Genomic DNA, 54,872 nt, shown 5'->3' with positions numbered 1-54,872 from the left:
GGGTGGCGGCGGAGCCCATGACCGACAGCGCATACAGCGGCAGGCCGCGGCGCTGCTGGCGCATGGCCTTGATGAAGTCCACCGCCGGCTTGCCGGCCAGGCCCACCAGCACGGCCTCGGGCTCGGCGGCCACCAGCCTGGCGGCGGCCGCGGCGGCATCGGCGCCGTTGTTCTCCACCGTCACCGCGGTCGGGCTCGTGATTTTGTACTTCTCCATGGCGATGCGCGCGCCGTCCCAGACCTCCTTGCCAAAGGAGTTGTTCTGGTAGGCCACCGCGATGCGCTTGATGCCGATGGTGGCCAGGTGCTGCACCAGCTGCTCGGCTTCGTCGGGGTAACTGGCGCGGATGTTCAGCACATTGCGCGCCTTGGGCCGGGCCAGCAGCGCGCCGGAGAAGGGCGCGAAAAACGGAATGCCCGACTCCACCACCTTGGGCAGCATGGCGCCAATCATCGGCGTGCCCATGCAGTTGAACAATGCAAAGGTGTCCTTGTCGGCGATGAAGCCGTCCACATTGGCCAGCGCGCGCTTCACGTCATAGCCGTCGTCCTGTGTGACCAGCTCGATGGTGCGGCCGTTGATGCCGCCCTTGGCGTTCAGGCCCGCAAAGCAGGCCTTGGCGCCCTGGTGCATGGCCTGGCCCAGGTCGCCCAGCGGGCCGCTCAGCGCGATCGACTGGCAGACCTTGAGCGCGCCGCCGCCCTGGGCCCGGGCGGCCCAGGGTGCTGCCAGCGGCGCCAGCGCGAGCGCGCCCATCAGGCGGCGGCGGGACAACAGGGGGGCGGTGGCGGGTGGGGTCGCGGTCATGGCAATCTTCCGTGGTCGTTGAAAACAGGAGCGCGATGCTAGAGGCTCAATTGGCATCAACTTGTCTTTTCGATGACAATCTAGGGGTGTCCCCTCCCGGGACTTTCCCTGTCTGAGTGAGAGCACCCCCCCATGTCGACCGACCTGCCCTTGCACCAGCGCCGCCGCCGGCCCGACGCCGACGAACTCGCGGGCATTCCCTGGCTCAAGCTGCTGCAGCCCGACGAGCGCGAACGCGCCGTGTCCGAGCTGGTGGCCGGCAATGCCCTGCCCGGCGACTACGTGTGCCGCATCGGCAAGCCCGTGACCTACTGGTTCGGCGTGGTCGAGGGTCTGCTCAAGATGAGCAGCGACAACGCCCAGGGCCAGACCATGACCTTCACCGGCGTGCCGCCCGGCGGCTGGTTTGGCGAGGGCACGGCGCTCAAGCGCGAGGACTACCGCTACAACATCCAGGCGCTGCGCAAGAGCGTGGTGGCCGGCCTGCCGGTGGACACCTTCCACTGGCTGCTGGACCACTCCATCGGCTTCAACCGCTTTGTCATGAACCAGCTCAACGAGCGGCTGGGCCAGTTCATTGCGGCGCGCGAGATCGACCGGCTCAACAACCCCGACGTGCGCGTGGCGCGCAGCCTGGCCGCGCTGTTCAACCCGGTGCTGTACCCCGGCGTGGGCCAGGTGCTGCGCATCACCCAGCAGGAACTGGCCTACCTGGTGGGTCTGTCGCGCCAGCGCGTGAATGAGGCGCTGGCCGCGCTGGAGGCGCAGGGCACCATCCGCGTGGAATATGGCGGCGTGCGCATCCTGGACCTCGCGGCGCTGCGCGCCACCGGCACTTCCAAGTCAAAATAGCCTGGAGTCCAGTACCCGTGGGCACTGTGCGCTAGCAAAAACATAGCAACTTCATGACCGAACCCCTGACCACCCGCCTGAACAAACGCATGGCCGAACTGGGCCTGTGCTCCCGCCGCGAGGCCGACGACTGGATTGCCCGGGGCTGGGTGCGCGTCAATGGCGAGGTGGCCCCCATGGGCCTGAAGGTCGGGCCCGAGGCCCGCATCGACGTGGACAAGCAGGCCCAGGGCCAGCAGGAGCAGCGCGTGACCATCCTGCTCAACAAGCCCATGGGCTACGTGAGCGGCCAGGCCGAGGATGGGCACGAGCCCGCGGTGACGCTGGTCAACCCGCGCACCCACTGGCGCAACGACGGCAGCCGCATGCGCTTTTCGCCGCCGCAGCTGCGCGGCCTGGCGCCCGCGGGGCGGCTGGACATTGACTCCATCGGCCTGCTGGTGCTGACCCAGGACGGGCGCGTGGCGCGCCAGCTGATCGGCGAAGACTCGGTCATGGAAAAGGAATACCTGGTGCGCGTGCGCACGCTGGGCCAGGGCGAGATCGTGCGCGCCGGCGAGCATGCCGAGGAACTGCAGGCCATTGACGAGTCCGACCCCGTCACCGCCAACGTGCAGGCGGTGTTCCCGCCCGCCATGCTGGCGCGGCTGCGCCACGGCCTGAGCCTGGACGGCCAGCCGCTCAAGCCCGCGCGCGTGGACTGGCAGAACCCCGAGCAGCTGCGCTTTGTGCTCACCGAGGGCAAGAAGCGGCAGATCCGCCGCATGTGCGAGCAGGTGGGGCTCAAGGTGGTGGGGCTCAAGCGCATCCGCATCGGCCGCGTGGTGCTGGGCCAGCTGCCCGTGGGGCAGTGGCGCTACCTGGGGCCGCAGGAGCGGTTCTGAGCGCCGCCCGCGGTCAGCTCAGTAAGTCACGGTCACCACATGCGGCTGCGAGGCCGAACAGGTGGCGCTGGCGCAGCTGCCAGACTGGTTGCCTGGCAGGGTTCCCGTGAGGGTGATGGTCTGGTCGTTGCCGGTGCCGGTGCCCGACGCCGGACTCAGCCCCAACGTATAGGCCAGGCCCAGCAGGGTGTTGCTCGCGGGGCTCACCGCCAGGCTCCAGGGCAGGCTGTTGCTGCAGCGCAGGTCAAAGGCCTGGCTGGCCACCTGGGGCGTGGCGCTGAACGAGGTGTAGTTGAACACCAGGCTGTTCGGAAAGGTGTTGAACACGCACTGGTTGGACACGCCCACCGTGTAGTTGAGCGAGGCCGATGAGGTCAGCGCGCCCGCGTTGGTGCCGGGGTACTGTGCGAACACCTGCACGGTGTCGGTGTAGCTGCCGGCCGTGGGGCTGCCCTGGTTGCCACGCACACGGATGCAGTAACCCCAGGTGGCCGATGCGGTCAGCGAGGCGCCGAATGCCAGCGTGTCGCGCATGACCGAGCCATTGCCGTTGACCGGCGCGGCCCAGTTGCTGCTGTTGCCGCAACTCGCGGCGCCCCCCACCGCCGTGCCGCGGCGCAGGAAGTAGTCGAGCCGGTTGGCCGTGGCGCCACGGCGCACGCGGCGTTGGGTGCCGTTGGGGTTCAGTCCGTTGTCGGCCTTGATCCGGTAGGTCAGCGAATTGGCATCGCCGCTGGCGCGGGTGCAAGTCAGGGTCACAGTGCCATTGGCATCCTGGTTGACCGGGCTGGTGGTGTAGAGCACGCCCACGCTGGTGACGGACACATTGCAGTCGTAGGCGGCCCAGGCGGGTGCGCCGGCCAGTAGCAGGCCCGGGCACATGAGCCAGGCCTTGCGGGGCAGAAAGGTGCGCGGTTTCATGGGCTGATTGTCCGGAGTGGGGCCTTGGGGATCAGTACGTCACCGTGAGGGTGTGCGGCTGGCTGGCCGAACACATGCCGGTGGCGCAGGTGCCGGCCTGGTCCGCGGGCAGCGTGCCGGTGAGCGTGATGCTCTGGTCCACGCCCGTGCCGGTTCCGGTGTCGGGCGTGAGGTCCAGGCTGTAGGCCAGCCCCAGCAGGTTGCCGCTGGCCGGGGTCACGGCCAGGCTCCAGGGCAGCGCGTCGCTGCAGCGCAGGTCGAAGGTCTGGACCGCCATTTGCGGCGTGGCGCTGAACGAGGTGTAGTTGAACGACATGCCCGTGGGCGGCGTGCTGAACACGCACTGGTTGCCCACGGCCACGCTGTAATTCAGCCCCACCGAGGAGGTCAGCGCCCCCGCATTGGTGCCCGGGTACTGGGCAAACACCTGCACTGTGTCGGTGTACACGCCGCCGGTGGGGCTGCCCTGGTTGCCGCGCACCCGCGCGCAGTAGCCCCAGGTGACCGAGGCCGAGAGCGAGGCCCCGAAACTCAGCGTGCCCCGCATCGCGCCGTTGTTGCCGTTGGCCGCCTTCCAGTTGCTGTTGTTGCCGCAGGTGGCCGCGCCACCGGGGCTGGTGCCGCGGCGGATCGAGTAGTTCAGCCGTTTGTTGGTCGCGCCCAGGCGCACGCGGCGCTGGTTGCCGCTCGCATTCAGGCCGTTGTCGGCCTTGATGCGGTAGGTCAGGGTGTTGGCGTCACTGGCGGCGCGGGTGCAGATCAGGGTCACGGTGCCGTTGGCGTCCTGGTTGCGCGGGGTGGTGGTGTACAGGACCCCCACGCTGGTGACCGACACATTGCAGCTGTAGGCGGCCTGCGCCGGCCCCTGGCACAGCGCGTACAGCCCCAGGCACAGGCCGGCGCGCAGGGAAAAGGGAATGCTCATGGCTTGACTCCTTCGCAGCGCAGCGGACCGACGCGTGCAATATCGTCCAGGGAACCGGGCGGCAGTTCCACGGTGAAGGTGCAGGTGGCGCCCTTCCAGCTCAGCCGCAGCGTGTTGCGGGCCTGCAGCCCGGTGATGAAGGCCTCGCCGCGACGGGCCACGAAAAACTCTTGCTTGTCGCCCACCAGTTCGATGGGCGCGCCCGCCGGTGCGGGGCTTCCGTCGTCGAGCTCGATCTTCAGCAAGGCGGCGCGGCCCGATCGGACCGGGAAGTCGACCTTGACACCACTGCGCCAGGGCGGCACGGTGATCTGTTCGATGTTGTCGATCTCGGCGCTGATGGGCAGCTCGGTCGGGTCCAGCCGGATGCTGTTGCGCTGGTAGGGGATCAGGCGCGGCAGCAGGGCCTGGCCGTTCTCGTCGGTGCGGGTCAGCGAACTGCCCTGAAAGCCCACGCCCACGTCCGGGTAGCCCGGCACCTCGACCAGCGCGAAGCTGTCCTGCAGGTAGCGCGAACGGAACAGACGCCCGTCCATGAACACCAGCCCGCCCTGGGCGCCCAGCCGCACGGTCTGCTGGCTGGCCGAGACGCTGGTGTCGCCGGTGAGCAGCATCTTGTCGCCCTGGTAGTACACGCCCGCCTCGCCATAGGCCCCCGAGCGCCGGCTGCCGCCCAGTGCCCGCCAGCCCAGCCCGGTCTCGCCCGACAGGCCCTTGCTGATGCTGGTGTAGGCCTCCGTGAAGCCGGTGCGGCGCGAGAAGCTGCTGGACGAGTTCACCTGGTTGCCCAGCGGCAGTGTGAAGGTGGCGCCGAACGAGGTGCCCGCGCTGGCGCCATAGGCGCGCGAGGCGCTGAAGGTCAGTGCCCCGCGCTCGCCCACGCGCACCGAGTAGTTGGCGCTGTAGGTCGAGATGGTGCCGCTGTTGTAGGTCGCAATCCGCGCCAGGCCCACGCCGATGGTGCCCAAACGCTCGGATGAATACGAGTAGCTGGCCGACAGCTCCAGCCGGTTGGGAGGGCTGGTCCCGTCCTGCCCCAGTGAGCGGAAATTGCGGCTCGCGCCCTCGGCATGCACCGAGAACCCATGGCGCAGGCTGTCGCTCTCCACGCCCAGCAGCCACTGCTGGCCGCGCCCGGCCAGCCGGTCGGTGCTTACGCCCAGCGCGGCCTGGCCCAGCGCCTGCAGTGGCAGTTCGAAGCTCGCGCCCGCGCCCACGCCGCGGGTGTCGCGGCCCAGCTCGGCGCGCCCCTCCACCGTGAGCGCGTTGTTCAACCCCTTGCGCCACACGCCCGCCACGAAACCCTGCCCGTAGTCGGCGTTGTTGATGCCCAGATTGCTGCGCACCGCGCCGGCATCCACGCTCCAGTCGCTTAGACCTTGCTCGAGCAGCGTGTTGTGGGTGAAAAAGGGTTGCACGATCACCGTCTCGCGGCCCAGCACGTCGCGCACCACGAGGCGGGCCTGGCCCGAGCCCGTGAGCAGCGGGAAGTTGTCGATGGCGAAAGGCCCGGTGGGCACATTGGAGGTTTGCCGCAGCACGTCGTTGACGTACAGCTCCACCGTGCTGGGCGCGCTCGAGGTGCCGCTGAGCGTGGGGATGGGCTGGCTCACAAAACCGGGGGTGAGGGCGAAATTGCGCGACAGCTGGATGCCGCCAAAGTACGTGGGCCGCCCGCCCATGCCGCCGCGCGTCGTGCTGTCGCCCAGCCGCAGTGTGAGGTTGCTGTCGGGAAAGTCGCGCGTGAAGGTGGTCTCCAGGCGCCGCGTGCTGCGCGGCAGCGCCGGGTCGTTGCTGGCCAGGTTACGGCCCACGAAGCTGGAGGTCAGCACCCCGTAGCGGTTGGCAATGCCCAGCTCGGTCAATGCGCCCAGTTCACGGGTGGAGGCCGCACCCCGGCTGGCCGTGTGCGTGAGGTTCAGGTCGAAGTTGGCGAACGCGGCCGGCTCCACGGGCGACAGCGGCGGGCGGTTCTCGGCCTCGCTGGCCAGCCGCGTGGCCGCGAACGCTTCCGGCGAAAACACCAGTTCCATCGACTGGTTGGCAAAGTTCATGCGCGACTGGAAGCCGGGCACCGCCGCCAGCGGGTACCAGGTCTCGCCGCGGTAGCTGACCCCCGTGGCCGCTGCGCGCCGCTTGACGCGCCATTCGTCGAACGCGGCTTCGGGGGCATACAGGGTGCCCTGGCGCTCCATCAGCGTCCAGGTGCCACCCGCGGCGCCGTTGATCGAGACTTCCAGCGGAATGAGGCGTTCGGCCGGCCGGGCGGGGGAGGGGGGGGGAGGGGTCTGCGCCAGCGCGCAGGAGAAACAGCCCGCCGCCAGCATCACGGCGGTCAGGGGGAGCAGGGTCAGTCGCGCCGCATGTCTAGTGCGCATGGATCCGTGTCATCACGGCAGCGTGACCGTGAAGGCCTGGGTTTTGAAGTCGTCAAACACCACCCCCAGTTCTGCCGTGCCGGCCGCCACAGGTTCACCCGCCTTGAGGGCGATGGCCTTGCGCACCCCCGGCAACAGGTAGTTGCCACCTTCAAAACGGGCCAGCACCTGGCCGTTGCGGCGCAACTGGATTTCGCGGATCTGGGCGTAGGCGGTGCCGCTATTGCTACAGACCGCCTGCACGGTCTGGGGGTCGGGCCGCGCGGCCTCGCAGCTCAGGTCGCGCCGCGCGCTGGGCGGCGTGATGAATACCGGCAGGCTCAGCGCCAGCGCGATCGGCACCTCCATGGTGTTGCCGCGGGGCGCCACGGCCTCGGGAATCTCGCGCACCACCATGCGATAGGTCAGTTGCCGGCTTGCATCGGCCGGCTTGAGCAAGGCCAGCCGCACCACCTGCCGGGCATGCGGGGCCAGCTTGATGATGGGGGGCGAGAGGATCATGTCCTCGGTCAGCACCAGCTCGTCGGTGCCGTCGGGCTTCTGGGTCCAGGCGTTGATGTCGGCCTGCAGCGCGACCTCGGCGTCGCCCTCGTTGACCAGGGTCACCGCCACGGCGCGGTCACGCGGTTTCATGAAGATGCGCACCGGCGTGACAGAGAACACCCCGGCCAGTGCCGGCGTCATGCCGAGCAGCAGCAGGCTGGCTGCGGCCAGGGGTCGTGGGAGGAGCATGCGGTGGTTCATGCTTAAAAGCTTACCAACATTTCCAGCGGGGTCTCGCGGCCACTCAGGTTGAGGATGTGCAGCGACGTGACAGTGCCCGCGCCGATGCCGAACCTCAGGTCAGGCCCCAGGGAGGCCACCGGGACGCCCCGGCCGAACGTAAAGCGGTGAGCGCCCCCGTGCGTGCCCGCGAAGGGGCGGCCCGGCAACGGGTCGATGCTCACGAATTGCCCGGTTGAGCAGACCACGCGAACCAGCGCGTGGGTCGCATCGCTGTCGGTCTGGCTGGTGCAGATGCCGTTGGCCGGGATGCCCGCCACCAGCGGCGGCACGGGCACCGGTTGGCCGGAGGGCGGCGTGCCCTGCAGGCCCGTGTGCAGCGTGATCTCGACGTTGAAAGACGAACTCGCCGTGCCTGCCTGGCAGCAGGCCGCACTCAGGCCCACGGCAATGCCAAAGGCCAGTGAGCACAGGCGGGGCATGTCGGGTTGGCGATCAGTAGGTGATCGTCAGGGTCCGCTGCTTGTTGGCCGACGCGGCATTGGTACAGGTCGCGGTGGCGCAGGTGCCGGCCTGGTTGGCGGCCATGCTGCCGGTGATGCTCACGCTCTGGCTGGCGCCGGTGCCGCTGGCGGGCACGCCGGACAGGGCCAGCGTGTAGGCCAGGTTGGTGGCGGCATCCGTCACCGAGGTCGAGTCCAGCGTGATGGACGTGATCGGCAGCGTGTTGGTGCAACGGATGTTGAACGAGCTGCTGAACGTGGCCGCCGTGCTCTGGAATGAGGTGTAGCTGAACGCTGCTGTCGGCGACGAGGCGATTTCGCAGGCCGAGGTCAGGTTGATGGTGACATCGAAGTTGCCGGTGGCCGTGGCGGCCTGGGCAGACATTCCGATGGCGGCGAGGCCCAGGGCGGCAACCAAAGCGAGCTTCTTCATAGTCAATCTCCTTAAACTGGAAGTTCCAACGATGGACTGACTGTAATGGGCTCAGTAACGTCTTGCAATACAAATACCCTTATAAATCATGAAGTTACATTTTATTAGGATGAATTTGCTCAAATATGTCACGCATTGGGCCGATTGACGAGGCTCGATGGAATTCAAAAGTTCTATTTGTGGAAATGTGATTTTCCACACTACTTTTGGGGTGACTTGCCTGGCCGTGCCGGCGCGGCTAACGGCTGTCTAATTCCAGCGGCGGACGATACGGGCTTCCCCGCCCTGGAGACTGCCATGAGCCTGTTACCCGAACGCGCTGCCCCCGCCTTGCTGGTCCTGGCCGGACTGCTGACCCTGCTGCCCCTGATGCCCTCGGCCGTGGCGGCCCGCGCCGCGCCCGACGCCGGGCTGCCGTTGCTGCTGCACTGGCAATTCATGATGGCGCTGCTCGGGGCAGGCCTGCTGGTGGCCGCCTTTGTGCCCGCGCTGCGCGTTGCGGTATTGTCTGGAGCCCTGCTCAGCAAGGCAGCGCTGGTGCTGCTGGCGCTGACCGGCCCGGCCTCTGCCGCGCTGCAGGCGCTGGCCTGGGTTGATGGCCTGGCCCTGGGCCTGGTTGCCGCGGCCGGTCTGATGTTCCTGCACGCGGCGCTGCAGCAGGCGCGCTGGGACGGGGCCTTGCCTTACCGACGGGAGTGATGAATGCGGGTTCTGCTGGTCGAGGACGACGACATGATCGGGCGCAGCCTGTCACAGGCGCTGGAGGCCAATGGCTGGTCGGTGGACTGGGTCAAGGACGGGCTGCTGGCCCAAAGCGCCATGGCCGATGGTGACTACGCCTGCGTGCTGCTCGACCTGGGCCTGCCCAAGCGCGACGGCACCGAGGTGCTGCAAAAGGCCCGCGCCCAGGGCAATGCCACGCCGGTGCTGGTGCTGACCGCGCGCGACGGGCTCGATGACCGCATTGCCGGGCTGGACCTGGGCGCCGACGACTACCTGCTCAAGCCCTATGAATTCCGCGAGCTGCTGGCGCGCATGCGCGCGGTGATCCGCCGGCGTGACGGCGCGGCCCACTCGGTGATCGGCGCCGGCGACCTGCAGCTGGACCTGACCACGCGCGAGGTGCTGGTGCGCGGCGAGCGCTCGGCGCTGTCGGCGCGCGAGTTCTCGCTGCTGCACGCGCTGCTGGAGCGCCCGGGCGCCATCCTCTCGCGCGAGCAGCTCGAGAACCGCATCTACGGCTGGGGCGAGGAAGTCATGAGCAATGCGGTGGACGTGTTGATCCACGGCATGCGCAAGAAGCTCGGGCCCGACGCCATCCGCAACGTGCGCGGCCTGGGCTGGCGCGCGGTCACGGCGTCGGTGGCCGCCACCGCATCGGGCACCGCGGCGCCGCAGGAGGGCGCGCCATGATCCGCGTCTTTCCCTCAGGGCGCATGTGCTCGCTGCGCGGCGTGCTCATGATGTGGCTGCTGCCGGTGTTCGGGCTGGTCGGCACGGTCTCGGCCGCCGGGGCCTACTGGACCTACTCCAACATGGTCACCGCCTTCATGGACGACCAGATGACGCTGCTGGCCACCTCGCTGGTCTCGCAGCGCACGCCGCCCTCGCTGCCCCCGGTCAGCCGCCAGCAGGTGCACGAGTGGGGCACCTACGCCGTGCAGCTCTTTGGTTCGGGCCAGGCGCTTGAATCCAGCTCGTTGCCCGAGCTGCGCGTGGACTACATCCAGACGCCCGGCTTCCACGACGTGCGCGCCGGCGGTGAAGGCTGGCGCGTGTTCGTGGCCGACACGCCCGGGGCCCAGCATGTGCAGGTGGTGCAAAGCGATTCATTCCGCGCCCACCTGGCCGCGGGGCGCGCACTGGGCGTGATCTCGCCCGTGATCCTGCTGCTGCTGCTGTCGTGGCTGGTGCTGTGGGGCGTGGTGGAAATGATCTCGCGCGCCATTGGCGACATCGCGCGCCAGGCCGCCACGCAGGACGAGAACACCATTGCCGAGCTGCCGCTGACCCATGTGCCGCGCGAGATCACGCCGCTGGTGATGTCGTTCAACAGCCTGCTGGGGCGGCTGCGCACGGCCTTCACCACCCAGCGCCGTTTTGTGCAGGACGCCGCGCACGAGCTGCGCACGCCCATTGCGGCCATTGGCCTGCAGCTGGAAACCCTGCGCGGCGACGTGTGCTGCGGCGAGACCCAGGAGCGCTTCAAGCAGCTCGAGCAGGGCGTGCAGCGGGCCCAGCGGCTGGTCGACCAGCTGCTGCGCCTGTCGCGCCAGGAGGCCACGGCCGGCGACGCCGCGCAGTCCGACGTGGACGTGACCGCCGTGCTGCGCGAAAGCGTCAACGGGCTGATCCTGCTGGCCGAGCAGAAGCACATTGACCTGGGGCTGCTGCCCACCAGCGTGAGCCATGTGGCGCTGCGCTGCCCCGTGGCCGACCTGCGCAGCGTGCTGGACAACCTGATCGAGAACGCGCTGCGCTACACGCCGGAGGGCGGCGTGGTGGACGTTCGGCTGGCCGAAGAGGGCGACCGGTTGGTGATCGAGGTCATCGACAGCGGCCCCGGCATTCCGCCCGAGCTGATGGAGCGCGTGTTTGACCGCTTCTTCCGCGTGCCCGGCACCGATGTGCGCGGCAACGGCCTGGGCCTGGCCATTGCGCGCGGCGCCGCGCAGCGCTGCGGCATGCAGTTGTCGCTGCGCAACCGCAGCGATGCCAACGGCCTGATCGCGCGCGTCGAAACATGCTGAAACAGGCCGGCTAACCCCGGCCTAAGTTTCCGCTCAGAGGGCGCTAATTCAGCCCACCTACAGTGAGATCACGGTTGACGCAGGAGCAGAAAAAAGCCCCCGCTACAACCGAACAACCCGGTTTCAACCACTCACTGAAAAGGTCTCATCATGAACAAGTCTTCTGCCCTCATCGCCATTGCCGCCTTCGCTGCCCTCGCTTCCACCGGTGTCCGCGCCGAAACGCCCGACGCTTCCAGCCAGTTCGCCGTGCAAACCGAAAGCACGCGCACCCGCGCCGAAGTGCAGGCCGAGGCCGTCATCGTGGCCCACACCCATGACACCGTGCCCTCGGGCTCGCGCGTGGCAGCCCCGCTGAAGTCGGGCCTGGACGTGGCCACGGTTCGCGCCGAAGCCGCGCAAGCCCTGCGCCTGGGCCAGATCCCCAGCGGCGAACTGAGCCTGTAAGGGCGGCGCGGCCCGCGGCCGCTGCCCCGGAACCCGCGATAATCCGGTCTTGAAAATCGCACGAGCGCCCCTAATTCAGGGGCGTTTCGTTTTGTCCCCAGCCATTGAATCAAGACCATGAGCAAGCAAACCCTGTCATTCCAGGCCGAGGTGGCGCAGCTGCTGCACCTCGTCACCCATTCGCTGTATTCCAACAAGGAAATCTTCCTGCGCGAGCTGGTGTCCAACGCCTCCGACGCCTGCGACAAGCTGCGCTTTGAAGCCCTGAACAACAGCGCGCTGTACGAGGACGCGCCCACGCTCGAGGTGCGCGTGAGCTTTGACAAGGACGCCAAGACCCTCACCATTGCCGACAACGGCATCGGCCTGTCGCAGCAGGAAGCCATTGACAACCTGGGCACCATCGCCAAGAGCGGCACCCGTGAGTTCATGGGCAAGCTCAGCAGCGACCAGAAGGCCAACGCCGCCGAGCAGGGCCAGCTCATCGGCCAGTTTGGCGTGGGTTTTTACTCGGGCTTCATCGTGGCCGACAAGATCACCGTGGAATCGCGCCGCGCCGGCGCGCCCGCCAGCGAAGGCGTGCGCTGGATCAGCGGCGGCGCCGGTGACTTTGAAGTCGAGACCATCGAGCGCCCGCAGCGCGGCACCAGCGTCACGCTGCACCTGCGCGACGACGCCACCGACTACCTCAACACCTGGCGCCTGAAGGACATCATCGGCAAATACTCCGACCACATTGCCCTGCCCATCCAGATGCGCAAGGAAGAGTGGAAGGAAGGCGAAGAGGGCAAGGGCGGCGAAATGGTGCTCACCGACGAGTGGGAAACCGTCAACCAGGCCAGTGCCCTGTGGACCCGCCCCAAGAAGGACATCAGCGACGAGCAGTACGCCGAGTTCTACAAGGCCATCAGCCACGACTTTGAAGCCCCGCTGGCCTGGAGCCACAACCGCGTGGAGGGCAGCACCGAATACACCCAGCTGCTGTTCATCCCCGGCAAGGCGCCGTTTGACTTGTGGAACCGCGACAAGAAGGCCGGCGTCAAGCTCTACGTCAAGCGCGTGTTCATCATGGACGACGCCGAGGCACTCATGCCCACCTACCTGCGCTTCGTCAAGGGCGTGATCGACTCGGCTGACCTGCCGTTGAACGTGAGCCGCGAGCTGCTGCAGGAAAGCCGCGACGTGAAGGCCATCCGCGAGGGCAGCACCAAGCGCGTGCTGTCCATGCTCGAGGACCTGGCCAGGCAGGAAAAGGCCGAAGACGCCACGGACGAAGACAAGGCCAAGTACGGCAAGTTCTACGCCGAGTTTGGCGCCGTGCTCAAGGAAGGCCTGGGCGAGGACACCGGCAACCGCGAGCGCCTGGCCAAGCTGCTGCGCTTTGCCTCCACCACCAGCGACACGGTGAGCGTCTCGCTGGCCGACTACAAGGCCCGCATGAAGGAAGGCCAGGAGGCCATCTACTACATTACCGCCGACACCCTGGCCGGGGCCCGCAACAGCCCGCAGATCGAGGTGTTCCGCAAGAAGGGCATCGAGGTGCTGCTCATGACCGACCGCGTCGATGAGTGGGCGCTGAGCTTTCTCACCGAGTTTGACGGCACGCCCCTGCAAAGCGTGGCCAAGGGCGCGGTGGACCTGGGCAAGCTGCAGGACGACGAGGAAAAGAAGGCCGCCGAGGAAGCCGCCGAAGCCTTCAAGCCCGTGCTGGCCAAGCTCAAGGAAGCGCTCAAGGACAAGGCCGACGACGTGCGCGTGACCACGCGCCTGGTGGACTCGCCGGCCTGCCTGGTGGTGAAGGACCACGGCATGAGCCTGCAGCTGTCGCGCATGCTCAAGGCCGCGGGCCAGAGCGCGCCCGAGGTCAAGCCCGTGCTTGAAGTGAACGCCGAGCATGCGCTGGTGAAAAAGCTCGACGGCTCGGTGCACTTCAACGACCTGGCCCACATCCTGTTTGACCAGGCGCTGCTGGCCGAGGGCGGCCTGCCCGACGACCCCGCCGCCTACGTCAAGCGCGTCAACGCCCTGCTGCTGTGAGGCTGGCGCCCAGGCTGGCACGTCTGGCAGCGCGCGCCTAGAATCGCGCGCATGCCGCGCACCCCTGCCACCACCACCCACCGCCCCCTGGCTTGGGCCGCCCTGGCGGCCCTTGCCGTGGGGCTGGCCGGCTGCAGTTCCGTGGGGCTCAACCTGAGCGTGCCCATCGGGCCCGTGTCCATCGGGCTGGGCGTGGGCACCGGCGGCGTCAGCGGCAACGTGGGCGCGTCGGTGGGCGGCGTGGGGGGCTCGGTGGGCGTGTCGGCCGGCTCGGGCGGCCTCAACGGCAACGTGGGCGCCAATGTGGGCCCGGTCACTGCCGGCGTGGGCGTCAATGCCCGGGGCCAGGCCAATGGCAGCGTGGGCGTGGGCGGCACCGTGGCCGTGGGCCCTGCGAGCGTGGGCGTCAACGCCAGCTCGGGCGGCGTGCTGCGCACCGCAGCGCCGCCCACGCAAGTGCGAGACCAGGCGCAGCGAAATTTCAGCGCGGGGGACCTGGTGGCGCCCTGAAGAAGCTCAAAAAGGCCTGAAAACGGCTGATTTTGTACTTATCAGGGTTGGAGTCCAGGGGCCTCGGCCACTATGCGCTACGTAATCCGTAGCGAAACTCAAGTCATCCAGATCGTCTTGGCGGGGGCACTCACAGCCCTCCAGCCCGCCCACTCACTCGCCCCAGCACACCCGCCGCCTCGCGGTCGCTGGCGCCCCGCCAGGCGACGATCTGGTCGGGGCGGATGAGCGCCAGCGGCGCCTCGTACAGGTCGCGCAGCAAGGCCTGGGGCAGGCGCACCACGCGCAGGTCCAGGCCCACGTCGCGCGCGGCGGCTTCAAACTTTTCAGTGGGCGGCGCGTCGGGCCCCAGGGCCAGCAGGGGCCATTCGCTATGGAACAGGTCGAACAACGATCGTCCGTCCTGCAGCCAGGCATGCGGGGGCCGGCCGCCGGGGCTGGCCGTGGGCACATAGGTGTTGGGCTCGTCGGGCGGCAGCGTGGCGCCGTCACCCACGATCACGGGGGAGCCGTCATACCGGCCGCCAAAGGTCACGCCGGGAATGTTGAATTCCAGGCGGGCGTGCTCGTCCAGGTGCTGGCCCGCCAGGCGGCGCTCTGCCTCGCCGCGTTCCGAGGTTTCCTCCAGTTCCGGCCTGGCGGTGAACAGGCCCACCGAGTCGGCAAAGCGCCGCGCAAAGCCGGTGTTGCGCCGGGCCACCTGCTTGCGCTCGATCTCGTAGCTGTCCAGCAGAGCCTCGGGCGCCTGGCCGCGGATCGCGCTGGCCAGCTTCCAGCCGAGGTTGACCGCGTCTTCCACCGCAGTGTTGTAGCCCAGCCCGCCGGTGGGCGTGAACAGGTGGGCGGCGTCGCCCGCGATGAACACGCGACCCTGCCGCAGGCGCTGCGCCACCAGCGCGTGCCCGGCCAGCCAGGTGCCGGTGGAAAGGATCTCGACGGGCAGCTCGGCGCCCACGGCCTCGGCAAACACGCGGCGCGCGTCCTCGTGTGTCCAGTGCTCGGCGTCCTCGCCGGGCTTGAGGGCGGCGTGAAAGGCGTATTCGGCCACGCCGTCCACCGAGGCCATGAAGGCGCGCCGCTGGTGGTTGACGGTCACGTACATCCAGGCCTTGGGATGGCGCAGCACCTGCAGGAAGCCCGGCGCGCGCAGGTACACGGCAAACATCTTGCCGCCCATGAACTCGCGCTGGATGCCGGTGACGCCTTCCCATTCAATGCCCAGTTCGCGCCGCACCAGGCTGCGGGCGCCGTCGGCGCCGACCAGGTAGCGCGCCACCACGGGCTGCGGCGGGCCGCCCGCGCCGGGCCGCACGCTGGCGCTCACGCGGTGACCTTCGTCGTGGAAGCGCTCCAGCGTCCAGCCATAGCGCAGGTCAACGCTCGGCTGGCTCTGGGCATGGCGGCGCAGCGTCTGCTCGACAAACTTCTGCGAGACCCGGTGCGGTAGCTCGGCGGCGCTCCACGAGCCCTGCATCGACTTGATGTTGACAATGGCCTGCGCCGCCGTGGGCAGCCGGATGCGCGCGAGCTCGTGCCGGGCGTAGCGCGTGAAGTAGGCGATGTCGGTCGGGTGGTCCGGTGGCAGGCCCTGGGCGCGCACCTCGTGGGCAAAGCCCAGCCGCCGGAAGTGCTCCATCGTGCGCGCCTGGGTGGCGTTGGCCTGGGGGTTGAAGGCCGTGCCGGGTTTGGCGTCAACGACCAGGCAGCGGATGCCGCGCCGCCCCAGTTCGTTGGCCAGCATCAGGCCGCAGGGGCCGCCGCCGGCAACCAGCACATCGGTGGCGAGCGTGGGCTGCGGGGCGGGGGTGGAATCGGTCATTATTCGGGCTTGGCCTGTGATTGATCTGGGTCGTTATTGCTTAGGCTACCTAATTAATATTCGAGGACCTATCCGGGTAAACCATGACTGATTTAGCCCCGCCCAGCCCCGAACCCAACCCCTATGCCTGGCGCCGCCACAACCCGGGCCGCGTGCTTGACAACGCGCTGCGCCGCTTCGAGGACCGGGTCATGGAATTGCTGCGTGATGAAGGGCATGTGCAGACCCGGCGCCCGCATGTGAACCTGACGCGCCACCTCGACCTGGAAGGCACGCGCATCACCGAGCTCGCGCGGCGCGCCGCCATGACCAATGCCGCGATGACCGAGTTGATTGACCAGTGCGAGGCGCTGGCGCTGGTCGAACGCCTGCCCGACCCGACCGACCGGCGCGCCCGCGTGGTGCGCTTCACTCCCGCGGGGCTGGCGTGGCTGGATGCGTTTGGCCGCGCCGTGGCGAGCGCCCAGCGCGAGATGGCCCAAGAGGTGGGCCCGAAGGCGATGGCCGTGCTGCTGGGCGACCTTGCGCGCTACGCGGCGGCGGCGGAGTCTGGCGGCGCCTGAAGCGCGCCTCACGCCACCAGCGCCGGCTCCTGCATCGCTTCCATCTGCTCTTCCAGCATCTGCACCTGGCCCTGCCAGTAGTCGCTGCTGCCAAACCACGGGAAGGCGGCGGGGAAGGCGGGGTCGTCCCAGCGGCGGGCCAGCCAGGCGCTGTAGTGGATCAGGCGCAGCGTGCGCAGCGGCTCGATCAGCACCAGCTCGCCACGGTCGAACTCGCGGAACTGCTCATACCCATCCACCAGCGCGCCCAGCTGACGCTGGCGCTGCGCGCGGTCGCCGCTGAGCAGCATCCACAGGTCCTGCACGGCCGGGCCCATGCGCGCGTCGTCCAGGTCCACAAAGTGCGGGCCGCCGCCGGGCTGATCTTCAGGCGTCCACAGGATGTTGCCGGGGTGGCAGTCGCCATGCAGGCGGATGGCGTGGCCGTTCTGGTCGCTGGCTTGCATGGCCTGGGCGTGGGGCGCGATCAGGTCCATGGCGGTCTGGCAGGCCGCGGTCCAGGCCGACTGCACGTCCAGCGGCACCCTGTCGTGGGCCAGCAGCCAGTCGCGCGGTTCGATGGCAAAGGTTTGCAGGTCAATCGCGCCGCGGTGCGCAAACGGCCGCGCCGCGCCCACGGTGTGGATGCGCGCGAGGAAGCGGCCGATCCACTCCAGCACCTCGTCGTTGTCCAGCTCGGGCGCGCGGCCGCCGCGGCGCGGGCTCACGCTGAAGGCAAAACCCGCGTGGTGGTGCAGTGTGGCGCCCTGCAGCACCAGCGGGCCCACGGCGGGCACCTCGGCGGCCATGAGCTCGGCGGCAAAGGCGTGCTCCTCCAGAATCTGCGCTTCGCTCCAGCGGCCGGGCCGGTAGAACTTGGCCACCACGGCCGAGCCGTCTTCCAGGTGCGCGAGGTAGACGCGGTTTTCGTAGGAGCTCAGGGCCATCAGCCGGCCGTCGCCGCGCAGGCCCACGGTGGCCAGCGCGTCGAGCACCACGTCGGGCGTCAGCGATTCATAGGGGTGTGAAGACATGGGGCATTGTCGCCGGGGGCTTCACCGCGGTGGGCGTCATCACATCTCGTAGTCGCCGCTGGCCTCGGGCTGGAACAGGATCTCCAGCAGTTCCACCGAGGCGGTGGCGCCAGCGGGCGTGGCCCATTGCGCCACGCCGCCGGGGCTCAGGCCCAGCAGGCCGCGGCCGGCCGGCGACAGCACCGACACAAAGCCCGAAGCGGCATCGGCATCGGCCGGGTAGCAGATGACCAGCTTGCTCTGCGCGCCGGTGTGGCAGTCGCGCACCCGCACCTGGCTGTACATGGTGACGATGTGCGCGGGCATGTCGCGGCTGGGCACGGTGTCGGCGTCCAGCAGCAGGTCGGCCAGGGCCTGTGAGGCCGGGCTGGGCGCGGCTTGCCGCGCCAGGGTGTTCAGGCGGGCGTGGTCGAGTTCGGTGAGCAGGCGCTCAACGGGGTGGTGGGAATTCATGTTGCGGTCCAGTCATGCAAGGGCCCGGCTGCGGCGAGCACGGGCGTTGGCGCCAGGCGAGGGGCCCGACGACCAGAGAGCGCAAAAAGAAGGAGGGGGTGGTGGGTCGTCGGGCTCAGCAGGGTGCGGCCTGACCAGGACAAGGCAGCCCGGCCGCCTGTGCGCCGGCGCGCGAAGGCGCGGCGGCGTGCAGGGCGGGGGTGGCGCGAGTCGTGTTCACCGGCCTATGGTACCGCAGGCCCCCGGGCGGCTGTCAGGCCGCCAGCGACAGCATGTGGCCCACGCGCGGGTCGCCGCGCCCGCCCAGCACCTGCGCATAGGCGGCCTGCACGGCCGGCGCGCCGCGGTGGTGCTGCACGGTGAGCCAGGGCGCGTCGGCGTTGCCGGCCTTGGCCGAGAACGCCTGCCAGGCCTGCACCAGGCGCTGGCCCAGCACGGGCGCGCCCCAGTCGGCATTGCGCTTCTTGACCTGGGCCGGCGCAAAGAACAGGGTGGCGCGCGGGCCGGGCAGGTCCTTGCCGCCACCCAGTTGCTCCACATGGGTGCCGCCAATCGAGCAGCTGTATTTGAGCTGGCTGAAGCGGGTGTGGATCTGGCGGCGCAGGTCGGCGTTGCCGGCAAAGTCCACATAGGCGCAGGCCGCGTCGGCGGGCACCTGGTCAAGCTGGTCATAGGTCAGCACGCGGCTGTAGCAGCCCAGGCTTTCGCAAAAGGCCTGGTTGCCGGGCGAGGTGAGGCCGATCACCTCGATGCCCTCGCGCTGCGCGAGCTGGAAGGCCGTGCCGTAGGCCGTCTTGCTGGAGGCGCTGGACAGCAGCAGCACTTTGGCGCCAAAGAAATCGTTGTCGGCAAAGAAGTCGTCAATCAGCCACGAGGTGATGAACAGCGGCCGCAGCAGGGCCTGGGCGTCTTCGGTGTCCGCTTGATAGAACGCGTCGGCCGTGGTGCGCAGGTACTGGTTGTAGACGGCGTGCAGGGCGGCGCGGTGCGGCGCCGCGTCGCTGAAGCCAGCGGGGCTCAGGCGCTCGGGCTGCAGCACGGCGTGGTCGGCCATGGGCCAGTAGCCCCACAGGCGCTCACCCACGGCCACGCCGGGGTGCAGGCTCTGCGTGACGGAGGCAAAGCCCCAGACCGGCACGATGCCCCAGCCTTCCTCGGCGGTGGGCCAGAAGTGCCAGTAGCTCATGGCGTCGCCAAAGGCGGCGTAGGTGATGTTGTTGGAGGTCAGCGCAAAGTGCTCCACGCGCACGCGCACCTGGCCGGGGGCCAGTGGGGCGTCGTCGGTGGTGACAAGGCGCGTGTCGGTCAGTTTGTCCTTGCGGACCTGGAGTGTGGTGGTGGGCATAAACGCCACGTTAAGCGAAGCGGCCCGCCGGTTCAATACCGGCGGGCCGCATTCGTGACAGCTGGTAAAGGCTGATCAGACGAGGGTGATCGTCACGTCAATGTTGCCGCGCGTGGCGTTGGAGTACGGGCACACCTGGTGCGCGGCGTCCACCAGCGCCTGGGCGGCGGCCTTGTCCATGCCGGGCAGGCTCACGTTCAGGCGGGCAGCGATGCCGTAGGCGTTGGGGATGGGGCCGAGGTCAACTTCAGCGTCGATCGCCAGGTCAGCCGGCAGCGTGACCTTCATCTTGCCGGCCACGGCCTTCATGGCGCCGATGAAGCAGGCAGAGTAGCCGGCGGCAAACAGCTGCTCGGGGTTGGTGCCGGTGCCCGAGGTGCCGGGCGAGGACAGGGTCACGTCCAGGCGACCGTCATCGGTCCTGGAGGCGCCGTCGCGGCCGCCGGTGGTGTGGGCCTTGGCGGTGTAGAGAACTTTGTCGAGCTTGGTCATGGTGGTTTCCTTTGGAGGTGAGTGGGAAGGGGTGGAGAAAAATCAGGCCGTGAGGCGCTGGCGCAGGGCTTGCACCTGCTGGGTGAGTGAAATCAGTTCAGGGATGGAGCACTGGCTGGCGCTCAGGATGCAACCCGGGATTTTGGCGGCGCGGCCTTTGAGCTTGCGGCCGGCGGCGGTGAGGGTGATGTGCACGCGGCGCTCGTCCTGCACGTCGCGGATGCGCGCCACCAGGCCCGAGGCCTCCAGCCGCTTGAGCAGCGGCGTGAGCGTGCCCGAGTCGAGCGAGAGCCGCTCGCCCAGCTCCGACACCATGAGCCCGTCGCGCTCCCAGAGCACGAGCATGGCCAGGTACTGCGGGTAGGTCAGGCCCAGCTCTTCGAGCAGCGGCTTGTACAGCTTGGTCATGGCCAGCGACGCCGAATACAGCGCAAAGCACAGCTGGTTGTCCAGCAGCAGGGCCTGGTCGGGGGTGAGCTTTTGCGTTGCCATGAGGTGAATTGTAGCGCCAAATTAAATTGTGTGCAAGTTAATTGATTTTGCCCCGCAGCTTGGCGGCAGCGGGTGCCTGCCTCCGCTCGTGTCCTCCGCCAACGGCTACGCCGTTGTCTCCCCCTTAACCTCGCTGCGGCAGGCACCCGCTGCCGCCAAGCCGCTACGCTGTAGCAGGGGTTACGTCAAAACCTGGCGCGCCAAATGGTTGGCAGGCTCAGGCGGGCAGGACGCTCTGCGCAGCGAGGTAAAGGAGGAGGATGGGCGCAGCCCATCCGGGGGACACGAGCGGAGCAGAGTGCCCTGTTCGCCTGAGCCCGAAGAAGCGCAGGCGTACCGAACAGGATGGCACGCCCATGGCCCGAAAGGCGCTCTAACGCCCCGTGAACCGCGCTGCCCGTTTCTCCACGAACGAGCGGACCCCCTCGGCCGCGTCCTCGCTGTTGGACAGGCGTTTTTGCACGTCGATGAACTCGTGCATCGCCACCACGGGCCCATGCTCCACGGCCTTGAGCGCATTCAGGCGCGTGGCCACCACGGCCAGCGGCGCCTGCGCGGCAATGGCTTGCGCGATCTGCAGCGCGGTCTCCAGCTCCTGGCCCGCGGGCACCACCTTCTGCACAAAGTTCAGGCGCAGCGCCTCGGCGCTGCCAAACTCGTCGCCGGTCAACAGGTGCAGCATCGCGTTGCCCAGGCCCGCGCGCTCGGCCATGCGCAGCGTGGCACCGCCCGTGGCCATGATGCCGCGCTTGACCTCCAGCTGCGAGAAGCGGCAGTTGTCGGCGGCCACCACCACGTCGGCTGCCAGCATCAGCTCGATGCCCAGGGTGTAGGTGATGCCCTGCACGGCCACCACCATGGGTTTGGTGCGCCGCCGGTAACCCGGTGTGCCCAGGTCGGTGGGCTCCACCAGCCCCAACGGAATGGCTTTTTCGCCGCGCTGCATCAGCGGCGCGATCGAGGGCAGGTCCAGCCCCGCCGTGAAGTGCGGGCCAAACGCATGCAGCACACCGACACGCAGGTCTGGGTCATCGTCCAGCCGGGTGTAGGCCTCGCCCAGCTCGCGGAACATGCGCGGTGTGAAGCCGTTGAGCTTGGCCGGGCGGTTGATGCCGATCAGCAGCAGCGCGCCGCGCTGTTCGGTGGTGATGGTGCCTTCGGGCGGGGTGTCGGTGGACATGGGGTGCTCCGGTAACGTCAGACCGGGCTGATGCTAAAGCGCGCCGCCGCGAATGTCCGCTACCTCGGAGACACTCAGGCCGCCGTGGTCTGGAGGTGCACCGTGGCCTTGGTTTGGCTCGCGCGCGCCGCCATGGCCATGACCTCGTCGAGCACATCGTCGGCCAGGATGAAGTCACGGTAAATGCCCAGTGGGAGCAGGGGTGGCCCCATGGACCGGGCACGCATGTCGGGCTCGCCCAGCATCCAGCGCAGGATCAGCATCCGCGCCGGCCAGGTCGGCCATAGCGAGGTCAACTGGCTCGCCAGTTGCGGGTCGGTCTCCAGCCCGACATGAGCGGTGGTGGGCGCCGACCATGTCGGGGCGTTCTGCCCGAACCGGTCGCGGAAAACCACGCGGGCAGACTCCCATTCTTCCTGCAGGCCCAGTCGCTTGTACAGATACAGCAGTTCCAGGAAAACCCAGGGACTCGTGTATCGGAAGTCAACGATGTGCTGCTGCAGCAGCAAAAGCGCGGCCATGGGATCGCCCCCCTTGCAGCGCCGGCGCAACTTCTGGTCCAGTTCATGAAGATCGATCATGGTGGCCTCGCGACGCGAGGTGGTCTCACCGATGGGGGTCACAAAAATCGCGCGTGCCGCCTCGGCCGGGCTCCGGCCCTCGGTAAGGATGTCGCCGAGATTCCGGCTTGACCGGGAAACGGGCCGGGCGGCAGAAGCGGGCCGGACGTCAGGCCAGATGTTGGCCCAGCGGGGCGATTCCCGATCGCGCCGGTGGCGCCGACGCTCCAGCACCCAACCCAGGCTGGTGATCAGTGCGATGCCCCCGATGCTGAGCGTCGCCGGCAGCAGGCCGGAGTTCAGCGCCGCTTTCTGGATGGCCGACATCCTTGCCGCCATGAGGCCTTCCTGCTCCGCGGCCACTGGCGGACCTGGATCCGCATAAGGTGGCGCGGGGTCGATCCGTCCGGCGGCGGGCGTTCCGGGCAAGACAGCCTGATTCGAAGGGGCAGCGTCTTCAAGGGCTGCCTTCCCCGGGGTGATGTCGTTGGCTGGCTGTGTCGCCGGATCTCTCGGCGGCGGCACGTGGGCGAGCGTTGTGGCAAGGCGCAAACCACTGGCATCAGGGTTTGGCGACTGAATCACGGTCACCATTCCGTCTGCCATGGTTCAGACCCCGCCCGGTTTGCAGCGAGCCCTAGCAAATCTCGCCGACGGCGAGAAGTGCCCCATTCCCCTTGTGCTTGTGACATTCATCACAGCGCGGAGACAGGCCAGACTCCCGTCAGATAGAAAAAGGTAAATAGTGCAACTATTCCTCATTTCTCTCTCCCAATTTGTATTTCTTGTCACCAATTGTGATATTAGGAAAAATTGAGAGGGCTGTAAATGCCTGGCTTCATCGCCTCCTGGATCGGCCCAATCTGGGGCGGCCCCACCTGCAGGGATCGGGGGCGGGCAGGCTGCGCGCCGCGCCGCCAGTCACCTATGTGACAGCGAGGGTGCGAACCCTGACGCGCGAGCCTCAGGCCACCACGGCGGTGGGCGTGGCTTCGGCGGGTTGCGGCGGCGTGGTCATGACTTCGTCCAGCAGCTCGTCCAGCATCATGAGGTCGCGGTACACGCCCAGCGGCAGCAGCGGCGGGCCCATGCAGCGCGCGCGCATCTCGGGCTCACCCAGCATCCAGCGCAGGATCCACATGCGGGCCTTGCGGTAGGGCCACAGCGGCACCAGCTGGCCAGAGAGGTCGGGGTCTGTGTCCAGCCCCACCTGCGCGGTCGAAGGCGCGTTCCACAGCGGGGCGTTCTGCCCAAAGCGGTCGCGGAAGGCCTCGCGCGCGATCTCCCACTCCTTCTCGCGGCCCATCTGCCGGTACAGCTCGCGCAGTTCCAGGAACACCCAGGGGCTGGAGTAGCGGAAATCCACCAGGTGCTGCTGCAGCAGCAGCAGGGCCGCCACATGGTCGCCTCGCTTGCTGCGCCGCTGCAGCTTCTGCTGCAGCTGGTGCAGGTCGATCAGCGTGGCTTCCCGCCGCGAGTTGGTCTCGCCAATGGCGGTCACATAGATGGCGCGGGCGGACTCGGCGGGGTTGGGGCTGTCGGGCAGGATGGAATCGAGGCTGCGTGCCTTGGTCACGATCGACGAGGCGGCAGGCTGCAGGTCAGCCCACAGGACGGAGTCCTGCTCGCGCTTGTTGCGCCGCCGCTCGATCATCCAGCCGATGCTCGCGATCACGGCAATGCCACCCAGGCTCACGGTCAGGGGCACCAGGCCCGACTGTGCCGCCACGCGGCGGATCGCAGCCACCTGGCCGGCCAGCGCGCCTTGCGCCGCCGTGATGGCGGCGGGGGCAGCTTCGGGCTGGGGCAGCGCGGGTGCTTGTGGGGCGGGCGCCGGCGCCGGGGCGGGGGCGGGAGCGGGGGGTGGGTGCGGCGTGGGTACCCGGGTCAGCTCGGTGCTCAGGCGCAGCTGCGCAGCCTCGGGCACCGGCATCTGGTCAGGGGGTGGACTGCCGGTCGGCATGCCTTACTCCTTTTCGCCCCTGGAGAGCGCGGGGAACTGCCCTGTTGCCGAATGCGCCCGCCTCATCGAAACTGTTTGCATACGCACCACCACCCAATTGCTTCCAAATGTCACAGAGTGTAATGGTAAGGTATGCGTGCAGGAGACAAAACAATGGTTGACTACATCGTCATCGGGGGCGGATCGGCAGGCTGCGTGCTCGCCGGCCGGCTCAGCGAGGATCCCTCGGTCCGGGTCACGCTGATCGAGGCCGGGCCGCCCGACACCAACGTGCTCATCCAGTGCCCGGCGGGGCTGGCCTTGCTGGCCAAGAACGGCCAGGCCAACTGGGCGCTGGAGACCGTGCCGCAGGCCGGTCTGCACGGGCGCCGCGGCTACCAGCCCCGGGGCAAGGTGCTGGGCGGCTCCAGCTCCATCAACGCCATGATCTACGCCCGGGGCCACCCCAGCGACTACGACGAGTGGGCTGCCGAGGGCAATGCGGGTTGGGGCTGGGCAGACGTGCTGCCCTGTTTCAAGCGCGCCGAGAACAACGAGCGCGGCGCCGACGCGCTGCACGGCACGGGCGGCCCGCTCAACGTCAAGGACCTGACCACGCCCAACCGTTTCGGCCCGGTCTTCGTGGAGGCAGGCCAGCAGGCCGGCTACCCGGTGAACCCCGACTTCAACGGGCCCGTGCAGGAGGGCGTGGGCATGTACCAGGTGACCCACAGGAATGGCGAGCGCTTCAGCGCGGCCAAGGCCTACCTCACGCCGCACCTGGGCCGGCCCAACCTGCAGGTCGTCACGGGGGCGCATGTCACGCGCATCCTGCTCGAAGGCCGGCGCGCGGTGGGGGTCGAATACCGCCAGGGCGGTGAGTTGCGGCAGTTGCAGGCCAGCCGCGAGGTGCTGCTGAGCGCCGGCGCGCTGATGTCGCCGCAGCTGCTCATGCTCTCGGGCATCGGGCCGGCAGCCCACCTCAAGGAACACGGCATTGCCGTGCTGCATGACCTGCCCGGCGTGGGCGCCCACCTGCATGACCATGTGGACGTGGTGCAGGTGGTGAACGCGCCACACCTCAAGGACCTGTTCGGCCTGTCGTTCGCCGGCCTGGTGCGGGCCGTCAGGGGCATTTTCGAGTGGCGCAACTTCCGCACCGGCATGCTCACCACCAACTTTGCCGAGGCGGGTGGCTTCATCCGCAGCCAGCCACAAGAGGCGATCCCGGACCTGCAACTGCACTTTGTCATTGGCAAGCTGGTGGACCATGGGCGCAAGACGGTGTTTGGCCATGGCTATTCCTGCCATGTGTGCCTGCTGCGCCCGAAAAGCCGCGGCAGCGTCAAGCTGGCCAGCGCCGACCCGCAGCAGGCGCCCCTGGTGGACCCGAATTTTCTGGGCGAGCGCGACGACGTGGACCGGCTGGTGCGCGGCTTCAAGCTCATGCGCGGCATCCTTTCGCAGCCGGCGCTGGCCGGCTACCGCGGGCAGGAGCTTGCGGCCTCGGCTGGCGCCCAGACCGACGCGCAGATCGAGCTGTTCATCCGCGACCATGCCGACACCATCTACCACCCCGCGGGCTCGTGCCGCATGGGGGGCGGCCCGATGGATGTGGTGGATGCACAGCTCAAGGTGCATGGCATCGAGGGCCTGCGCGTGGTGGACGCGTCCATCATGCCGCGCCTGGTGGGCGGCAACACCAACGCGCCGACCATCATGATTGCCGAGAAGGCCGTGGACATGATCCGGGCCGTGTGACGCAGTTCACAGCGCGCAAGAATTTAAGGATTCTTTAGGAATTGTTTAAGCAATTCTTAGCGGCGCGGGCTCGCTGATTCTTCGAGACTTCTTTCCATGGCTTGTGGCACACGGTGTGCCCGCCATCCCACCTGGAAAGAAAACAAGCATGAACATCGATCCCAAGGAACTGCAGCAGCTGGCTGCCGCCCAGGCACCGCGCCTGGACCTGTACGCCGGCATCCACAAGGCCATTCGCGCGCTGATGGCCGACACCCTGCTGGCCGTTGGCCGCATGGACCCGGACGACGAGCTCGAGCTGGCGCAGACCACCCAGCGCGTGCTGGAGCTGCTGGACTTCTGCGCCTCGCACCTGCGCCACGAAAACGAATTCGTGCACACCGCCATCGAAGCTCGCGCTCCGGGCGCCAGCAGCGTGATCGCCCACGAGCATGAAGAGCACGGCGAGCACATCCGCGCGCTGGCCGAGGCCGCCACCACACTGCTGGGCGCCGCGCCGGCGCAGCGCGCCGCCCTGGCGTTGGCGCTGTACCGCTCGCTCTCGCTGTTCATCGCCGACAACTTCCACCACATGCATGTGGAAGAAACCGCGCACAACGCCGTGCTGTGGGCCCGCTACACCGACGCCGAACTGACGGACATCCACAACGCGCTGGTGGCCTCCATCCCGCCGGCCGAGATGATGTACACGGTGCGCTGGCTGGTGCCCTTCATGAGCCCGGCCGAGCGCACCGCCATGCTGGCTGACATGCAGGCCCATGCGCCGGCCCCGGCCTTTGCCGCGGTGCTGGACACGGTGCGCCCGCACCTGACCGACCGCGAGTGGGCCAAGCTGGCGCGCAGCCTGGGCCTGCCGCCCGTGCCCGGCCTGGCGGCGGTTTAGGCCGGCACCAGCTCCACGGGCCGCTGCACCACCAGGCGGAAGCGTCCGCGGCCGGTTTTTTCAAGCCGGATGTGGGGGCCGTGTTCCTTGAGGCGGCGCTGCAGCAGCACCAGCCGCGCCTCCAGGTTGTCGGTGATGTCGGGCAGGCCGATGGAGGCGTCCAGCCGCAGCTCGCGGTTGCTGAACTCGGTGCGGCCCTGGTCGCGCCAGTCGTTGAGCAGCTTCCAGATGATGGCGCCGGCCACGCCCTTGATCAGGTAGGTGCCGTTGACGAACACGCTGTCATTGACCGCGAAGTGCCGCACCTGCAACGCGGCACCGGCCGTGGCCTGGGCCGGCGCGGGTGCCGGCGCGGCGGGCTCGGCAACCTCGGTGGTGGCCTGCATCAGGTCCATCGCGGCGCCCAGGTGACCGGCCAGGCTGACCAGCATGTCCTCGTCCTCGTAGCTGAACTGCAGGTCCCTGGGGCTCTCGGCAAACAGCACGCCCAGCAGGCGCCCGGCCGACAGCACCGGCACCGCGAGCTGGCTGTGCGGCTCGGGCAGGCCGGGGTAGGGAATGTCGGTGGCGGGCGCCAGATCGGGCACATTGGCCTGCAGGCTGTGGCGCATGGCGCTGCTGTACAGGTAGGCGCTGTTCATGTGGCCGATGCGCACCGGCGTGCGCTCGCGCGCCGCCACGCCGATCACGCCCATGCCCATCTCGATCTCGGACCCCACGCCCGAGGTGGCGTAGCCGCTGCTGGCCACGGTGTACAGGCGCTGGGTGCCAGCGTCCAGCAGCAGCACCATGGCGTGCCGCATGCCCATGAAGTCCGTCATGGCCGCGAGCGCGGCGTTCAGCAGCTCTTCCAGCGTGGTGCAGCGCGCGAGCTGCTCGCTGCCGCGGCGCACGGCGCCCAGCAGCCCCGTGCGTGGCGGGGCCGGGGGCAGGGGGCTGCCTTCCACGGCCTCGACCGCGGTGACCTCGTACACATCCGAGCCCAGCAGCCGGAACACGCCGGCCATGCCGGTGTGCGAGGCAATGCCCGCGAGCTGCGCCTTCATGCCTTCAAACAGCGGACCCTGCGTTTCGGTGCGCAGGTAGCGGATCTGCAGGCGGAAGAATTCGGCCGTCACCGGGTGCAGCAGCAGCACGGTGGCATGCGGGTTGGCCAGGATGTTGGCGCGGGTCTTGTTGAAGAACTGGAACGACAGCGCCACGTGGCGCCCGTCCACGTAATAGACCTGGGAGATGTAGGCCACGTTGGGTGTGCCGTCGGCGCTGCAGGTGGCCATGATCGAGGGGATGGCGCCCTCGAAGCAGGGCCGGATCGCGTCCAGCGCCACGGCGGGCTGCGCGCTCACGCGGTGCCCTCGCTGAAGGCCGTGCCGGCCTGCGGCCCGGGCGTCTGGTCGAAGGCCTGCTCGGGCTGGAAGCTCACCGCCACCACGTCCTCGAGCTGGTGCGCGAGCATGGCGCGGGTCACCGGCGGGGCATAGCCCACCCGCTGGACCTCGTGCTCCATCGAACTCAGGTAGCGTGCCAGCACCGGCACGTCGCTGGCCTGCGCGTGGCGCAGGCTGGCCTGGCGGGCCTTGACCTGCACGGAGCGGTGGGTGGCGGGCTCGCTGAACACCACGGCCACTTCGCCGGTGGCCGCCAGGTCCTGCAGCAGCTGGCGCGACTGGCGGCGAGACAGGTAGACCGTGATGCGCTCGCCGTCGGCCGCCACGTCGCTGCCCACCGCGCGCATGATGCTGGGCCGGTTGGCCTGGTCGCGTGAACCCACGATCACCGAGACCCCGCGCGCCATCATGGCCAGCAGGTCAGGCGGCAGGCGGGGGCGGGCGGGCGCGGGCATGGGCGCTATTGTGTCGCAGCGCCCGGGCAGCGCCGGGGGCAGGGCACGCGGCTAAAATTTTTGGATTCACCACGAAAGCCACCCAAGTGTCTGACCGTCTGGCCGTTGCGCCGCAATACCTTTTGCCCAAGCGGGCGCTCACTGTTTTTGCGGGCATGGTGGCCGGCGCGCGCATGGGCGGGCTCACGCACGCCATCATTCGCCGCTTTGTGGCCCGCTACAACGTGGACATGGCCGAGGCCGCCAACCCGCGCATTGAAAGCTACGCGAGCTTCAACGAGTTCTTCACGCGGCCCCTGCGCTGCGACGCCCGCCCGCTCGCCCGGGCGGACTGGGTCTGCCCGGTGGACGGTGCCATCAGCCAGCTGGGTGCCATTGAGCGCGACCAGATCTTCCAGGCCAAGGGCCACCACTACAGCACCCGCGCGTTGCTGGGGGGTGACGCGGCCCTGGCCGCGCAGTTTGACAACGGCGCCTTTGCCACCATTTACCTGAGCCCGCGCGACTACCACCGCATCCACATGCCCTGCGACGGGCGGCTGGTGCGCATGATCCACGTGCCGGGCGACCTGTTCTCGGTCAACCCGGTCACGGCGCGCGGCGTGCCGGGCCTGTTTGCGCGCAACGAGCGCGTGGTCTGCGTGTTCGACACGGCCCACGGCCCGTTCGTGAATGTGCTGGTGGGCGCCACCATCGTCGGCAGCATGGCCACGGTGTGGCATGGCCAGGTCAATCCGCCACGCCCCGGCACCGTGCGCGAATGGCGCTATGGCGACCAGAACATCACGCTGAAAAAGGGTGATGAGATGGGCCGCTTCCTGCTGGGCTCCACCGTGGTGATGCTGTGGCCCCAGAATACGCTTGAATTCAACCCCGACTGGGCCGCCGCCCGACCGGTCCGCCTGGGAGAAGCCATGGCCGACCTGAAAGTGAACCATCCATGACCACCCTCGGAACCCCCCTGTCCCCCCACGCCACCAAGGTCATGCTGCTGGGCAGCGGCGAGCTGGGCAAGGAAGTGCTGATTGCGCTGCAACGCCTGGGCGTGGAAACGATTGCGGTGGATCGCTACGAGAACGCGCCCGGCCAGCAGGTAGCGCACCACGCACGCACCATCACCATGAGCGACCCGGCCCAGCTCAAGGCCCTGATCGAGGCCGAGCGCCCGCACCTGGTGGTGCCCGAGATCGAGGCCATTGCCACGCCCATGCTGCAGGAGCTGGAGGCCGCGGGCACGGTGCGCGTGATTCCCACGGCCCGCGCCGCGCGCCTGACCATGGACCGCGAAGGCATCCGCCGCCTGGCGGCCGAGACGCTCAACCTGCCCACCAGCCCGTACAAGTTCTGCGATTCGCTGGCGGAACTGCAGCAGGCGATTGACGCCGGCATCGGCTACCCCTGCATCGTCAAGCCCGTGATGAGCAGCAGCGGCAAGGGCCAGAGCAAGATCGACGGCCCGGCCGATGTGCAAAAAGCCTGGGATTACGCCATGGCCGGCGGCCGCGTGAGCCACGGCCGCGTGATCGTCGAGGGCTTCATCGACTTTGACTACGAGATCACGCTGCTGACCGTGCGCGCCAGAGGTGCAACGGGCCAGGTTGAAACCCATTTCTGCGCGCCCATCGGCCATATCCAGGTCAGCGGTGACTATGTGGAAAGCTGGCAGCCGCACCCCATGCACCCGGCCGCGCTGGACAAGGCGCAGGCCATTGCCAAGGCCGTGACCGACGACCTGGGCCAGGGCCTGGATGGCCAGTCCAGCGGGCTGGGCCTGTTTGGCGTGGAGCTGTTCGTGAAGGGCGAGGACGTGTGGTTCAGCGAGGTCAGCCCGCGCCCGCACGACACCGGCATGGTGACCATGATCACCCAGTGGCAAAACGAGTTCGAGCTGCATGCCCGCGCCATCCTGGGCCTGCCCGTGAGCACCGCGCTCAAGAGCCCGGGCGCGAGCGCCGTGATCTACGGCGGCGTGGAAGCGCAAGGCATTGTGTTTGACGGCGTGGACGAAGCACTGGCCGTGCCCAACACCGAGCTGCGCCTGTTCGGCAAGCCCGAGAGCTTTGTGAAGCGGCGCATGGGCGTGGCGCTGGCGCACGACGCGGACGTGCAGAAGGCGAGGCAAAGCGCCAAGCTCGCCGCCGGCAAGGTGCGCCCGCGCGCGGCCTGAAACCAGGTTGACAAGCCAGATCGGGCTGTAGTCCTTGATTGGCGGCCACGGTTCGCTACAAAAAATGTAGCAAACCGTGTGGTGCAGGGTCAGACCGTCAGCGGCTCCTTCACTTGGGCGTGCTCGACCGCCGCCACCACGGTGGTGGCGCTCTCGGCCTTGCTCAGCAGCGGGGCCTGCCAGAGCTTCATCGTGGCGAAGTTGTCGCTCTTGATGCGCAGGCCCACACCCGTGATCGGCTTGCCCGCGCCGGCGTCGGGTGTGAAGTTGGCCTCCGGCTTGGCCTTCTGGTGCGCGTTGTCGCCGCAGTAATAGGTGTTGACCACGCTGCCCAGGAAGGTGGGCTTGCCACTGCTGTCGGCGGGGTTGAGCATCTGGTAGTGCAGCCAGATCGCCGACACGACATTCTTGGTGCAGGTAAAGCCCATGCCCGTCACGGCCACGCCGCGCTGCTGGGTGGCGGCGGGGATGTCGGCGACCTGCTGGTAATTGGACTGGTTGTAGACGCTGTTGTCGTCGGTGATCCAGGTCAGCGAGTTGTCGTTCAGATTGAGCACGCGCAGCGCCAGGCGCGACACATTGTCGCTGTGGGCGGAGCAGGCCACGCCGACGATCACCTGCGCGGGGTCGGTGAGGACGACCTGCTTTTCAATGTTGTCCTTGCTGCTGCCCTTGGCATAGAAGGAGGTCTTGTTCTGCGTGTCCCACTGCAGCGTGTTCATCTGCGGCGGCGTGGACGACAGCATGTCGCGCACACAGGCTTCAATGGCGTTCTGGCGGGCTGGGTCCTGGGCCAGCAGCCACAGCGGGGTCAGTGAATGCTGGTTGAAGTTGACCAGGGCAAAGTCGCCTTCGCGCATCAGGGCCGCGGCCCATGGCTGGTAACCCTGCTGGAGCTGGTCGGGGCTGCCGCCCTTGGCCTCAAAGTGCCCGTTGCTCTGCTCGGTGGTGGCCACGTTGTCGGTCTGCACCGAGGTGGACATGGACCCGTTGACGAAGGCCAGGTAGTTCGCGCTGACCTTGGCCGCCGCGGCCGTCTGCGTTTCCACCGAGTAGCGCGAGATGCTCTGCGAGTAGTTGAGCGCGCCGCCAAATATGCCGGCCTTGAGGAAGAAGGCCCCGTACTTGGCCACCAGGCTGGCCGGGCTCATGCTGCCGTTGATGTCGCTGGCGGCCTCGGGCGTCAGGTAACTGTCGCGCAGCTCGGACAGTTCGGGCAAGGTGACGCTGTAGGACTGGATCAGGCCCATGTGGGTCAGCGAATAGAAGCTGGTGCTGGTGCGGTAGGTGGCGTCAAAGCTGGCTTCCACCGAGCCCGAAAAGCCTTCATACCAGCCGCCGGCCTGCGCATTGACGTTCAGGTGCAGCTGGAAATCGGTTACCGACTGGGTGGTCTGCTCGATCATCTGCGAATTGTTGAGCGGGATCACCGTCACGTTGGACGGAAAGCCATAGGTCGTGCCATCGATGGTGATGGTGCCGGGCGCCGGGTCGGTGGCGGGGTTGTAGGTTGACAGGCCCAGGTTGAACAGCGGCTTGAGCGGATCGATGGAGCGGGCGTCCGCGTAGTACTCGGTCACGTCGTAGTTCAGGCCCATGAGTTCCAGGCCCGGCAGCTTGCGATTGACGGTCATTGTTATTTCCTCCTGATGTGGTGCACGGCGGTGCTTTGAAAGGGGCGCCCCACCGCCCTGGGCGAGGTCCAGTCTAGCGAGAGGGCCTCGCGCAAGACAGCTCTAAAGCTGTGATGTCTTTCCCCTGTGCCTGTGTGTTTTCAACAGGCATGGGCCGCCTCGCGTCGCGGCCGCGCTCCGGCGCTACTGGAACGCCACCTCATTGAAGCTGCGCAGCTTGCGGCTGTGCAGCCGGTCAACCCCCTCGGCGCGCAGGATTTCGATCGCTCGCATGCCGATGCGCAGGTGCTGGTCCACGCGCTCGCGGTAGAAGTGGTTGGCCATGCCGGGCAGCTTGATCTCGCCGTGCAGCGGCTTGTCGCTCACGCACAGCAGGGTGCCGTAGGGCACGCGGAAGCGAAAGCCGTTGGCCGCGATGGTGGCGCTTTCCATGTCCAGCGCCACGGCGCGGCTCTGGCTGAAGCGGCGCTGCGGCTCGTTGCCGGGCAGCAGCTCCCAGTTGCGGTTGTCGGTGCTGGCCACGGTGCCGGTGCGCATGATGCGCTTGAGGTCGGCGCCGCGCACCTGGGTCACGTCTTCCACCGCCTGCTCCAGCGCCAGCTGGATCTCGGCCAGCGCGGGGATGGGCACCCACAGCGGCAGCTCCTCGTCCAGCACATGGTCCTCGCGCACATAGGCGTGGGCCAGCACGTAGTCGCCCAGCTGCTGGCTGTTGCGCAGGCCGGCGCAGTGGCCCAGCATCATCCAGGCATGCGGGCGCAGCACGGCAATGTGGTCGGTGATGGTCTTGGCGTTGGCCGGGCCCACGCCGATGTTGACCATGGTGATGCCGCTGCGGTCCTCACGCACCAGGTGGTAGGCCGGCATCTGCGGCAGCCGTGGTGGCGGCACGCCGTGCGTGCTGTCCAGAAAGGCGCCAAGCTCGCCCTGCACGCTGGCGGGCGTGCCCGTGCGCCGCGTGATCACATTGCCCGGTTCGATGAAGGCCACGTAGTCGCTACCGGGCCTGCGCATTTCCTCATGGCCCAGGCGCACGAACTCGTCAATGTAGAACTGGTAGTTGGTGAACAGCACGAAGTTCTGGAAGCCCTCGGGCGCCGTGCCGGTGTAGTGGCGCAGCCGCTGCAAGGAGTAGTCAACCCGCGCGCCGGTGAACAGCGCCAGCGGCTGGGCTTCGCCCGGGCCGGCCTCCCAGGTGCCGTTGGCGATGCCGTCGTCCATGGCGGTCAGGTCGGGCAGGTCAAACACGTCGCGCATCAGCAGGCGGCGCTGGGCGCTCAGCGTGCCCTCGATGTGGTCGTTCTCGGCAAACGAGAAGTGGATGGGGATGGGCTGGGTGCTGGTGCCCACTTCAAGCTCCACGCCATGGTTTTGCAGCAGCAGGGTGAACTGCTCCAGGTAGTAGTCGGCGTACAGGTCGGGGCGGGTCAGCGTGGTCTCGTAGCGGCCCGGGCCGGCCACGAAGCCATAGCTCAGGTGGGCCACGTCCTGGGGGCTGAGGCGGGCCACGGTGTCGGTGTGGATCCGCACAAACGGGTAGCAGGCCCGCACATGGCCCGGCAGGGTTTCGCCCGCCACGAAGCGCAGCATGGCATCGCGCAGGTGCTCGATCTGCTGCTGGTAGATGGCGCGCACCTGGGCCAGCGCGGCGGCGGGGTCGGAAAAACGGCTGGGCGCGATGAAGGGCGGGAGGTAAGGCATGCACACATTGTGCAATGCCTCACGTTTTGCGGCGGTTTGTGGCCGTGTCAGCCAAATGCCTACAAGCGGTAACGCCGTCAACCGACTCCGCGCCCCCGGGGCACCTGCCTACAGTCGCTCCAAGCCAACACAACTTCTGCAAGGAATCCGACATGAGCACCGCCACCCTGTCCTCGGCCAACCCGTTTGCCCTGATGGTCGAGCCCCAACGCGTGCAGGCGGCCATCGCCCGTTCCAAGTCACTCAAGAAGCTGGACAACCGCGAATGCCACCCGCTGGACCGCGCCGTGATCCGCAGCGCCAGCGCCGAACTCGCGGCCTGGGACGGCAAGATCGACCGCAAGACGGTCTACCTGGCCCCCGACGACACCCACCAGGCGCCCATCGTGCGCCCCGGCGCCGAGGTGCTGGTCTGATCAGGCGGGCACGCTGACCGGCGTGCGCATGGTCACGAACTCCTCGGCCGCCGTGGGGTGAATGCCCACGGTGGCGTCGAACACCGCCTTGGTCGCGCCGGCTTTCATGGCCACGGCAAAACCCTGGACGATCTCGCCGGCGTCAGCCCCCACCATGTGCAGGCCGACCACGCGGTCGCTCGCGGTGTCGACCACGAGCTTCATGTGCGAGCGCTCCGTGCTGCCCGACATGGTGTGCTTGAGCGGCCTGAACTCGCTGCTGAACACGGTGACCTGCCCGAATTTCTGGCGTGCCTGGGCCTCGGTGTAGCCCACGGTGCCGATGTTGGGGTGCGTGAACACGGCGGTGGGAATGAAGTCGTAGCCCAGCTTGCGCTGGCCGCTGCCAAACAGGTGGTCCACCAGCACCATGGCCTCGCCCAGCGCGACCGGTGTGAGCTGGATGCGCGCGGTCACATCACCCAGCGCATAGATGGAGGGCACCGAGGTCTGGTAGTCGTCGTTGACCACAATGGCGCCGCCCTTGCCCTGCTTCACGCCGGTGGCCTCCAGCCCGATGCCGCTGACCTTGGGGCTGCGGCCCGTGGCGTAGAGCACCGCGTCGGCCTGCAGCACCTGGCCGTCCTTGAGCGTGACCTGCAGGCCGCCCGCGGCCCGTTGCACGGACTGCACGTCGGTGTTCAGCCGCAGGTCCACGCCGGTCTTGGCCATCTCGGCCGCCACGAAGTGGCGCACATCGTCATCAAAGCCGCGCAGGACCTGCTCGCCGCGGTACAGCTGTGTGACCTGCGCGCCCAGGCCGTTGAAGATCGAGGCGAACTCGCAGGCGATGTAGCCGCCGCCCACCACCACCAGGCGGGCCGGGAAGGGCTCGAGGTCAAAGATGTCGTCGGACGTGATCACATGCTCGCGCCCGGGCAGGTCGGGCACTTCGGGCCGCCCGCCGGTGGCCACGAGGATGTGCCTGGCGCGCCAGCTCTGCTCGCCCATGCGCACCGTGTGGGGGCCGGCCAGTTCGGCCCAGCCTGTGAACCGCGTGACACCGGCGCTGGCCAGCAGGTTGGCATAGACGCCATTGAGCCGGGAGATCTCCAGGGCCCGGTTGGCCTTGAGCCGCGCCCAGTCAAAGCGCGCCGGCGCGAGGTCCCAGCCAAAACCAGCCGCCTCTTCAAAGGCCTCGGCATAGTGGGCTGCGTAGCTGTAGATCTTCTTGGGGATGCAGCCCACGTTCACGCAGGTGCCGCCCAGCGCGCCCGCCTCGGCCAGCGCCACGCGCACGCCGCGCTGCGCCGCCATGCGCGCGGCGCGCACGCCGCCGCTGCCGCCACCGATCACGAACAGGTCGTAGTCAAAATCTGGTTCCTGCATTTCATCCTTTCAGGGCCGCAAGGTCCTTGAGTTCATCGCGCATCCAGTCGATGAAGGCGCGTGTGCGCGCGGGCAGCAGCCGCGCGTGGGGGTAGATCACGCTGATGGGTCGCGCAGGCTGCTCGAATCTTTCAAGCACGATTCTCAGGCGTTTCTGCGCCACCAGCGGCGCCACCTGATAAGACAGGAACATGCCAAAGCCCGCGCCGTCGGCGCAGGCCTGCACGGCGGGCAACACATGGTTGAAGTCCAGGTTGCCCTTGACCGCGAGGCGAAAGGATTTTCCCTCGTCATGGAAAGTCCCCCAGGTGGGCGGGCCAAAGGCCATGCGCACGCAGTTGGCGTCGAGCAGCTCGCGCGGGTGGGCCGGCGTGCCGTGGCGGCGCAGAAAGGCCGGGCTGGCCACCACCACGCGGCGGATCTGCCCCAGCGGCTTCGCCACCAGCGAGGAGTCTTCCAGCGGGCCGATGCGGATGCCCACGTCCAGCCCTTCCTCGAGCAGGTTGGCCACCCGGTCCAGCAGCACCACACTGCAGCGCATCTTGCGGTGTTTCTGCACAAAGCGCGTGACGGCCGGCGCCACGTACATCTGGCCAAACAGTACCGGTGCGGTCACCCGCAGATGGCCCGTGGGCTCGCGCGCCCCGGCGGTGAGTGCGGCTTCGGCGTCGTCCACGGCGGCCAGCACCTGGCGGCAGCTGTCCAGGTGGCGCCGGCCCTCCTCGGTCAGCGAGATGCGGCGCGTGGTGCGGTTGAACAGCCGCACGCCCAGGTGCGCCTCGAAGGCCGCGAGCGAGCGCACCACGGCGGGCAGCGATGACTCGAGCGCACGCGCCGCCGCCGTGAGGCTGCCCTGCTCGGCAATCTGCACAAAAGTCTGCATGGCACGGAGTTTGTCCATGCCGCATATTAATCCGTTAATCGGTTTAGTGAATTATGAATGGCGCCATTTATCTTCCATGGTGAACTAAACACAATCGGGCCTTCCCACCCCAACTCCCCGTCAAGGCCGCACATGAAATCACCCGTCAAGCTCTACCGCATGGCCCTGTCGGGCCATTGCCACCGTGTTGAACTTTTCCTGTCGCTGCTGGGCGTCCCGGTGACGCTGGTCGATGTGGACCTGGCGCGGGGCGAACACAAGGCGCCGGCGTTTCTGGCCATGAATCCGTTTGGCCAGGTGCCGGTGATGCAGGACGGCGACGTCACGCTGGCCGATTCCAATGCCATCCTGGTGTACCTGGAGGCGCGCCACGCCCCGGGCCAGTGGCTGCCGCGCGACCCGGTGCAGGCCGCCCGGGTGCAGCGCTGGCTCAGCGTGGCCGCGGGTCCTGTGGCGTTTGGCCCGGCGGCGGCGCGTGCCGTCGCGCTGTTTGGCCGGCCCGACGACCCGGCGCCCGCCGTGGCGCGGGCGCACGCGCTGCTGCGGGTGATGGAGGGCGAACTGCAGCGCCAGGCCTTTCTGGCGGGCGCGCAAGCCACGCTGGCCGACATTGCCAACTACGGCTACATCGCCCGTGCACCCGAGGGCGGCGTGTCGCTCTCGGACTACCCCGCCGTGCGGGCCTGGCTGGCCCGCATCGAGGCGCTACCGGGCTTTGTGCCCCTGGCGCGCTCCCCCGTGGGGCTGGCGGCATGAACGGCGCGGCCTACCCGCCGATCGAGCGGCCGTTTCACGCGGGCGAGCAGGCGCTGCAGCGGCGCGCGGGCTCGTTCGAGCAGCTCGACGCCATGGGCCCGCGCGTGATCCGCAGCTTCATGCCCGAGCAGCACCGCCAGTTCTTCGAGCTGTTGCCGTTCGTGGTGGCGGGCAGCGTGGACGCGGCCGGGCAGCCCTGGGCGTCGGTGCTGGCCGGCCCGCCGGGCTTTGCCCGTTCGCCCGATCCGCAGCAGTTGACGGTGCAGGCGCGGCCCTGGGCCGGTGATCCGCTGGCCGCAGCCCTGGTGTCGGGCGCACCGCTGGGCCTGCTGGGCATCCAGCCCCACACGCGCCGGCGCAACCGCATGAACGGCATCGTCACCGCAGCCCATGCCGATGGCTTCACGGTGCAGGTCAGCCAGAGCTTTGGCAACTGCCCCAAATACATCCAGGCGCGCGAAGCGGTGTATGCCGGGCCAGCCGCGCCGGGTGCTGTGCGGGAGGCCGCCACGCTTGACGCAGCGGCGCGGCGCCTGGTGGAGGCTGCCGACACCTTCTTCATTGCCACCGCCCACCCCGCGCTGGACGCGGACGCGGCGCATGGCGTGGACGTGTCGCACCGGGGCGGCAAGCCAGGCTTTGTGCGCGTGGAGGCCGACGGCTCGCTGACCGTGCCGGACTTCGTGGGCAATTACTTTTTCAACACGCTGGGCAACCTGGCGCTGAACCCGCGTTGCGGCCTGCTGTTCATGGACTACGCGACCGGTGACCTGCTGCAACTGGCCGCGCGCGCCGGCATCGTCTGGGACCCTGAAGCGCTGCGCGCGTATCCGGGCGCCCAGCGTCTGCTGCGCCTGGAGGTGTCGGCCATGAGGTGGCTGGCGGCGGCTTCGCCGCTGCGCTGGAGCGCGGCCGAGCTGTCCCCGGTGCTGGCCCCCACGGGCCCCTGGCTCAGCCGTTGACCGCCTGCAGGCGCGCCGTGGTGCGGCGGCTGTGCGGGTCGATCCGTGCGCTGGGGATCTGGTAGGCGCGGTCATCGAACAGGTCCACGCCGCACATCAGGGTTTCAATCCAGGCCAGGAAGTCATGAATGGCTTTTTTGCCCTTGATGGGCGCCCCGTGTTGCGGCACCAGCATGGCGATGTCCAGCTGGCGCGCCATGGCCACCCACAGCCGGAGGATCTTGTTGGACACCATGTAGCGGCGGTGGAAGCCCTCCATCCGCGGGATGTGGGCCTGAAGGTCGGTCACGGGCTGGCTGGCCTCCTTGCCCGACATCAGCGACACGCCCAGGTCGCCCGTGAACAGGATGCGGCTGACCGGGTCGTAGAAGTGGAAGTTGCCCTCGGAGTGCATGAAGTGCGCGGGCAGCAGCCACAGCTCGCTGTCGCCCAGCGGCAGGCGGCCGCCGGCATCGGGCACGCCGATCACCCGGTCCTCGGTCTTGCCAACCTTGGTGAAGTGCGGCGCAAAGCGCTCCCAGATGCGCGAGATCACCAGGTGGGCCTGGGTGGAGGTCATCCAGCGGTCCAGCGAGGCGATGATGTCCGGGTCGGCATGGGAGGCAATGATGTAGCTGAGCTTCTGGGGCGAGAAGTGCCGCGACATGGTCAGGAACAGCTCGTTGAACGCAAGGTTGCCCCCCGGGTCGATCACCGCCCCGGTGCCATGGTCCACGATCAGGAACTGGTTGGCCTGGACGGCCTGGCCGTCTTCCTCGATGAGGTCGGTGAACATCAGGCAGGCGTGATGCTCGTTGCGGAACAGTTCAATGGACATGATGGGGCGTCTGCGAAAAGGGGTTGGCAGACTGTAGGCGGCCTGCCGCCCCGCCGCCTTGACGCAGGTCAACCGGGGTCACCGCCAGTTACAGGGTCCGTCGGTATCATCCGTTCATGACGCCCCTGCCCCAGGTCACCCACTCCCTGAGCCATGCCGCGCGCGCGCCCTGGCGCTGGGCGCAGGCGAGCTGGCGCATGGCGCACTTTGGCGCGCTGATCCTGGTGCTGGTGCTGTCGCCGTCGAGCTACCACCGCGAGAACCGCACCGCCATGGCCCGCCACATCTACCTCGACACGGCGCCGCTGCTGGGCTGGTTCACCGTGCTGTGCGCGCTGATCAGCCTGGTGCTCACGCGCATCGTGGTGGTCACCGCGCTCAGCTACGGGCTGTCGCAGTACGCGCTGGAGATGGTGATCCGCGTGCTGGTGCTGGAGCTGATCCCGCTCACGGCCGCGCTGTTCGTGGCCTTGCGCTGCACCCTGCCGCACGGCGCCGAGCTGGCCCGCATGCGCCGCTCGGGCGCGCTGGACGCCCTGCGGCGCCAGGGCATTGACCCGGTGGGGCGTGAACTGCTGCCGCGCGTGGTGGCGGGCGTGTTCTCCACCGTCACGCTGGCGGCGCTGAGCTGCGTGGTGGCCATGGTGCTGGCCTATCTGGCGGTCTATGGTTTCAGCTGGGCCGGCCTGCCCGGCTACACGCGCATGTTTGGCCAGGTCTTCAATCCCGCGGTGACCCTGGTGTTCGTGCTCAAGACGCTGTTCTTCAGCCTGGCCGTGTCGCTGATGCCCATGGCCTCGGGCCTGTACCCGGTGGTGGCGGTCGGGAGCCGCACCAGCGCCGAACTGCAGGTGCTGGTGCGCGTGTTCGCGGTGCTGCTGCTGATCGAGGTGGCCTCGCTGGTGGGCAACTACTATTGAGCCCCATGAAAGAACCTGAAACGCCTTCTGACGACGCCCTGCGGCCGGTCGCCCACGTGGAGTTCAAGGCGCTGCTGTTGCTGGTGTTCATGGTGTTGCTGGTGGGTTCGTCCACGTTGTACCTGCTGTATGCGCGCGGCGCGTTCGAAGCCACGCAGCGCCTGGTGCTGATGTCCGATGACTCCGAGGGCGTGGTGGTGGGCATGAACCTCACGTTCTCGGGCTTTCCCATTGGCCGGGTCCGGCGGATTGAGCTGGCCGAGGACGGCAATGCGCGCATCCTGGTGGATGTGCCAACCAAGGACGCGCACTGGCTGCGCAAGTCCAGCGTGTTCACCCTGGTGCGCGGCGTGCTGGGCAACACCAACATCCGCGCCTACACCGGCCTGCTGACCGACCCGCCGCTGGAAGACGGCGCGGTGCGTACCGTGCTGCGTGGCGACACCACGGCCGAAATCCCCAAGGTGATTGCGTCGACCAAGGAACTGCTGGACAACCTCAATGCCCTGACCTCGGAGGACGGAGCCCTGGGCGCGACCCTGGCCAACCTGCAAAGCGCGACCGAAAAGCTCAAGGGCCCGCGCGGCGCGCTGGGCATGGTGGCTGGTGACGATGCCGCCAAGATCAGCGTGGCGCTGGACCGCGCCAATGCCTTGCTGGCCCGCCTGGATGGCCTGGTGCTCAAGGCCGATGGCCTGGCCGGCAAGGCCGATGCGCAGGTGTTCGGCCCCGACGGCGTGATGCGCGACGTCAAGGCCGCCGTGGGCCAGGTCAATGAATTGCTGGCCGACACCCGCAACAGCCTGAAGAAGATGGACGCGGTGCTGGTCGAGGCCCAGGCCGTGGGCGCCAACGCGCGCGTGGCCACGGCCGACCTGGGCAGCCTGCGCAACGAGGTCGAGGCCAACCTGCGCAAGATCGAGAGCCTGGTGAACGACATCAACCGCAAGTGGCCGTTCGCGCGCGACACGGAGATCAAGCTGCCATGAACGGCATTGCAAAAAGCGCGGGCGGCGCGGCGGTGGCGCTGGCGCTGCTGCTGGGTGCCTGCGGCAGCAATCCGCCGCCCCCTGACTGGCAGATGGACGCGCAGGGCGCGCTGGCCCGCTTCACCGAGGCCTACCTGGGTGGCAACGCCCGGGTCGAGGCGGCCGAGTACGCGCGGGCCCGCCAGGCCATTGCCAGCACGGGCAAGGCAGCGTTGATGGCGCGCGCCGAACTGACCCGCTGCGCCGCCCAGGTGGCCAGCCTGGTGCTGGCGCCCTGTGATGGTTTCGAGGCCCTGCGTCCGGATGCGCCCGCCGCCGAGCATGCCTATGCCAACTACCTTGCAGGCCGCCTGGCACCCGCCGATGCCGCGCTGCTGCCGGCGGCGCAGCGCGCGGTGGCCGCGGGCGCGGCCGATGGCGGCGCGCTCAAGGCCATCGCCGATCCGCTGTCGCGGCTGGTCGCGGCCGGGGTGCTGTTTCGCACCGGCAAAGCCAGCCCGGAGGTGATCGCCACCGCCACCGAAACGGCTTCAGACCAGGGTTGGCGGCGGCCGCTGCTGGCCTGGCTTGGCGTGCAGCTGCAGCGCGCCCAGGCCGCGGGTGCCAGCGACGAGGTGGCCCGCCTGCGCCGGCGCATGGCGCTGGTGACCCAGGAGCGCTGAGTGCTGGCGCAGCATGCCGAGGCTTTGCGGCGCCCGGTCCATCAAGGGCGGTTTGCCGATCCCGTGGTTCAGCGCATGGCCGATTTCCTGCGCGGCATCGGGCTGCAGGTGCGCCGGGGCGCGCTGGACGACACCTGCTTCCTGCCGGGCCTGGCGCTCATCGGCGGTGCGCTGGTGGTGGACGAATCGCGCCTGAAGCACCCCGGCGACCTGCTGCATGAAGCCGGGCACCTGGCCATGCTCACCGCCGCCGAACGGTCCCGCGTTGACGGGACATTGGCGGCCGATGGGGGCGAGGAACTGGGCGCGATCGCGTGGTCGTATGCGGCCGCGCTGCACCTGGCGCTGGACCCGGCGGTGCTGTTCCACCCGGGGGGCTACCGCGACGGCGCCGCTGCCCTGCTCGAGAATTTTGCCGAGGGCCGCTATCTTGGCGTGCCCTACCTGCAGTGGCTGGGCCTGACGCTGGAGCCGCGCCAGGCGTTGGCACAGGGCTGCCCGCCCTATCCCCACATGCTGCGCTGGCTGCGCGACTGAGCGCTCCCGCGCCCCCTGATTCAATTCATCCCACCTGAAGGACCTCCCGTGCGATTCATGCTTTCTGCCCTTGCCGCTGCCTGCGTTCTGGCCGTGCCCGCCGTCATGGCGCAACCGGCCGCCGTCACCACCCGCAGCGGGCTGGTCTACCAGTCGCTCAAGGAAGGCGCGGGCGCGCCGCCGGCCGCGATGGACACCGTCAAGGTCAACTACCGCGGAACCTTTCCCGATGGACGGGAGTTCGACAGCTCCTACAAGCGGGGCGTGCCCATCGAATTTCCGCTGAACCGGGTCATCGCCTGCTGGACCGAAGGCGTGCAGATGATGAAGCCCGGCGGCAAGGCGCGGCTGACCTGCCCGCCCGCCATTGCTTACGGCGAGCGCGGCGCGGGCAGCGTGATTCCGCCGAATGCCACGCTGAATTTCGAGATCGAGCTGATCTCGGTCAGCCGCTGACCGCGCGGCGTTGTCGGCCCATGGCTGACAGCAAGCGGCTGGCCCGTCCTACGGGCCGGCGCAGGGCGGGTGCGCACACTGGGGCTTCAGTGACTTCAGCCCCATCGCGCCATGAAAACCACACACCTCCTGACCAGTGCCCTGCTGGCTTCCCTGCTGGCCGCTTGCGGCGGTGCCGGTGACGATCCGGATCCCACCCATTACGACAGCGCCTTCACCATTTCGGCGGCCACCGACAGCGCGCTCAATGGCGTGTATGGCAACAGCAATACACCCCTGTCGGGGGTGAACAAGCTGGAGCGCGTAGGCGCCACCGATGCCTGCGTGTTCAGCTTCGAGAACATCCCGCGCGCGGGTGGCGGTGCCGTGGCGGAGGGCAGTGTGCAATACCTGCAGGACACCACCACGGTGCACCGCCTGCAGATCAAGCTCGCCGGGACCACCTACGAGGCGTCACCGGTGGGCGACTCCAGCGTCTCGCGCAGTGGCAATGCCGTCAACTTTGTGGGCAGCGTGATTGGCGGCTCGCCCACGATCACCATCACGGGGCGCATTCCGATGCGCGCCGACCGGCCTTCAGGCTGCTGAGCCCGCGGGGCCGCAGCCCGGCACTTCGGCCGCCAGCCCTGTTCCAGCCGCCGAGGAAGAAGCGGGCGCCGCCATTTCGCCCTTGCTGATGCGATTTCGGGGTGGAGTCCAGGTCTGGCGGCCTCATATTGCTATCAAAAATATAGTGCCCGCCACCCTGCACCGATAATTGGTGGCATGACCGCCTCCACACCCTCCGCCGCCGGCTTTGACACGCTGCCCCTGAACCCCGCCATGCTGGCGAACCTGCAGCAGCTGGGCTATCTGGAGATGACGCCGATCCAGGCCGCGGCGCTGCCGCCGGCGCTGCTGGGCAAGGACCTGATCGCCCAGGCCAAGACCGGCAGCGGCAAGACCGCGGCGTTTGCGCTGGCGCTGCTGGCCAACCTCAACCCGCGCCGCTTTGCCATCCAGACCCTGGTGCTGTGCCCCACGCGCGAGCTGGCCGACCAGGTGACCACCGAAATCCGCCGGCTGGCGCGGGCCGAGGAAAACATCAAGATCGTCACGCTGTGTGGTGGGGTGCCGCTGCGCAACCAGATCTCAAGCCTGGAGACCGGCGCGCACATCGCGGTGGGCACGCCGGGCCGGATCATGGACCACCTGGAGCGCGGCTCGCTGAACATCGAGGCGCTCAACACACTGGTGCTTGACGAGGCCGACCGCATGCTGGACATGGGCTTTTACGAGGACATTGCCACGGTGGCGCACCAGTGCCCCAGGCAGCGCCAGACCCTGCTGTTCTCGGCCACCTACCCGGAAGGCATTGGCAAGCTCAGCGCGCAGTTCATGCGCGAGCCGGTCACGGTCAAGGTCGCGTCCCAGCACGACGAGGCGAAAATCCAGCAGCGCTGGTATCAAGTGAAGAACAGCGAGCGCCTGCATGCGGTGAGCCTGCTGCTCAACCATTTCCGGCCGGTCAGCACGCTGGCCTTCTGCAACACCAAGGCCCAGTGCCGCGACCTGGTGGCCGTGCTGCAGGCCCAGGGCTTCAGCGCGCTGGCGCTGTATGGCGAGCTGGAGCAGCGCGAGCGTGACCAGGTGCTGGTGCAGTTTGCCAACCGCAGCTGCTCGGTCCTGGTGGCCACCGATGTGGCGGCCCGCGGGCTGGACATCGCGCAACTGGAGGCGGTGATCAATGTCGACATCACGCCCGACCCCGAGGTGCACATCCACCGCATCGGCCGCACCGGGCGCGCGGGCGCCGGGGGCGTGGCGCTGAGCCTGGCCAACCTGGACGAGATGGGCGCGGTGGGCAAGATCGAGGTGCTGCAGGGCCGCGAGTCGCAATGGCACCCGCTGGCCGAGCTCACGCCTTCGGGCCAGGGGCCGCTGGTGCCTCCCATGGCCACGCTGCAGATCGTGGGCGGGCGCAAGGAAAAGATCCGCGCGGGCGATGTGCTGGGCGCGCTGACCGGCGAGGCCGGCTTTGCCAAGGAGCAGGTGGGCAAGATCAACGTCAACGAGTTCTCGACCTACGTGGCCGTGGACCGCGCCATTGCCCCCGAAGCGATGCGCCGGCTCAATGCCGGCCGCATCAAGGGCAAGAGCGTGAAGGTGCGCCTGCTCGAAGATGTTCGCGCCTGAGAACTTGCTGTCCGGGTCTTCCGCGGCGGTTGCGCTGGCAGGCGCGCTGGGGTGCGGGCTGTTGATTGGCATAGAGCGCGAGCGCCGCAAGGGCAGCGGGCCGGGCCGTGCGCTGGCGGGCGTGCGCAGCTTTGCGCTGGCATCGGTCTCGGGTGCTGCCTGCATGGTGCTCGGGGGCCAGTGGCTCACCCTGGTGGGGGCGGCCTTCATTGCCGGGCTGGGCGTGGTGGCCTACGCGCGCGACCGCTCGGGTGATCCGGGCGTGACCACGGAGATCGCGCTGCTGTTGACCTACGTGATCGGGGCGCTCTGCACGGCCGACCTGGCCCTGGCCGCCGCGCTCGCCGTCGCGGTCGCGGTATTGCTGGCGGCGCGCGAGCGCATTCACCGGTTTGCCAGTCAGTGGCTGCGCGCGACCGAGGTGCGCGACGGGCTGCTGCTGTGCGCCCTGGCGCTGATTGCCGTGCCGCTGCTGCCCGACCGCCCGCTCTGGGGGCCCGTGCTCAATCCGCGAACCATCGCCACGCTGCTGGTTCTGCTGCTGGCGATCCAGGCGATGGCCCATCTTGCGCAACGGCTGCTGCAGGCGCGCCACGCGTTGGTGTGGTCGTCACTGGCAGCCGGTTTTGTGTCCAGCACGGCCACCATTGCCACACTGGGTGCGCAGGTGCGCGAGCGTCGTTCCAGCCCCCGGGTGATGGCGGGTGCGGCCCTGCTGTCGTGCGTGCCCACGCTGGTGCAACTGCTCGCCGTGGCTGCGGCCGTGCGACCAGCCTGGCTTGAGGTGCTGTGGCTGCCGGCGCTGGCGGGCGGGGTGACCGTCGCCGCTTGGGGGGCCTGGCAGGTGCAGCGCGGACTGACAGAGGGGTCGGTGCCAGGGGACACGCCGGTGGACGAGGCCCGAGTTGACGATGCACCCATGTTCAGTTTGCGGGTGACGGCGGTCGTGGCGGCGCTGATCACGGGCATGCAGGTGCTGGTGCACGCCATGACGTTGGGGTTCGGTGAAGCAGGCCTTCTGGCAGGCAGCCTGCTGGCTGCACTGGCAGACCTGCATGCCGCGGCAGCGGCCGTGATGGTCCGGCAGGTGCCGGGCCCCTCTGGCGCTGCCGCCTTGATGCTGGCCATCGGTGTGCATGCGCTGAGCAAGCTCGTGACCGGCTGGATCAGTGGGGGTCGCCGCTACGCGTTGGCGCTGGCGCCCGGCCTGCTGGGACACACCGTCCTGACGACCGGTTTGCTGGCGTGGCAGAGCGGGGTCTGGCCATGAAGGGGTGCCCTCGGTAGCGCTGGGGTTCAGCGCGCCGCGACGGCCGCCGCATGGGAGGCCGGGATGTTGCCGCGGGGCAATGGCGTGCCGGCCTGCACGGCCGCCACCCAGGCGTCGGTCGAGGCCACGGCCGCAAAGCGCGAGTGGAACACCACGCTGAACACCCGGTGAATCTCCTCGGCCGTGGCGCTGCCGGCGTCGTTGGCGTAAGGCAGGGCGCCGGTGGCGTCGTGCAGGAACTCCACCTGCAGGCCCCGGTGCGTGGCTTCGTAGATGGTGGAGGCATCGCAGTTGTGCGTCATGTAGCCCACCACCGTGAGCGTGTCGACCTTCTGCTGGGCCAGCCAGTCGGCCAGCCCGGTGCCGGTGAAGGCACTGGGCAGGTTCTTGTCGATGCGCAGGCTGTGCGGGCGGCGCGCCACCGCTTCATGCAGCTGCCACGATTCCGAGCCATGGGCGAACACCGGCGAGGTCTCGGGGGCGTTCTGCTGCACCACCACCACGGGGATGCCGGCCGCGTGCGCCGCGTCCATGGCCTGGGTGATGCGCGGCAGGCTGTCGGCCACCGGCGGATGCTCGATGCGCAGCCGGCCTGTGAAGTATTCGTTCTGCACGTCGATCACGATGAGGGCGCGGCGGGGTGTGGGGGTCATGAAATTCTCCAGGGGTCGGTGGTTGGACAGGTTGAATTCTGGGCCGGCCCCATTTAATCCGGAAAGTGGCCCGAATGACACAAATCGATAGAATCGGGCCATGCCTGCCTCCAGGACCGCATCACGCCCTGCCAGCCCCCAGACGGTGGCCGTGGTGGCGTTCGATGGCATCAGCCCCTTCCACCTGTCGGTTCCCTGCATGGTGTTTGGCAGCGACCTGGGCGGCGCGGGCGTGCCGCGCTTCCGGCTGGTGGTCTGCGCCGCCGAGCCCGGGCCCCTGCGCACCACAGCGGGCTTCACGGTGCAGGTGGACAAGGGGCTCGCGGCGCTGGGCCGCGCCGACATCGTGATCGTGCCGTCCTGGCACAGCCCGGGCGACGGGCCATGGCAGGCACCGCCCGAGGCGCTGCTGCGCGCCTTGCGTTCTGCGCACCGCCGCGGCGCGCGCGTGGTGGGGCTGTGCGTGGGTGCCTTTGTGCTGGCCGAAGCGGGGCTGCTCGACGGCCGGCCCGCCACCACGCACTGGGCCGTGGCGCCGCAGTTTGCGCAGCGCTACCCGCAGGTGGAGCTGCGCGCCGACGTGCTGTATGTGGACGAGGGCGGCATCCTGACATCGGCGGGGACCGCCGCGGGCATTGATTGCTGCCTGCACCTGCTGCGCAGCGACCATGGCGCCGAGGTGGCCAGCCGCGTGGCCCGGCGCATGGTGGTGGCGCCGCACCGCCAGGGCGGGCAGGCCCAGTACGTGGAGCGGCCCCTGCCGGCTTCCGGGGCCGACCACCGCCTGTCGGCCGTGCTGGCCTGGGTGCAGCAGCACCTTGAGCAGCCGCACAAGCTGGACGGCCTGGCGCGCCGCGCCCTCATGACGCGGCGCACCTTCACGCGGCATTTCCGGCGCGTCACCGGGACCACGGTGGGCCAATGGCTGCTGCACCAGCGCCTGGCGCGGGCACGCCGCCTGCTCGAGACCACGCAGCGCTCGGTGGAGCAGATCGCGGGCGACGCCGGCTTCGGCTCGGCCACGTCGCTGCGCCAGCAGTTCGCGGCCGTGCTGCATACTTCGCCGATGACCTACCGGCGCGAATTTCGTGGGGCCCTGGCATGACCCTGCCGCGTTTGGCTCTTGCGCTGTCGCTGGCCTTGTTGCTGGGGCCGATTTCCCCTGCCGAGGCGCAATCCAAAAAGTCCCCCGCGACTGTGGCGCCCGCGCCCGCCCCATGGCCTGACACAACCAACACCCGTGAATTCCGCCGCCGCGTGCTGGACCTGGCCGTGCTCTATGGCACCTCGAGCGGTCTGGACCCCAACGGCTACCTGATCGCCACCACCGACCTCGGCGTGATCCGGCCCGGCTGCCACCGGGTGCGCGCGCGCACCAGCCTGGCGGGCGTGGAGGTGGGCAACGACGTGTTCGAAGTCTGCAAGCCATGATGCGATTTCAAGCCAAATGGGCCTGGAGTCCAGAGCTGGCGGCCACTGTGTGCTATTAAATCAGTAGCAGACAGGACAGAAGCAGACGATGGACTTTGCGCTGGTGCTCTTGCTGGGGCTGGTGGCCGGCACCGTGGGCGGCGTGGTGGGCTTTGGCACATCGATCATGTTGATGCCGGCCCTGGTGATCGTGTTTGGCCCGCGCGAGGCGGTGCCCATCATGGCGGTGGCCAGCATCATGGCCAATGGCTCGCGCGTGGCGGTGTGGTGGCGCGAGGTCCACTGGCCCGCCGTGGCGGCCTACAGCGTGACCGCCGCGCCCGCGGCGGCTCTGGGCGCGGCCACGCTGCTGCGCCTGCCGCCAGGGGTGGTGGAAGCGGTGCTGGGGCTGTTCTTCATGGCGATGATCCCGGTGCGCCGCTGGATGGTCGCGCGCCAGTGGACGCTGGGCCTGGGCCACCTGGCGCTGGTGGGGGCGGTCATCGGCTTCATCACGGGCATCGTGGTCAGCACCGGGCCGGTCAATGCGCCGTTCTTCCTGGCGTTCGGGCTGGTCAAGGGCGCCTACCTGTCCACCGAGGCGCTGGGCTCGCTCGCGGTGTACCTTGCCAAGGCCATCACCTTCCGCAGCCTGGGGGCCCTGCCCTGGGACGCAGTGCTCAAGGGGCTGATCATTGGCAGCACCATCATGGTGGGTTCTTTTGCGGCGAAACGCTTTGTGCTCCAGCTGGCGCCCGAGAAATTCCGTCTGCTGATCGAAGGCCTGCTGCTGGTGGCGGGCGTCACCCTGCTGTGGGCAGCCGTGCGGGGATAGGCCTGCGCCTTCGCGGTTGGGCCGGTCTCAGTCAAACCGGCTGATGCCGCGCCCGGTCTCCCAGAGCCAGACCGATTCTTGGTCGCTGCCCGCGCCGCTGCGGTGCCACAGCCAGGCGCGCGTGAAGCCCGTGGTGTCTTCATGCAACCACTGGCCCAGGTCCTGCAGCACCCGGGACCATTCGGTCTGCAGCTGGTCGGACCATGCGAGCAGCTCCAGCTGCTCGGCCCTGACCCCGGCGTACAGCCCCTGGCGGGCCTTGTGGAACTTGCGCTCGACGGCATCGACCGCGGCCTTGCCATTGATCTCGGTCAGGCGCACGAGCTCGCAGGCCACGGGGGCATCGCTTTCGGTGGACTTGGCAATGATGTCGGGCTCGCGCAGGTTCGGGTCGCCGCTGCGGATGGAGGTGATGTCCACATCGGCGCGAAAGCGCGCGGCAAATTCCGTGAAGACCGCGCGCTCCACCGCGCCCTTGCCGGCCTCGTCGTGGCGCGGCGCGCGGATGCCGTTGGGCACGCGGCTGGCTTCAGGCATGGCTGAGCAGCCGCCGCGCGTTCAGGTAGCTGGGCACTTCGACCCACAGGCCATCGACCAGCGCGCGCTCTTCGCCGCGGCTGCGCGCGGCCTCGAATTCGCTGACGATGCGCCGCGCCAGGTCGAGCTCGGCCGCGCCGGGCACCAGGGCCTCACGCAGCGGCTGCGCGTGGTCGGGGCGCACCAGGCTCTTGCAGCGGTAGCCCAGGCGGCGTGCGTAGCGGGCTTCCTGCACCGCGCCGGCCACGTCGCTGAAGGTGTAGGGCGCGTCGACGGGTTCGATGCCGGCGGCCCGGCATTCGAGCACGAAGCGGCGGCGCGCGTGGTCAAGCTCCACGGCCTCGGGGCTGCGCTCGGCGCACAGGTCGGCCGCGAGGTCTTCGGCGCCCAGCAGCGCATGGCGGATGCGCAGGCTGGCGGCGGCGATGTCACGCACATTCACGACGCCCAGCGCGGTTTCGCACACCGGCAGGATGCCGGTCACGCCCCGGGCCAGGCCGAGGGCCTGCTCCTGCAGCGTCAGCGCATCGTCCAGGGCCTTCATCTGCCGCGCCGTGGCGGCCTTGGGGTAGGCCACGATGTCGGGGCGCGCGGGCATCACCGCCCGCAGGTCGTCCAAGCCTTCGGTTTCCAGTGGGTTGATGCGCACGCACGCCAGGGCGCCGGCATCGCGCCAGCGCGCGTAGAGCGCGGGGGCCAGCAGGCGGGCCTGGGCGCGGCGTTCGGGCGGCGTGAAATCTTCCAGGTCCTGGATCAGGACGTCGGCGCCGCTGGCGGCCATGGCCTCATGGACGGCGGGCACGGCGCCGGCGCCAAACAACCAGGTGCGGCGCAGCACGGGCGCCGCGGGATCGGACAGGGGTGTGGACATGGGCGCAGTATCGCAGGCGCCGCGCTGCGGGCAGGCATGAAAAAGCCCGGGGCCTTTCGGCACCGGGCTTGAAGCGGTAAACCGCTCGCGGCCTCAGGGCTTGCTGGCCGTGGGGAACGGCCAGGCGGCCTGCGGGTTCAGAGTGGTCTGAGCCGCAGGCGCCGGGGCGGCCGCAGGTTTCGCAGCAGGCTTGGCAGCGGGCTTTTTCGCGGCTTTCTTCGCAGCGGGCTTCTTCGCTGCTTTCTTGGCCGCAGGCTTTTTTGCTACCTTCTTCGCAGCGGCTTTCTTCGCCGGCGCTTTTTTGGCAGCGGCCTTTTTCGCCGGCGCCTTTTTGGCTGCTACCTTCTTGGCTGCGGGCTTCTTGGCGGCGACTTTCTTCGCTGCCGGCTTCTTGGCGGCAACCTTCTTGGCTGCTACCTTTTTGGCCGGAGCCTTCTTGGCGGCGACTTTCTTCGCTGCCGGCTTCTTGGCGGCAACCTTCTTGGCTGCTACCTTCTTTGCCGGGGCCTTCTTGGCGGCCGGCTTCTTCGCTGCGGCCTTCTTGGCGGCCGGTTTCTTTGCAGTTGCCATTTTCATTCTCCTAATCAAGTTGATCAACATCAACCAAAGAAGCACTCCATGCCTGTTGGGGGCACGAAGCGATCCATGGGGTTGGGTCTTGCGCCCAGCCTCATGAACACCGTGGCCCGCACCGCACCGGGCTCTGTGGCCAGGTTGTCAGCACGGGCGAATCTCAAGCTCATCGCAGTTGTCTTAAAGCATTCGCATTGATGCTCAGTCCCAGGAAAGCGCGCCACCCGACTGGTACTCAATCACGCGGGTTTCGAAGAAGTTGCGCTCTTTCTTCAGGTCAATCATTTCGCTCATCCAGGGGAACGGATTGGTCTCGTTCGGGAAGAGCTCCTCCAGGCCGATCTGCGTGGCGCGACGGTTCGCGATGTAGCGCAGGTAGCCCTTGAACATGGAGGCATTCATGCCAAGCACGCCGCGCGGCATGGTGTCCTCGGCGTATTTGTATTCGAGTTCGACCGCCTTGTGGAACAGGGCCTTGATCTCGTTCTTGAATTCAGCCGTCCACAGGTGCGGGTTCTCGAGCTTGAGCTGGTTGATCAGGTCGATGCCGAAGTTGCAGTGCATGGACTCGTCGCGCAGGATGTACTGGTACTGCTCGGCGGCGCCGGTCATCTTGTTCTGGCGGCCCAGCGCGAGGATCTGCGTGAAGCCGACGTAGAAGAACAGGCCTTCCATGAGGCAGGCGAAGACGATCAGCGACTTGAGCAGGGTCTGGTCGGTCTCGGGCGTGCCGGTGTGGAAGTTGGGGTTCATGATCGCCTCGATGAAGGGGATCAGGAACTCGTCCTTGTCGCGGATCGACTGCACCTCGTTGTAGGCGTTGAAGATCTCGCTCTCGTCCAGGCCCAGCGACTCGACGATGTACTGGTAGGCGTGGGTGTGGATGGCTTCCTCGAAGGCCTGGCGCAGCAGGAACTGGCGGCACTCGGGCGCCGTGATGTGGCGGTAGGTGCCCAGCACGATGTTGTTGGCGGCCAGCGAGTCGGCCGTCACGAAGAAGCCGAGGTTGCGCTTGACGATGCGGCGCTCGTCCTCGGTCAGGCCGTTGGGGTCTTTCCACAGCGCGATGTCGCGCGTCATGTTGACCTCTTGCGGCATCCAGTGGTTGGCGCAGGTGGCGAGGTATTTTTCCCAGGCCCACTTGTACTTGAACGGCACCAGCTGGTTGACGTCGGTCTGGCCGTTGATGATGCGCTTGTCAGCCGCGTTGACGCGGCGTTGCACGGCGGGTTTGGCGGCCACGGGCGTGGCTGCAGCGGCTGCAGGCTGCGGCATCACGGCGCCATCATCCAGCGTGCGCACGGCGGGCTGGCGGACCGCGGAGGCTTGCGAAAGAGGTGATGATTCCACCGCACGGTTGCCGGGTGAACCGCTGTGCAGTGTTGTTGGCGATGAGGGCTTGACTTCTTCGTCCCAGGTCAACATAAGTTTTCCAATGCGTGAATTATGTGATCAGCGATGCGAAATGAAAAGTGTTCATTCACATCGCTGATCTATTGTGTTGCTCTATTGCATCGACACTTTGTCGGACAAGACCGCACTTACTGGCAGGCCTCGCAGGTCGGATCGTCGATCGCGCAGAACTTGATGTCGGTGGCGGGCGTTGCATTCATCTGCGCCTGCGCCGCGGCAGCGGCCGCGTCGAGCGCGCTCATGCCACCCGAAGCCGCGCCCGATGACACGGCGTTGAGGCGGCCCGAGGTGACGGTGGACTTCTCGGTTTGCGTGGCGCTGATGGTGCGAAGGTAGTAGGTGGTCTTCAGGCCGCGCAGCCAGGCGAGCTTGTAGGTGTCATCGAGCTTCTTGCCCGACACGCCGGCCATGTAGATGTTCAGCGACTGGGCCTGGTCGATCCACTTCTGGCGGCGCGCGGCGGCCTCGACCAGCCAGGTGGTCTCCACCTCGAACGCGGTGGCGTACAGGGCCTTGACGTCCTGCGGCACGCGGTCGATGGGGCGCAGCGAACCGTCAAAGTGCTTGAGGTCCATGACCATCACGTCGTCCCACAGGCCCAGGCGCTTGAGGTCGCGCACGAGGTAGTGGTTGATGATGGTGAACTCGCCCGACAGGTTGGACTTGACGGAGAGGTTGCCGAAGCAGGGCTCGATCGAGGCGTCCACCCCAATGATGTTGGAGATGGTGGCCGTGGGCGCGATGGCCACGCAGTTGGAGTTGCGCATGCCATCGGTCTTGATCTTCTGGCGCAGGGCGTCCCAGTCGAGCGTGGCGGTCTTGTCGACTTCCACATAGCCGCCACGCGCCTGCTCCAGCAGGTTGAGCGTGTCCAGGGGCAGGATGCCCTTGTCCCACAGCGAGCCCTTGTAGCTGGAGTACTTGCCGCGCTCGCGGGCCAGCTCGGTGGAGGCCCAGTAGGCGTGGTAGCAGATGGCTTCCATCGACCGGTCGGCAAACTCGACGGCCTGCTCGGAGGCGTAGGGCACGCGCAGTTCATACAGCGCGTCCTGGAAGCCCATCACGCCCAGGCCCACGGGGCGGTGGCGCATGTTGGAGTCGCGCGCCTTCTTGACCGCGTAGTAGTTGATGTCGATCACGTTGTCGAGCATGCGCATCGCCGTGGTGACGGTTTTCTTGAGCTTGTCGTGGTCGATCTGGCCGTCCTTCAGGTGCTGCGGCAGGTTGACCGAGCCCAGGTTGCACACCGCGGTCTCGGTGTCGCTGGTGTTCAGCGTGATCTCGGTGCACAGGTTGGAGGAGTGCACCACGCCGGCATGCTGCTGCGGCGAACGGACGTTGCAGGCATCCTTGAAGGTGATCCAGGGATGGCCGGTCTCGAACAGCATGGTGAGCATCTTGCGCCACAGGTCGGCGGCCTGCACCGTCTTGCTCGGCTTGATCTCGCCGCGCCGGGCCTTTTCCTCGTAGGCGACATAGGCTTTCTCGAAGTCGGCGCCGAACAGGTCGTGCAGGTCGGGAACGTTGGACGGCGAGAACAGCGTCCACTCGCCCTTTTCCATGACACGGCGCATGAACAGGTCGGGGATCCAGTTGGCGGTGTTCATGTCGTGCGTGCGCCGGCGGTCGTCGCCGGTGTTCTTGCGCAGCTCCAGGAACTCCTCCATGTCCAGGTGCCAGGATTCCAGGTAGGTGCAGACCGCGCCCTTGCGCTTGCCGCCCTGGTTGACCGCAACGGCGGTGTCGTTCACGACCTTGAGGAACGGCACCACGCCCTGGGACTCGCCGTTGGTGCCCTTGATGTGCGAGCCGAGCGCGCGCACGCGGGTCCAGTCGTTGCCCAGGCCGCCCGCGAACTTGGACAGCAGGGCGTTTTCCTTGATGGACTCGTAGATGCCGTCCAGGTCGTCAGGCACCGTGGTCAGGTAGCAGCTGGACAGCTGAGAGCGCAGCGTGCCGCTGTTGAACAGCGTGGGCGTGCTGGACATGAAGTCGAAGCTCGACAGCACTTCATAGAACTCGATGGCGCGCGCCTCGCGGTCGATCTCGTTGAGCGCCAGGCCCATGGCCACGCGCATGAAGAAGGCCTGGGGCAGCTCGATGCGGGTCTTGCGCACGTGCAGGAAGTAGCGGTCGTACAGGGTCTGCAGGCCGAGGTAGTCAAACTTGAGGTCGCGCTCGGCCTTGAGCGCGGCGCCCAGGCGGGCCAGGTCGTACTGTTGCAGGCGCTCGTCGAGCAGTTCGTTGTCGACGCCCTTCTTGATGAAGCCGGGGAAGTAGTCGGCATAGGCCTGCGCCATGTCGGCGGGGGCCACGTCGCGGCCGATCACTTCCTTGAAGATGGTGTGCA

At 68.2% G+C, this 54,872-nt stretch carries 56 protein-coding genes (2 of these 56 running past the window's edge); 27 read left to right on the top strand and 29 right to left on the bottom strand.

All coding sequences use genetic code 11. The annotated features are described in order from the left end of the window. Positions 1–808, bottom strand: the 5' portion of a protein-coding gene (locus KF796_21480) for an ABC transporter substrate-binding protein (GenBank protein MBX3589212.1). Its footprint begins 353 nt before the window's first position; 808 of the gene's 1,161 nt are visible here — the first part of the coding sequence; the start codon lies at positions 806–808; its stop codon lies beyond the left edge, outside the window. A 132-nt stretch (positions 809–940) separates the two neighbouring features. Between KF796_21480 and KF796_21475 the strand changes: the two genes are divergently transcribed. Both KF796_21475 and KF796_21470 read left to right on the top strand, forming a co-directional pair. Beyond that, positions 941–1,660: a Crp/Fnr family transcriptional regulator gene (locus KF796_21475; GenBank protein MBX3589211.1), complete on the top strand. Its 720-nt coding sequence runs from the start codon at positions 941–943 to the stop codon at positions 1,658–1,660. A 53-nt stretch (positions 1,661–1,713) separates the two neighbouring features. Further along, positions 1,714–2,544, top strand: coding sequence for an rRNA pseudouridine synthase (locus KF796_21470; protein MBX3589210.1), 831 nt, complete (start codon positions 1,714–1,716; stop codon positions 2,542–2,544). An 18-nt stretch (positions 2,545–2,562) separates the two neighbouring features. Here KF796_21470 and KF796_21465 read toward each other — a convergent pair whose 3' ends face one another. From KF796_21465 to KF796_21440, 6 genes are read right to left on the bottom strand one after another with little or no spacing between them, the layout of a single operon-like run. After that, positions 2,563–3,465, bottom strand: coding sequence for a spore coat protein U domain-containing protein (locus tag KF796_21465; protein ID MBX3589209.1), 903 nt, complete (start codon positions 3,463–3,465; stop codon positions 2,563–2,565). A 31-nt stretch (positions 3,466–3,496) separates the two neighbouring features. Next, on the bottom strand, positions 3,497–4,390 hold the full coding sequence (locus tag KF796_21460; GenBank protein ID MBX3589208.1) for a spore coat protein U domain-containing protein: 894 nt from the start codon (positions 4,388–4,390) through the stop codon (positions 3,497–3,499). Next, positions 4,387–6,768: a fimbrial biogenesis outer membrane usher protein gene (locus tag KF796_21455; protein MBX3589207.1), complete on the bottom strand. Its 2,382-nt coding sequence runs from the start codon at positions 6,766–6,768 to the stop codon at positions 4,387–4,389. Before KF796_21455 ends, KF796_21460 begins: the two co-directional genes overlap by 4 nt. A 12-nt stretch (positions 6,769–6,780) precedes the next feature. Continuing rightward, entirely contained in the window at positions 6,781–7,512 is a 732-nt protein-coding gene (locus KF796_21450; GenBank protein ID MBX3589206.1) for a molecular chaperone, read from the bottom strand. A gap of 2 nt (positions 7,513–7,514) precedes the next feature. Beyond that, positions 7,515–7,973: a hypothetical protein gene (locus KF796_21445; GenBank protein ID MBX3589205.1), complete on the bottom strand. Its 459-nt coding sequence runs from the start codon at positions 7,971–7,973 to the stop codon at positions 7,515–7,517. Between the two features lie 13 nt (positions 7,974–7,986). Continuing rightward, positions 7,987–8,427: a spore coat protein U domain-containing protein gene (locus KF796_21440; GenBank protein MBX3589204.1), complete on the bottom strand. Its 441-nt coding sequence runs from the start codon at positions 8,425–8,427 to the stop codon at positions 7,987–7,989. A 297-nt stretch (positions 8,428–8,724) separates the two neighbouring features. Here KF796_21440 and KF796_21435 point away from each other — a divergent pair, with 297 nt between their 5' ends. From KF796_21435 to KF796_21410, 6 genes are all read left to right on the top strand, one after another. Then, positions 8,725–9,126 (top strand): hypothetical protein, encoded by a 402-nt coding sequence (locus KF796_21435; protein ID MBX3589203.1) that lies wholly within the window; start codon positions 8,725–8,727, stop codon positions 9,124–9,126. Between the two features lie 3 nt (positions 9,127–9,129). Continuing rightward, entirely contained in the window at positions 9,130–9,840 is a 711-nt protein-coding gene (locus KF796_21430; GenBank protein MBX3589202.1) for a response regulator transcription factor, read from the top strand. Further along, positions 9,837–11,177 carry a two-component sensor histidine kinase gene (locus KF796_21425; GenBank protein ID MBX3589201.1) on the top strand — a complete coding sequence of 447 codons (1,341 nt, stop codon included), beginning with the start codon at positions 9,837–9,839 and terminating at the stop codon, positions 11,175–11,177. Before KF796_21430 ends, KF796_21425 begins: the two co-directional genes overlap by 4 nt. Positions 11,178–11,327: 150 nt before the next feature. Continuing rightward, positions 11,328–11,624, top strand: a complete 297-nt coding sequence (locus KF796_21420; GenBank protein MBX3589200.1) for a DUF4148 domain-containing protein — start codon at positions 11,328–11,330, stop codon at positions 11,622–11,624. A 117-nt stretch (positions 11,625–11,741) separates the two neighbouring features. Continuing rightward, entirely contained in the window at positions 11,742–13,661 is a 1,920-nt protein-coding gene (gene htpG, locus KF796_21415; protein ID MBX3589199.1) for a molecular chaperone HtpG, read from the top strand. A 51-nt stretch (positions 13,662–13,712) separates the two neighbouring features. Beyond that, positions 13,713–14,171, top strand: coding sequence for a hypothetical protein (locus KF796_21410; GenBank protein ID MBX3589198.1), 459 nt, complete (start codon positions 13,713–13,715; stop codon positions 14,169–14,171). 130 nt (positions 14,172–14,301) lie between these two features. Here KF796_21410 and KF796_21405 read toward each other — a convergent pair whose 3' ends face one another. After that, complete coding sequence (locus tag KF796_21405; protein ID MBX3589197.1) at positions 14,302–15,990, bottom strand: FAD-dependent oxidoreductase; 1,689 nt, start codon at positions 15,988–15,990, stop codon at positions 14,302–14,304. An 83-nt stretch (positions 15,991–16,073) separates the two neighbouring features. Here KF796_21405 and KF796_21400 point away from each other — a divergent pair, with 83 nt between their 5' ends. Then, positions 16,074–16,553 (top strand): winged helix-turn-helix transcriptional regulator, encoded by a 480-nt coding sequence (locus KF796_21400; GenBank protein MBX3589196.1) that lies wholly within the window; start codon positions 16,074–16,076, stop codon positions 16,551–16,553. Positions 16,554–16,561: 8 nt separating this feature from the next. Here KF796_21400 and KF796_21395 read toward each other — a convergent pair whose 3' ends face one another. From KF796_21395 to KF796_21360, 8 genes are all read right to left on the bottom strand, one after another. Next, complete coding sequence (locus tag KF796_21395) at positions 16,562–17,566, bottom strand: serine/threonine protein kinase (GenBank protein ID MBX3589195.1); 1,005 nt, start codon at positions 17,564–17,566, stop codon at positions 16,562–16,564. Between the two features lie 39 nt (positions 17,567–17,605). Then, the gene (locus KF796_21390; GenBank protein MBX3589194.1) at positions 17,606–18,019 is read right to left on the bottom strand and encodes a GreA/GreB family elongation factor; all 414 of its coding nucleotides are present in this window, start codon (positions 18,017–18,019) and stop codon (positions 17,606–17,608) included. Between the two features lie 253 nt (positions 18,020–18,272). Beyond that, positions 18,273–19,364, bottom strand: a complete 1,092-nt coding sequence (locus KF796_21385) for a DUF2855 family protein (GenBank protein MBX3589193.1) — start codon at positions 19,362–19,364, stop codon at positions 18,273–18,275. A 75-nt stretch (positions 19,365–19,439) separates the two neighbouring features. Continuing rightward, positions 19,440–19,856, bottom strand: a complete 417-nt coding sequence (locus tag KF796_21380) for an organic hydroperoxide resistance protein (GenBank protein ID MBX3589192.1) — start codon at positions 19,854–19,856, stop codon at positions 19,440–19,442. A 42-nt stretch (positions 19,857–19,898) separates the two neighbouring features. Continuing rightward, entirely contained in the window at positions 19,899–20,348 is a 450-nt protein-coding gene (locus KF796_21375) for a MarR family transcriptional regulator (GenBank protein ID MBX3589191.1), read from the bottom strand. A 373-nt stretch (positions 20,349–20,721) separates the two neighbouring features. Further along, a complete protein-coding gene (locus KF796_21370) occupies positions 20,722–21,528 on the bottom strand; it encodes a crotonase/enoyl-CoA hydratase family protein (GenBank protein ID MBX3589190.1) in 807 nt (268 codons plus the stop codon). A 74-nt stretch (positions 21,529–21,602) separates the two neighbouring features. Further along, positions 21,603–22,682 carry a hypothetical protein gene (locus KF796_21365; GenBank protein ID MBX3589189.1) on the bottom strand — a complete coding sequence of 360 codons (1,080 nt, stop codon included), beginning with the start codon at positions 22,680–22,682 and terminating at the stop codon, positions 21,603–21,605. 370 nt (positions 22,683–23,052) lie between these two features. Continuing rightward, positions 23,053–24,051, bottom strand: coding sequence for a hypothetical protein (locus KF796_21360; protein ID MBX3589188.1), 999 nt, complete (start codon positions 24,049–24,051; stop codon positions 23,053–23,055). 153 nt (positions 24,052–24,204) lie between these two features. Between KF796_21360 and KF796_21355 the strand changes: the two genes are divergently transcribed. Both KF796_21355 and KF796_21350 read left to right on the top strand, forming a co-directional pair. Further along, complete coding sequence (locus tag KF796_21355; protein MBX3589187.1) at positions 24,205–25,791, top strand: choline dehydrogenase; 1,587 nt, start codon at positions 24,205–24,207, stop codon at positions 25,789–25,791. A gap of 148 nt (positions 25,792–25,939) precedes the next feature. Further along, positions 25,940–26,674, top strand: a complete 735-nt coding sequence (locus KF796_21350) for a hemerythrin domain-containing protein (protein ID MBX3589186.1) — start codon at positions 25,940–25,942, stop codon at positions 26,672–26,674. Here KF796_21350 and KF796_21345 read toward each other — a convergent pair. Next, positions 26,671–28,020 (bottom strand): GAF domain-containing protein, encoded by a 1,350-nt coding sequence (locus tag KF796_21345; protein MBX3589185.1) that lies wholly within the window; start codon positions 28,018–28,020, stop codon positions 26,671–26,673. The genes KF796_21350 and KF796_21345 overlap by 4 nt on opposite strands. Further along, entirely contained in the window at positions 28,017–28,517 is a 501-nt protein-coding gene (locus KF796_21340; protein ID MBX3589184.1) for a hypothetical protein, read from the bottom strand. Before KF796_21340 ends, KF796_21345 begins: the two co-directional genes overlap by 4 nt. An 86-nt stretch (positions 28,518–28,603) precedes the next feature. On the opposite strand from KF796_21340, the gene psd reads away from it, so the two are divergent. Both psd and purT read left to right on the top strand, forming a co-directional pair. Further along, positions 28,604–29,461: a phosphatidylserine decarboxylase gene (gene psd / locus KF796_21335; GenBank protein ID MBX3589183.1), complete on the top strand. Its 858-nt coding sequence runs from the start codon at positions 28,604–28,606 to the stop codon at positions 29,459–29,461. Then, on the top strand, positions 29,458–30,684 hold the full coding sequence (purT, locus tag KF796_21330) for a formate-dependent phosphoribosylglycinamide formyltransferase (GenBank protein MBX3589182.1): 1,227 nt from the start codon (positions 29,458–29,460) through the stop codon (positions 30,682–30,684). Before psd ends, purT begins: the two co-directional genes overlap by 4 nt. An 89-nt stretch (positions 30,685–30,773) precedes the next feature. Here purT and KF796_21325 read toward each other — a convergent pair whose 3' ends face one another. Continuing rightward, positions 30,774–32,318 (bottom strand): hypothetical protein, encoded by a 1,545-nt coding sequence (locus KF796_21325; GenBank protein MBX3589181.1) that lies wholly within the window; start codon positions 32,316–32,318, stop codon positions 30,774–30,776. Between the two features lie 183 nt (positions 32,319–32,501). Next, positions 32,502–34,019 carry an AMP nucleosidase gene (locus KF796_21320; protein MBX3589180.1) on the bottom strand — a complete coding sequence of 506 codons (1,518 nt, stop codon included), beginning with the start codon at positions 34,017–34,019 and terminating at the stop codon, positions 32,502–32,504. Between the two features lie 152 nt (positions 34,020–34,171). On the opposite strand from KF796_21320, the gene KF796_21315 reads away from it, so the two are divergent. After that, positions 34,172–34,435, top strand: a complete 264-nt coding sequence (locus KF796_21315) for a hypothetical protein (GenBank protein ID MBX3589179.1) — start codon at positions 34,172–34,174, stop codon at positions 34,433–34,435. Here KF796_21315 and gorA read toward each other — a convergent pair whose 3' ends face one another. Together gorA and KF796_21305 are read right to left on the bottom strand one after the other, a co-directional pair. After that, a complete protein-coding gene (gene gorA / locus KF796_21310) occupies positions 34,436–35,803 on the bottom strand; it encodes a glutathione-disulfide reductase (GenBank protein ID MBX3589178.1) in 1,368 nt (455 codons plus the stop codon). A 1-nt stretch (position 35,804) separates the two neighbouring features. Then, complete coding sequence (locus KF796_21305) at positions 35,805–36,704, bottom strand: LysR family transcriptional regulator (protein MBX3589177.1); 900 nt, start codon at positions 36,702–36,704, stop codon at positions 35,805–35,807. A 114-nt stretch (positions 36,705–36,818) separates the two neighbouring features. Here KF796_21305 and KF796_21300 point away from each other — a divergent pair, with 114 nt between their 5' ends. Together KF796_21300 and KF796_21295 are read left to right on the top strand one after the other, a co-directional pair. Next, positions 36,819–37,442 (top strand): glutathione S-transferase, encoded by a 624-nt coding sequence (locus tag KF796_21300; protein MBX3589176.1) that lies wholly within the window; start codon positions 36,819–36,821, stop codon positions 37,440–37,442. Continuing rightward, positions 37,439–38,404 carry a pyridoxamine 5'-phosphate oxidase family protein gene (locus KF796_21295; protein MBX3589175.1) on the top strand — a complete coding sequence of 322 codons (966 nt, stop codon included), beginning with the start codon at positions 37,439–37,441 and terminating at the stop codon, positions 38,402–38,404. Before KF796_21300 ends, KF796_21295 begins: the two co-directional genes overlap by 4 nt. Here the strand turns inward: KF796_21295 and KF796_21290 are convergent. Beyond that, positions 38,394–39,221, bottom strand: coding sequence for an FprA family A-type flavoprotein (locus tag KF796_21290; GenBank protein MBX3589174.1), 828 nt, complete (start codon positions 39,219–39,221; stop codon positions 38,394–38,396). The genes KF796_21295 and KF796_21290 overlap by 11 nt on opposite strands. 116 nt (positions 39,222–39,337) lie before the next feature. Between KF796_21290 and KF796_21285 the strand changes: the two genes are divergently transcribed. The 8 genes from KF796_21285 (at position 39,338) to KF796_21250 (ending at position 46,230) form a co-directional block, all read left to right on the top strand. Next, a complete protein-coding gene (locus KF796_21285) occupies positions 39,338–40,141 on the top strand; it encodes an ABC transporter permease (protein ID MBX3589173.1) in 804 nt (267 codons plus the stop codon). 5 nt (positions 40,142–40,146) lie between these two features. Further along, positions 40,147–41,130 carry an MCE family protein gene (locus KF796_21280; GenBank protein ID MBX3589172.1) on the top strand — a complete coding sequence of 328 codons (984 nt, stop codon included), beginning with the start codon at positions 40,147–40,149 and terminating at the stop codon, positions 41,128–41,130. Beyond that, complete coding sequence (locus tag KF796_21275) at positions 41,127–41,792, top strand: hypothetical protein (protein MBX3589171.1); 666 nt, start codon at positions 41,127–41,129, stop codon at positions 41,790–41,792. Before KF796_21280 ends, KF796_21275 begins: the two co-directional genes overlap by 4 nt. A 75-nt stretch (positions 41,793–41,867) precedes the next feature. Next, a complete protein-coding gene (locus KF796_21270; protein MBX3589170.1) occupies positions 41,868–42,329 on the top strand; it encodes a hypothetical protein in 462 nt (153 codons plus the stop codon). 57 nt (positions 42,330–42,386) lie between these two features. Continuing rightward, positions 42,387–42,785, top strand: a complete 399-nt coding sequence (locus KF796_21265; GenBank protein ID MBX3589169.1) for an FKBP-type peptidyl-prolyl cis-trans isomerase — start codon at positions 42,387–42,389, stop codon at positions 42,783–42,785. Between the two features lie 111 nt (positions 42,786–42,896). After that, on the top strand, positions 42,897–43,373 hold the full coding sequence (locus KF796_21260; protein ID MBX3589168.1) for a hypothetical protein: 477 nt from the start codon (positions 42,897–42,899) through the stop codon (positions 43,371–43,373). A 177-nt stretch (positions 43,374–43,550) separates the two neighbouring features. Beyond that, positions 43,551–44,960 (top strand): ATP-dependent RNA helicase DbpA, encoded by a 1,410-nt coding sequence (gene dbpA, locus KF796_21255; protein ID MBX3589167.1) that lies wholly within the window; start codon positions 43,551–43,553, stop codon positions 44,958–44,960. Next, positions 44,947–46,230 (top strand): MgtC/SapB family protein, encoded by a 1,284-nt coding sequence (locus KF796_21250; GenBank protein MBX3589166.1) that lies wholly within the window; start codon positions 44,947–44,949, stop codon positions 46,228–46,230. The genes dbpA and KF796_21250 overlap by 14 nt, the downstream gene beginning before the upstream one ends. 26 nt (positions 46,231–46,256) lie before the next feature. Here KF796_21250 and KF796_21245 read toward each other — a convergent pair whose 3' ends face one another. Further along, the gene (locus KF796_21245; GenBank protein MBX3589165.1) at positions 46,257–46,883 is read right to left on the bottom strand and encodes a cysteine hydrolase; all 627 of its coding nucleotides are present in this window, start codon (positions 46,881–46,883) and stop codon (positions 46,257–46,259) included. Between the two features lie 100 nt (positions 46,884–46,983). On the opposite strand from KF796_21245, the gene KF796_21240 reads away from it, so the two are divergent. From KF796_21240 to KF796_21230, 3 genes are all read left to right on the top strand, one after another. Continuing rightward, positions 46,984–47,988 carry a helix-turn-helix domain-containing protein gene (locus tag KF796_21240; protein ID MBX3589164.1) on the top strand — a complete coding sequence of 335 codons (1,005 nt, stop codon included), beginning with the start codon at positions 46,984–46,986 and terminating at the stop codon, positions 47,986–47,988. Beyond that, complete coding sequence (locus KF796_21235; protein MBX3589163.1) at positions 47,985–48,314, top strand: hypothetical protein; 330 nt, start codon at positions 47,985–47,987, stop codon at positions 48,312–48,314. The genes KF796_21240 and KF796_21235 overlap by 4 nt, the downstream gene beginning before the upstream one ends. An 88-nt stretch (positions 48,315–48,402) precedes the next feature. Then, entirely contained in the window at positions 48,403–49,128 is a 726-nt protein-coding gene (locus KF796_21230) for a sulfite exporter TauE/SafE family protein (GenBank protein ID MBX3589162.1), read from the top strand. A 27-nt stretch (positions 49,129–49,155) separates the two neighbouring features. Here the strand turns inward: KF796_21230 and KF796_21225 are convergent, their stop codons facing one another. The 5 genes from KF796_21225 to KF796_21205 form a co-directional block, all read right to left on the bottom strand. Beyond that, the gene (locus KF796_21225; GenBank protein MBX3589161.1) at positions 49,156–49,665 is read right to left on the bottom strand and encodes a hypothetical protein; all 510 of its coding nucleotides are present in this window, start codon (positions 49,663–49,665) and stop codon (positions 49,156–49,158) included. Next, positions 49,658–50,536, bottom strand: coding sequence for a CoA ester lyase (locus KF796_21220; protein ID MBX3589160.1), 879 nt, complete (start codon positions 50,534–50,536; stop codon positions 49,658–49,660). Before KF796_21220 ends, KF796_21225 begins: the two co-directional genes overlap by 8 nt. A 93-nt stretch (positions 50,537–50,629) precedes the next feature. After that, the gene (locus tag KF796_21215) at positions 50,630–51,106 is read right to left on the bottom strand and encodes a histone H1-like DNA-binding protein (protein ID MBX3589159.1); all 477 of its coding nucleotides are present in this window, start codon (positions 51,104–51,106) and stop codon (positions 50,630–50,632) included. A gap of 204 nt (positions 51,107–51,310) precedes the next feature. Then, complete coding sequence (locus KF796_21210; protein MBX3589158.1) at positions 51,311–52,534, bottom strand: ribonucleotide-diphosphate reductase subunit beta; 1,224 nt, start codon at positions 52,532–52,534, stop codon at positions 51,311–51,313. Positions 52,535–52,650: 116 nt separating this feature from the next. Beyond that, a protein-coding gene (locus KF796_21205; GenBank protein MBX3589157.1) for a ribonucleoside-diphosphate reductase subunit alpha crosses the window boundary here: on the bottom strand, positions 52,651–54,872 show its 3' portion. It continues 685 nt past the right edge of the window; 2,222 of the gene's 2,907 nt are visible here — the last part of the coding sequence; its start codon lies beyond the right edge, outside the window; its stop codon occupies positions 52,651–52,653.

It is taken from the genome of Ramlibacter sp. (assembly GCA_019635435.1).
Lineage (GTDB): Bacteria > Pseudomonadota > Gammaproteobacteria > Burkholderiales > Burkholderiaceae_C > JAHBZM01.
This window is presented reverse-complemented; position numbering and strand designations above follow the sequence as displayed.

Excerpts from the sequence above, each read along its gene's own strand:
- KF796_21440 (MBX3589204.1), bottom strand. The coding sequence starts at position 8,427 with ATGAAGAAGCTCGCTTTGGTTGCCGCCCTGGGCCTCGCCGCCATCGGA.
- KF796_21240 (MBX3589164.1), top strand. The coding sequence starts at position 46,984 with ATGCCTGCCTCCAGGACCGCATCACGCCCTGCCAGCCCCCAGACGGTG.
- KF796_21260 (MBX3589168.1), top strand. The coding sequence starts at position 42,897 with ATGAAAACCACACACCTCCTGACCAGTGCCCTGCTGGCTTCCCTGCTG.
- KF796_21220 (MBX3589160.1), bottom strand. The coding sequence starts at position 50,536 with ATGTCCACACCCCTGTCCGATCCCGCGGCGCCCGTGCTGCGCCGCACC.
- KF796_21460 (MBX3589208.1), bottom strand. The coding sequence starts at position 4,390 with ATGAGCATTCCCTTTTCCCTGCGCGCCGGCCTGTGCCTGGGGCTGTAC.
- KF796_21230 (MBX3589162.1), top strand. The coding sequence starts at position 48,403 with ATGGACTTTGCGCTGGTGCTCTTGCTGGGGCTGGTGGCCGGCACCGTG.
- KF796_21390 (MBX3589194.1), bottom strand. The coding sequence starts at position 18,019 with ATGAATTCCCACCACCCCGTTGAGCGCCTGCTCACCGAACTCGACCAC.
- KF796_21245 (MBX3589165.1), bottom strand. The coding sequence starts at position 46,883 with ATGACCCCCACACCCCGCCGCGCCCTCATCGTGATCGACGTGCAGAAC.
- KF796_21285 (MBX3589173.1), top strand. The coding sequence starts at position 39,338 with ATGACGCCCCTGCCCCAGGTCACCCACTCCCTGAGCCATGCCGCGCGC.
- KF796_21430 (MBX3589202.1), top strand. The coding sequence starts at position 9,130 with ATGCGGGTTCTGCTGGTCGAGGACGACGACATGATCGGGCGCAGCCTG.
- gorA (MBX3589178.1), bottom strand. The coding sequence starts at position 35,803 with ATGCAGGAACCAGATTTTGACTACGACCTGTTCGTGATCGGTGGCGGC.
- KF796_21275 (MBX3589171.1), top strand. The coding sequence starts at position 41,127 with ATGAACGGCATTGCAAAAAGCGCGGGCGGCGCGGCGGTGGCGCTGGCG.
- KF796_21215 (MBX3589159.1), bottom strand. The coding sequence starts at position 51,106 with ATGGCAACTGCAAAGAAACCGGCCGCCAAGAAGGCCGCAGCGAAGAAG.
- KF796_21295 (MBX3589175.1), top strand. The coding sequence starts at position 37,439 with ATGAACGGCGCGGCCTACCCGCCGATCGAGCGGCCGTTTCACGCGGGC.
- KF796_21290 (MBX3589174.1), bottom strand. The coding sequence starts at position 39,221 with ATGTCCATTGAACTGTTCCGCAACGAGCATCACGCCTGCCTGATGTTC.
- KF796_21435 (MBX3589203.1), top strand. The coding sequence starts at position 8,725 with ATGAGCCTGTTACCCGAACGCGCTGCCCCCGCCTTGCTGGTCCTGGCC.
- KF796_21225 (MBX3589161.1), bottom strand. The coding sequence starts at position 49,665 with ATGCCTGAAGCCAGCCGCGTGCCCAACGGCATCCGCGCGCCGCGCCAC.
- KF796_21465 (MBX3589209.1), bottom strand. The coding sequence starts at position 3,465 with ATGAAACCGCGCACCTTTCTGCCCCGCAAGGCCTGGCTCATGTGCCCG.
- KF796_21360 (MBX3589188.1), bottom strand. The coding sequence starts at position 24,051 with ATGCCGACCGGCAGTCCACCCCCTGACCAGATGCCGGTGCCCGAGGCT.
- KF796_21395 (MBX3589195.1), bottom strand. The coding sequence starts at position 17,566 with ATGTCTTCACACCCCTATGAATCGCTGACGCCCGACGTGGTGCTCGAC.
- KF796_21280 (MBX3589172.1), top strand. The coding sequence starts at position 40,147 with ATGAAAGAACCTGAAACGCCTTCTGACGACGCCCTGCGGCCGGTCGCC.
- KF796_21475 (MBX3589211.1), top strand. The coding sequence starts at position 941 with ATGTCGACCGACCTGCCCTTGCACCAGCGCCGCCGCCGGCCCGACGCC.
- KF796_21385 (MBX3589193.1), bottom strand. The coding sequence starts at position 19,364 with ATGCCCACCACCACACTCCAGGTCCGCAAGGACAAACTGACCGACACG.
- KF796_21355 (MBX3589187.1), top strand. The coding sequence starts at position 24,205 with ATGGTTGACTACATCGTCATCGGGGGCGGATCGGCAGGCTGCGTGCTC.
- KF796_21300 (MBX3589176.1), top strand. The coding sequence starts at position 36,819 with ATGAAATCACCCGTCAAGCTCTACCGCATGGCCCTGTCGGGCCATTGC.
- KF796_21340 (MBX3589184.1), bottom strand. The coding sequence starts at position 28,517 with ATGCCCGCGCCCGCCCGCCCCCGCCTGCCGCCTGACCTGCTGGCCATG.
- KF796_21380 (MBX3589192.1), bottom strand. The coding sequence starts at position 19,856 with ATGACCAAGCTCGACAAAGTTCTCTACACCGCCAAGGCCCACACCACC.
- KF796_21210 (MBX3589158.1), bottom strand. The coding sequence starts at position 52,534 with ATGTTGACCTGGGACGAAGAAGTCAAGCCCTCATCGCCAACAACACTG.
- purT (MBX3589182.1), top strand. The coding sequence starts at position 29,458 with ATGACCACCCTCGGAACCCCCCTGTCCCCCCACGCCACCAAGGTCATG.
- KF796_21400 (MBX3589196.1), top strand. The coding sequence starts at position 16,074 with ATGACTGATTTAGCCCCGCCCAGCCCCGAACCCAACCCCTATGCCTGG.
- KF796_21235 (MBX3589163.1), top strand. The coding sequence starts at position 47,985 with ATGACCCTGCCGCGTTTGGCTCTTGCGCTGTCGCTGGCCTTGTTGCTG.
- KF796_21455 (MBX3589207.1), bottom strand. The coding sequence starts at position 6,768 with ATGCGCACTAGACATGCGGCGCGACTGACCCTGCTCCCCCTGACCGCC.
- KF796_21305 (MBX3589177.1), bottom strand. The coding sequence starts at position 36,704 with ATGGACAAACTCCGTGCCATGCAGACTTTTGTGCAGATTGCCGAGCAG.
- KF796_21270 (MBX3589170.1), top strand. The coding sequence starts at position 41,868 with ATGGCCGATTTCCTGCGCGGCATCGGGCTGCAGGTGCGCCGGGGCGCG.
- htpG (MBX3589199.1), top strand. The coding sequence starts at position 11,742 with ATGAGCAAGCAAACCCTGTCATTCCAGGCCGAGGTGGCGCAGCTGCTG.
- KF796_21320 (MBX3589180.1), bottom strand. The coding sequence starts at position 34,019 with ATGCCTTACCTCCCGCCCTTCATCGCGCCCAGCCGTTTTTCCGACCCC.
- KF796_21470 (MBX3589210.1), top strand. The coding sequence starts at position 1,714 with ATGACCGAACCCCTGACCACCCGCCTGAACAAACGCATGGCCGAACTG.
- dbpA (MBX3589167.1), top strand. The coding sequence starts at position 43,551 with ATGACCGCCTCCACACCCTCCGCCGCCGGCTTTGACACGCTGCCCCTG.
- KF796_21315 (MBX3589179.1), top strand. The coding sequence starts at position 34,172 with ATGAGCACCGCCACCCTGTCCTCGGCCAACCCGTTTGCCCTGATGGTC.
- KF796_21265 (MBX3589169.1), top strand. The coding sequence starts at position 42,387 with ATGCTTTCTGCCCTTGCCGCTGCCTGCGTTCTGGCCGTGCCCGCCGTC.
- KF796_21410 (MBX3589198.1), top strand. The coding sequence starts at position 13,713 with ATGCCGCGCACCCCTGCCACCACCACCCACCGCCCCCTGGCTTGGGCC.
- KF796_21375 (MBX3589191.1), bottom strand. The coding sequence starts at position 20,348 with ATGGCAACGCAAAAGCTCACCCCCGACCAGGCCCTGCTGCTGGACAAC.
- KF796_21250 (MBX3589166.1), top strand. The coding sequence starts at position 44,947 with ATGTTCGCGCCTGAGAACTTGCTGTCCGGGTCTTCCGCGGCGGTTGCG.
- KF796_21425 (MBX3589201.1), top strand. The coding sequence starts at position 9,837 with ATGATCCGCGTCTTTCCCTCAGGGCGCATGTGCTCGCTGCGCGGCGTG.
- KF796_21370 (MBX3589190.1), bottom strand. The coding sequence starts at position 21,528 with ATGTCCACCGACACCCCGCCCGAAGGCACCATCACCACCGAACAGCGC.
- KF796_21420 (MBX3589200.1), top strand. The coding sequence starts at position 11,328 with ATGAACAAGTCTTCTGCCCTCATCGCCATTGCCGCCTTCGCTGCCCTC.
- KF796_21365 (MBX3589189.1), bottom strand. The coding sequence starts at position 22,682 with ATGGTGACCGTGATTCAGTCGCCAAACCCTGATGCCAGTGGTTTGCGC.
- KF796_21350 (MBX3589186.1), top strand. The coding sequence starts at position 25,940 with ATGAACATCGATCCCAAGGAACTGCAGCAGCTGGCTGCCGCCCAGGCA.
- KF796_21405 (MBX3589197.1), bottom strand. The coding sequence starts at position 15,990 with ATGACCGATTCCACCCCCGCCCCGCAGCCCACGCTCGCCACCGATGTG.
- KF796_21325 (MBX3589181.1), bottom strand. The coding sequence starts at position 32,318 with ATGACCGTCAATCGCAAGCTGCCGGGCCTGGAACTCATGGGCCTGAAC.
- KF796_21450 (MBX3589206.1), bottom strand. The coding sequence starts at position 7,512 with ATGAACCACCGCATGCTCCTCCCACGACCCCTGGCCGCAGCCAGCCTG.
- KF796_21445 (MBX3589205.1), bottom strand. The coding sequence starts at position 7,973 with ATGCCCCGCCTGTGCTCACTGGCCTTTGGCATTGCCGTGGGCCTGAGT.